General features: G+C 66.5%; 59 protein-coding genes (1 of these 59 only partly in view). 22 read left to right on the top strand and 37 right to left on the bottom strand.

What is annotated here, in order from left to right; genetic code table 11:
- The 23 genes from ACV22V_RS26485 to upp form a co-directional block, all read right to left on the bottom strand.
- On the bottom strand, positions 1–533 hold a 533-nt coding region (locus tag ACV22V_RS26485), incomplete at its 3' end, for a head decoration protein (protein WP_448015998.1).
- A 77-nt stretch (positions 534–610) separates the two neighbouring features.
- A complete protein-coding gene (locus ACV22V_RS26490) occupies positions 611–1,564 on the bottom strand; it encodes a hypothetical protein (protein WP_448015999.1) in 954 nt (317 codons plus the stop codon).
- A gap of 123 nt (positions 1,565–1,687) precedes the next feature.
- Positions 1,688–2,365, bottom strand: coding sequence for a hypothetical protein (locus tag ACV22V_RS26495; RefSeq protein ID WP_448016000.1), 678 nt, complete (start codon positions 2,363–2,365; stop codon positions 1,688–1,690).
- Between the two features lie 10 nt (positions 2,366–2,375).
- Positions 2,376–2,747 (bottom strand): single-stranded DNA-binding protein, encoded by a 372-nt coding sequence (locus ACV22V_RS26500; RefSeq protein WP_448016026.1) that lies wholly within the window; start codon positions 2,745–2,747, stop codon positions 2,376–2,378.
- 123 nt (positions 2,748–2,870) lie between these two features.
- On the bottom strand, positions 2,871–3,359 hold the full coding sequence (locus tag ACV22V_RS26505; protein WP_448016001.1) for a TubC N-terminal docking domain-related protein: 489 nt from the start codon (positions 3,357–3,359) through the stop codon (positions 2,871–2,873).
- On the bottom strand, positions 3,356–5,749 hold the full coding sequence (locus ACV22V_RS26510) for an AAA family ATPase (RefSeq protein WP_448016002.1): 2,394 nt from the start codon (positions 5,747–5,749) through the stop codon (positions 3,356–3,358). The genes ACV22V_RS26505 and ACV22V_RS26510 overlap by 4 nt, the downstream gene beginning before the upstream one ends.
- Positions 5,749–6,150 (bottom strand): hypothetical protein, encoded by a 402-nt coding sequence (locus ACV22V_RS26515; RefSeq protein WP_448016003.1) that lies wholly within the window; start codon positions 6,148–6,150, stop codon positions 5,749–5,751. The genes ACV22V_RS26510 and ACV22V_RS26515 overlap by 1 nt, the downstream gene beginning before the upstream one ends.
- A complete protein-coding gene (locus tag ACV22V_RS26520; RefSeq protein WP_448016004.1) occupies positions 6,143–6,355 on the bottom strand; it encodes a hypothetical protein in 213 nt (70 codons plus the stop codon). The genes ACV22V_RS26515 and ACV22V_RS26520 overlap by 8 nt, the downstream gene beginning before the upstream one ends.
- Positions 6,348–6,647, bottom strand: a complete 300-nt coding sequence (locus ACV22V_RS26525) for a hypothetical protein (protein ID WP_448016005.1) — start codon at positions 6,645–6,647, stop codon at positions 6,348–6,350. Before ACV22V_RS26525 ends, ACV22V_RS26520 begins: the two co-directional genes overlap by 8 nt.
- Before the next feature lie 346 nt (positions 6,648–6,993).
- Positions 6,994–7,257 (bottom strand): XRE family transcriptional regulator, encoded by a 264-nt coding sequence (locus tag ACV22V_RS26530; RefSeq protein WP_342307450.1) that lies wholly within the window; start codon positions 7,255–7,257, stop codon positions 6,994–6,996.
- Between the two features lie 150 nt (positions 7,258–7,407).
- On the bottom strand, positions 7,408–7,740 hold the full coding sequence (locus ACV22V_RS26535) for a transcriptional coactivator p15/PC4 family protein (protein ID WP_448016006.1): 333 nt from the start codon (positions 7,738–7,740) through the stop codon (positions 7,408–7,410).
- A 1-nt stretch (position 7,741) separates the two neighbouring features.
- Positions 7,742–7,960 carry a helix-turn-helix transcriptional regulator gene (locus tag ACV22V_RS26540; protein ID WP_448016007.1) on the bottom strand — a complete coding sequence of 73 codons (219 nt, stop codon included), beginning with the start codon at positions 7,958–7,960 and terminating at the stop codon, positions 7,742–7,744.
- A 179-nt stretch (positions 7,961–8,139) separates the two neighbouring features.
- Positions 8,140–9,045 carry a DUF6387 family protein gene (locus ACV22V_RS26545; RefSeq protein WP_448016008.1) on the bottom strand — a complete coding sequence of 302 codons (906 nt, stop codon included), beginning with the start codon at positions 9,043–9,045 and terminating at the stop codon, positions 8,140–8,142.
- A gap of 90 nt (positions 9,046–9,135) precedes the next feature.
- Positions 9,136–10,371: a tyrosine-type recombinase/integrase gene (locus tag ACV22V_RS26550; protein ID WP_448016009.1), complete on the bottom strand. Its 1,236-nt coding sequence runs from the start codon at positions 10,369–10,371 to the stop codon at positions 9,136–9,138.
- Positions 10,372–10,540: 169 nt separating this feature from the next.
- Positions 10,541–12,010, bottom strand: a complete 1,470-nt coding sequence (rng, locus tag ACV22V_RS26555; protein ID WP_059533286.1) for a ribonuclease G — start codon at positions 12,008–12,010, stop codon at positions 10,541–10,543.
- 8 nt (positions 12,011–12,018) lie between these two features.
- Positions 12,019–12,651, bottom strand: coding sequence for a Maf family protein (locus ACV22V_RS26560; RefSeq protein WP_448016010.1), 633 nt, complete (start codon positions 12,649–12,651; stop codon positions 12,019–12,021).
- Positions 12,652–12,702: 51 nt separating this feature from the next.
- The gene (rlmH, locus tag ACV22V_RS26565) at positions 12,703–13,173 is read right to left on the bottom strand and encodes a 23S rRNA (pseudouridine(1915)-N(3))-methyltransferase RlmH (protein ID WP_044844705.1); all 471 of its coding nucleotides are present in this window, start codon (positions 13,171–13,173) and stop codon (positions 12,703–12,705) included.
- Between the two features lie 19 nt (positions 13,174–13,192).
- Positions 13,193–13,639: a ribosome silencing factor gene (rsfS, locus tag ACV22V_RS26570; RefSeq protein WP_059533282.1), complete on the bottom strand. Its 447-nt coding sequence runs from the start codon at positions 13,637–13,639 to the stop codon at positions 13,193–13,195.
- Positions 13,640–13,643: 4 nt separating this feature from the next.
- Entirely contained in the window at positions 13,644–14,402 is a 759-nt protein-coding gene (locus ACV22V_RS26575) for a nicotinate-nucleotide adenylyltransferase (RefSeq protein WP_373557203.1), read from the bottom strand.
- The gene (gene hemF / locus ACV22V_RS26580; RefSeq protein ID WP_059689400.1) at positions 14,399–15,319 is read right to left on the bottom strand and encodes an oxygen-dependent coproporphyrinogen oxidase; all 921 of its coding nucleotides are present in this window, start codon (positions 15,317–15,319) and stop codon (positions 14,399–14,401) included. Before hemF ends, ACV22V_RS26575 begins: the two co-directional genes overlap by 4 nt.
- Positions 15,320–15,434: 115 nt before the next feature.
- Positions 15,435–16,715, bottom strand: coding sequence for a phosphoribosylamine--glycine ligase (purD, locus tag ACV22V_RS26585; RefSeq protein ID WP_448016011.1), 1,281 nt, complete (start codon positions 16,713–16,715; stop codon positions 15,435–15,437).
- A 105-nt stretch (positions 16,716–16,820) separates the two neighbouring features.
- Positions 16,821–17,549, bottom strand: coding sequence for a YebC/PmpR family DNA-binding transcriptional regulator (locus ACV22V_RS26590; RefSeq protein ID WP_044844700.1), 729 nt, complete (start codon positions 17,547–17,549; stop codon positions 16,821–16,823).
- 217 nt (positions 17,550–17,766) lie between these two features.
- On the bottom strand, positions 17,767–18,417 hold the full coding sequence (gene upp, locus ACV22V_RS26595; RefSeq protein ID WP_006478229.1) for a uracil phosphoribosyltransferase: 651 nt from the start codon (positions 18,415–18,417) through the stop codon (positions 17,767–17,769).
- Between the two features lie 217 nt (positions 18,418–18,634).
- On the opposite strand from upp, the gene ACV22V_RS26600 reads away from it, so the two are divergent.
- From ACV22V_RS26600 to ACV22V_RS26675, 16 genes are all read left to right on the top strand, one after another.
- Positions 18,635–19,414, top strand: a complete 780-nt coding sequence (locus tag ACV22V_RS26600) for an SDR family oxidoreductase (RefSeq protein ID WP_448016012.1) — start codon at positions 18,635–18,637, stop codon at positions 19,412–19,414.
- 55 nt (positions 19,415–19,469) lie between these two features.
- On the top strand, positions 19,470–19,862 hold the full coding sequence (locus tag ACV22V_RS26605) for a methylglyoxal synthase (protein ID WP_059533273.1): 393 nt from the start codon (positions 19,470–19,472) through the stop codon (positions 19,860–19,862).
- 171 nt (positions 19,863–20,033) lie between these two features.
- Positions 20,034–21,008: a quinone oxidoreductase family protein gene (locus ACV22V_RS26610; RefSeq protein ID WP_223961026.1), complete on the top strand. Its 975-nt coding sequence runs from the start codon at positions 20,034–20,036 to the stop codon at positions 21,006–21,008.
- 308 nt (positions 21,009–21,316) lie between these two features.
- On the top strand, positions 21,317–21,409 hold the full coding sequence (gene kdpF / locus ACV22V_RS26615; protein WP_006752209.1) for a K(+)-transporting ATPase subunit F: 93 nt from the start codon (positions 21,317–21,319) through the stop codon (positions 21,407–21,409).
- Positions 21,406–23,211: a potassium-transporting ATPase subunit KdpA gene (kdpA, locus tag ACV22V_RS26620; protein WP_448016013.1), complete on the top strand. Its 1,806-nt coding sequence runs from the start codon at positions 21,406–21,408 to the stop codon at positions 23,209–23,211. Before kdpF ends, kdpA begins: the two co-directional genes overlap by 4 nt.
- Before the next feature lie 54 nt (positions 23,212–23,265).
- On the top strand, positions 23,266–25,350 hold the full coding sequence (gene kdpB / locus ACV22V_RS26625) for a potassium-transporting ATPase subunit KdpB (RefSeq protein WP_059533267.1): 2,085 nt from the start codon (positions 23,266–23,268) through the stop codon (positions 25,348–25,350).
- Between the two features lie 27 nt (positions 25,351–25,377).
- Entirely contained in the window at positions 25,378–25,959 is a 582-nt protein-coding gene (gene kdpC / locus ACV22V_RS26630) for a potassium-transporting ATPase subunit KdpC (RefSeq protein ID WP_448016014.1), read from the top strand.
- Positions 25,960–26,106: 147 nt separating this feature from the next.
- Complete coding sequence (locus ACV22V_RS26635) at positions 26,107–28,950, top strand: sensor histidine kinase (protein ID WP_059533263.1); 2,844 nt, start codon at positions 26,107–26,109, stop codon at positions 28,948–28,950.
- Complete coding sequence (kdpE, locus tag ACV22V_RS26640) at positions 28,943–29,641, top strand: two-component system response regulator KdpE (RefSeq protein WP_059533261.1); 699 nt, start codon at positions 28,943–28,945, stop codon at positions 29,639–29,641. Before ACV22V_RS26635 ends, kdpE begins: the two co-directional genes overlap by 8 nt.
- A gap of 158 nt (positions 29,642–29,799) precedes the next feature.
- Positions 29,800–30,084 (top strand): putative hemolysin, encoded by a 285-nt coding sequence (locus tag ACV22V_RS26645; protein ID WP_059533259.1) that lies wholly within the window; start codon positions 29,800–29,802, stop codon positions 30,082–30,084.
- A gap of 180 nt (positions 30,085–30,264) precedes the next feature.
- Positions 30,265–30,585: a quaternary ammonium compound efflux SMR transporter SugE gene (gene sugE, locus ACV22V_RS26650; protein ID WP_059533257.1), complete on the top strand. Its 321-nt coding sequence runs from the start codon at positions 30,265–30,267 to the stop codon at positions 30,583–30,585.
- A 222-nt stretch (positions 30,586–30,807) separates the two neighbouring features.
- Positions 30,808–31,425 carry a DUF4126 domain-containing protein gene (locus tag ACV22V_RS26655; protein ID WP_040144699.1) on the top strand — a complete coding sequence of 206 codons (618 nt, stop codon included), beginning with the start codon at positions 30,808–30,810 and terminating at the stop codon, positions 31,423–31,425.
- Between the two features lie 107 nt (positions 31,426–31,532).
- On the top strand, positions 31,533–34,037 hold the full coding sequence (locus ACV22V_RS26660; protein WP_448016027.1) for an ABC transporter permease: 2,505 nt from the start codon (positions 31,533–31,535) through the stop codon (positions 34,035–34,037).
- 42 nt (positions 34,038–34,079) lie between these two features.
- A complete protein-coding gene (locus tag ACV22V_RS26665; RefSeq protein WP_059533253.1) occupies positions 34,080–34,490 on the top strand; it encodes a group II truncated hemoglobin in 411 nt (136 codons plus the stop codon).
- Positions 34,491–34,593: 103 nt separating this feature from the next.
- The gene (locus ACV22V_RS26670) at positions 34,594–35,325 is read left to right on the top strand and encodes an alanyl-tRNA editing protein (RefSeq protein ID WP_059689391.1); all 732 of its coding nucleotides are present in this window, start codon (positions 34,594–34,596) and stop codon (positions 35,323–35,325) included.
- Positions 35,322–35,939 (top strand): DUF924 family protein, encoded by a 618-nt coding sequence (locus ACV22V_RS26675; protein ID WP_448016015.1) that lies wholly within the window; start codon positions 35,322–35,324, stop codon positions 35,937–35,939. Before ACV22V_RS26670 ends, ACV22V_RS26675 begins: the two co-directional genes overlap by 4 nt.
- 101 nt (positions 35,940–36,040) lie before the next feature.
- Here the strand turns inward: ACV22V_RS26675 and ACV22V_RS26680 are convergent, their stop codons facing one another.
- The 11 genes from ACV22V_RS26680 to ACV22V_RS26730 form a co-directional block, all read right to left on the bottom strand.
- Positions 36,041–37,936, bottom strand: coding sequence for an ArnT family glycosyltransferase (locus ACV22V_RS26680; RefSeq protein ID WP_448016016.1), 1,896 nt, complete (start codon positions 37,934–37,936; stop codon positions 36,041–36,043).
- Between the two features lie 229 nt (positions 37,937–38,165).
- A complete protein-coding gene (locus tag ACV22V_RS26685; protein ID WP_059533247.1) occupies positions 38,166–38,930 on the bottom strand; it encodes an SDR family oxidoreductase in 765 nt (254 codons plus the stop codon).
- 22 nt (positions 38,931–38,952) lie between these two features.
- The gene (locus tag ACV22V_RS26690; RefSeq protein WP_059533245.1) at positions 38,953–39,534 is read right to left on the bottom strand and encodes an LOG family protein; all 582 of its coding nucleotides are present in this window, start codon (positions 39,532–39,534) and stop codon (positions 38,953–38,955) included.
- Entirely contained in the window at positions 39,531–40,286 is a 756-nt protein-coding gene (locus ACV22V_RS26695) for a TetR/AcrR family transcriptional regulator (protein WP_059533242.1), read from the bottom strand. The genes ACV22V_RS26690 and ACV22V_RS26695 overlap by 4 nt, the downstream gene beginning before the upstream one ends.
- Before the next feature lie 192 nt (positions 40,287–40,478).
- On the bottom strand, positions 40,479–41,015 hold the full coding sequence (locus ACV22V_RS26700) for a diacylglycerol kinase (RefSeq protein ID WP_059533240.1): 537 nt from the start codon (positions 41,013–41,015) through the stop codon (positions 40,479–40,481).
- Positions 41,012–42,046: a glycosyltransferase family 4 protein gene (locus ACV22V_RS26705; protein ID WP_059533238.1), complete on the bottom strand. Its 1,035-nt coding sequence runs from the start codon at positions 42,044–42,046 to the stop codon at positions 41,012–41,014. The genes ACV22V_RS26700 and ACV22V_RS26705 overlap by 4 nt, the downstream gene beginning before the upstream one ends.
- Before the next feature lie 30 nt (positions 42,047–42,076).
- The gene (locus ACV22V_RS26710) at positions 42,077–43,015 is read right to left on the bottom strand and encodes a UDP-2,3-diacylglucosamine diphosphatase (protein WP_448016017.1); all 939 of its coding nucleotides are present in this window, start codon (positions 43,013–43,015) and stop codon (positions 42,077–42,079) included.
- 270 nt (positions 43,016–43,285) lie between these two features.
- Positions 43,286–43,726, bottom strand: coding sequence for an RDD family protein (locus ACV22V_RS26715; RefSeq protein ID WP_373557202.1), 441 nt, complete (start codon positions 43,724–43,726; stop codon positions 43,286–43,288).
- Between the two features lie 78 nt (positions 43,727–43,804).
- Entirely contained in the window at positions 43,805–44,566 is a 762-nt protein-coding gene (locus ACV22V_RS26720; RefSeq protein WP_059703399.1) for a DUF3106 domain-containing protein, read from the bottom strand.
- Positions 44,567–44,592: 26 nt separating this feature from the next.
- The gene (locus ACV22V_RS26725; protein ID WP_059533231.1) at positions 44,593–45,018 is read right to left on the bottom strand and encodes a DUF3619 family protein; all 426 of its coding nucleotides are present in this window, start codon (positions 45,016–45,018) and stop codon (positions 44,593–44,595) included.
- Positions 45,015–45,578, bottom strand: coding sequence for an RNA polymerase sigma factor (locus tag ACV22V_RS26730; RefSeq protein ID WP_059468121.1), 564 nt, complete (start codon positions 45,576–45,578; stop codon positions 45,015–45,017). The genes ACV22V_RS26725 and ACV22V_RS26730 overlap by 4 nt, the downstream gene beginning before the upstream one ends.
- 352 nt (positions 45,579–45,930) lie before the next feature.
- Here ACV22V_RS26730 and ACV22V_RS26735 point away from each other — a divergent pair, with 352 nt between their 5' ends.
- From ACV22V_RS26735 to ACV22V_RS26760, 6 genes are all read left to right on the top strand, one after another.
- Positions 45,931–47,694 (top strand): acetolactate synthase 3 catalytic subunit, encoded by a 1,764-nt coding sequence (locus tag ACV22V_RS26735; protein WP_059533230.1) that lies wholly within the window; start codon positions 45,931–45,933, stop codon positions 47,692–47,694.
- Positions 47,695–47,805: 111 nt separating this feature from the next.
- Positions 47,806–48,297: an acetolactate synthase small subunit gene (gene ilvN / locus ACV22V_RS26740; protein ID WP_034207977.1), complete on the top strand. Its 492-nt coding sequence runs from the start codon at positions 47,806–47,808 to the stop codon at positions 48,295–48,297.
- Positions 48,298–48,392: 95 nt separating this feature from the next.
- Positions 48,393–49,409, top strand: a complete 1,017-nt coding sequence (gene ilvC / locus ACV22V_RS26745) for a ketol-acid reductoisomerase (RefSeq protein ID WP_059533228.1) — start codon at positions 48,393–48,395, stop codon at positions 49,407–49,409.
- Between the two features lie 127 nt (positions 49,410–49,536).
- Positions 49,537–50,181, top strand: a complete 645-nt coding sequence (locus ACV22V_RS26750; RefSeq protein ID WP_059468119.1) for a phosphatidylserine decarboxylase — start codon at positions 49,537–49,539, stop codon at positions 50,179–50,181.
- A 15-nt stretch (positions 50,182–50,196) separates the two neighbouring features.
- Complete coding sequence (pssA, locus tag ACV22V_RS26755) at positions 50,197–51,069, top strand: CDP-diacylglycerol--serine O-phosphatidyltransferase (RefSeq protein WP_059533226.1); 873 nt, start codon at positions 50,197–50,199, stop codon at positions 51,067–51,069.
- 323 nt (positions 51,070–51,392) lie between these two features.
- The gene (locus tag ACV22V_RS26760; protein WP_059533224.1) at positions 51,393–52,937 is read left to right on the top strand and encodes a 2-isopropylmalate synthase; all 1,545 of its coding nucleotides are present in this window, start codon (positions 51,393–51,395) and stop codon (positions 52,935–52,937) included.
- 80 nt (positions 52,938–53,017) lie between these two features.
- Here the strand turns inward: ACV22V_RS26760 and ACV22V_RS26765 are convergent, their stop codons facing one another.
- The 3 genes from ACV22V_RS26765 to ACV22V_RS26775 form a co-directional block, all read right to left on the bottom strand.
- Positions 53,018–54,568 carry a SulP family inorganic anion transporter gene (locus ACV22V_RS26765; protein ID WP_448016018.1) on the bottom strand — a complete coding sequence of 517 codons (1,551 nt, stop codon included), beginning with the start codon at positions 54,566–54,568 and terminating at the stop codon, positions 53,018–53,020.
- Between the two features lie 36 nt (positions 54,569–54,604).
- Complete coding sequence (locus ACV22V_RS26770; protein WP_223961014.1) at positions 54,605–55,246, bottom strand: carbonic anhydrase; 642 nt, start codon at positions 55,244–55,246, stop codon at positions 54,605–54,607.
- 385 nt (positions 55,247–55,631) lie between these two features.
- Positions 55,632–55,926, bottom strand: partial view of a hypothetical protein gene (locus tag ACV22V_RS26775; RefSeq protein ID WP_059533217.1) — the 3' portion only. The gene runs 218 nt beyond the window's last position; the window shows 295 of its 513 coding nt (coding positions 219–513); the start codon falls outside the window, past its right edge; the stop codon is at positions 55,632–55,634.

Genomic DNA, 55,926 nt, shown 5'->3' on the forward strand with positions numbered 1-55,926 from the left:
ACATCACCTTCGGCTGCGTCAGCGATTCCGTAGAGAATGGCGGCGGCGATCTGCGAACCATCGGTTGCGGTCGATGTGACAGGGACATATTTCAGCGATGGCGCTGATGTTGCGACGGTCAGGGTGAAGCTGTCGGCCGGCGCGAATGCCGTTCCGCCTGAGGTGATCGTGAAGCCGATGCCACCGGCGCTGAACGGGGTGCCCGCGATTCCGTGGCCGATCTCGGCGCCAGCCGGCGATGACACAACGAAGTGAGTAGCATCGTCGAACTCGACGGTGAACACGCCCGGCGGTGTGCCAGTCGAGACAGTGATCGCGCCGATCGTGCCGTTGCCGGTGTTCGTGCCGAGCGCCGCGGCGGCACCGACGGGAGTGCCGCCGATCGTCTGCTGTCCGAGCACGGTGCCCGGATATAGCTTGGCGCCGCCCGCGATGATCACTCGATTCATTGAGCGATGGCCCTCCGCCTGGGAGACGAGGAAGCCTCCGGCGTGCCATTGCTCGTTGAGCGGGGGAATTGAAACGTAGGTCATCTATTAAGTCCTGTTGTTCGCGGTCGGAAATTTCGCATTGGTCAGGCCGGCAGAAATCGGATTTGCCCACATCTTGCTTACTGTTCGGCGGACTGTTGCGGGTCCGAGATCGCCGCCGTCATGTTCATTTCGTGAGCTTGCTTCCACGTCCGGAAGCCGCTGGAATCGCCCTTGATCTCGTACGGCTCTGCGAGGGCCTCTTCGACCGTTTTCATGCGCACCGGCAGTTCTTCGGGTTCTTCGGGGCGATCGATGCGGCCGCCAGGGCCATCCCACGCACCCTTGCGGACGTACGGAGCGGGGCGCTTGGCAAGCGGCACGTACGGCCGGTGCTTACGCGCGAGCGCCAATACATCCGTGATCGGTCGCATGGCTTCGGAGATCAACGCCTCAGCTGCTGCCGTGTCGTCGTTCCGGATCTCTAGCAGGTTTGCGGAAGTCTCATGAGTCCCGTTTTGCATGGTGATACGCATGCTGTGATCGAGATCGGGGATAAGCGCGCTCTGCAGGAAATCCGTCGCATGCCCGTCCCGCACAAGGCCGTTCAGTGCTCGAACCTTCGCGTAGATCAGTTGCAGATCGTGGAGCTTGCCGCGGAGCTCTTCGGCGATGTCGGATCGCAGCGACTGCGAAGCGATACTGGCCTCGACTCGGACGAAGCCGATGGCGATTTCGATTTTTTCGTCGAGGTCCGGTGCGCGGGCTTCGAGGACTTCGAGACGCCTCTTCGCTCGCTGCACGGCCAAGTCCTTTTCTGCGATGACCTCGTCCAGCGCCTTGATTTGCTTCCGCTTGGCTGGCAACTGAGCTTCGTCGACGAGCACGATGTCGGCATCGAGGGATGCCATTTGTTGGCGCAGGCTCGAAAGCTCGATCTCGAGCGAATTGATTTCGGCCGGGGCCGCGTTGACCGCGTCGTCGAGTTTTTTCCGCTGGTCGAGCAGTTCGCGCAGATTGCTGATCGTCTCTGCGTCGATGCTCAGATTGGGCTTCGCCTGGGCGGCGATACCGGACTGGTGGGGGCGTGGCATAGAGTCCTCTCGGTCTGGGCGCCCGCGTGAAGCGGTCGCAAGATGTTGAGGACACTCTAGTTACGGTAGGCGATCAGAGCGACCGTACGGTGACCGTAGTATCACCGTAGTAAGGCCATGTGATTAATCGTTGTCTCTCGGATACCAGGCAGCCGAAGTCGTTTTCTTGGGGAGGCCGAGGTCGCCAATAAGGTCGACTGAATGGGGATAGTGCTTCTGCAGTGCAGCTCGGGCTTTTTCCGCGGACAATTCTTTTGCATCCACCAGATAGAGCACCACGCCGACGACATTCCAGCGCGCCGCCCGCTTTTTTTCTTCCATTCGCCGATATTTTTTCAGGGCGGGATAGTCTTCTGCGTCGCTCAATCTCTTCTGCAGCCAATCCAAGCCGTTTGTGCGACTGATGAAAGGTCCCAGAGCGTTTGCCAGTTCGACACTCTTAGGCCATTCGTCTGCCTGCTCCGCCGGCGTCGCGGATTGCCGCATGTGGGTGTTATCGTCGCGTGGCCCTATCGGCAACTGAATGCCAACGCCAGCGCGGTCGAGCCATGCATTTAGATCAGCAACGCTGACGACGCACCAGTGAGAGGTCATGAAGGCGGCGATCCGCTCTTGCCGGATAGGCAGTCTGCTACCAGGATCTCGATAGACGATTTCGTTTTCGTGGACGGCGTCCCGAAGCGCGGTTAGGTAGCAACGCTCGGCATCCGCGCGCAGATCGTTGCTATTGTCGGCAGCACCGGCGGGGTGGAGCTCGGCGGCGATTGCTGTCGCGGCCTCCTTGAGCTTGTAGAAGTTCATGTGGCCGCCCTCAAAGATCGTCGTCCGTGTCGGCCGCTGTGGGCACGTCCGACGCGGGCGGATTAACTGCCTTCCGCTTGCGCTGCACGTGATACGCCGTCAGAAGCCCGTGAGCAACCATATCGAGCGCCGGTTTTACGGTGCCATTCCTGTCAGTCCAGACCTTCGGCGTGAGCGCGCCTGAGAGCGATACGCTATCCGCGTCTCCAAGAGCGAGCAACGCAGTCTGTACGTCGTCGTTGAACGCGATCACATTCACGAACAGCGTTTCGCCGTCGCCAGCAGTCGCGCGCACCTTGCATGTCACGAATCGCTTTCCGTTTTGTCCCGTCCCGATCTGGGCTTCGCCGTAGAGGCGGCCACTTACCAAGCCATCGATCATCATTTACCCCTCTGGTCGTATGTCGCGTTGAGCGGATCTATGCCGTTCCGCATATGATCCCATGTCGTCAAATTGGCGAGTCTTTCCCTCGTTGCCGGTTATGACGGCACATATTGAGGGCAATCATCGATCGAACCTCCATGCTCGCCGGCTCGCTGCCTGCCTAGCTTCCGCTTCAAGTCGAGCAACCCGAAGCCGCTCACGGAAGTGTGCAAGATCCGGGCGCAACGTTGAGGGAGGTTGGCGCTCGACTGCTTCGACGATGATGTCGTAGTCATCGTCGGGCCAGCGCTCAAGCCGCGCGAGCTCGTCGACGACGTCGAATAGCTCACGCTGCATCGATTGCAGCTGTTCCGGCTCGAGGGCGGGCATCCACGGCAAATACAGGCCGCCATCCGAAGAGCACAGCGCACCAATGCAGTCGGCCGGGATTTGCTGAGCACCGTCCGTAGCGGCGAGCAGGTACGCCATGATCTCCGGCTTGCGCGCGGCGATCTCGGGCTTGATTACTGCGATTGCATCGGGCGGCCCCTTCATTTTTACAACGTCTCCTGCGACGCTCAGACGTATGCCCAGCGATCTGGCTTTGCTCAAAATCGCAACAATGCTCATACGTTGTCCTCCAGTTCGGCCGCCGGCGCGACATCACCGTCAAGTCCGCAGCCTGTTTCAGGCTGCGGACTTGATTGCGGAGTTGATTCCCTTGATGGGTAAGGGTTTGCCGTCAAGTCCGCAACTCCGCAATGACTTCGCGAGTGTGCGGAGTTGGCGGTGGATTGCGGGCTTGTGGCGACAGCGCCGGCAACTCCGCCAACCGACTGCGGACTTGCGGACTTGGCTTCTGAGCCTTGCTGGAGAAGGGATTCAACTCCGCAATCGTCTTTGCGGACTTGAAATCCTTGCGGACTTGAGACGAACTGCAAGTGCGGAGTTGAATCACCGTACTTGGCGTCGTGATTATCCCAAATCCACCCCCAATCCTTGCCATGCTTCACGGCTCGGATTTTATTGCCGGCCTTCACCTCAGCGGCCTTGGCAGCTTCCACCATGCGCCAGCTCACGCCTTCGGCCTGGGCCGCTGCTTTCATCTCCTTGGTGCTCATGAAAGGCGTCAGCCATTCGTAAATCATGCAACGCGCGCGCTCGAACTTCGATTCGCGCTCGCTCTGCTCGTCGGCGTCCTGGTCATCGGCCTCCAGTTCGCGGAGGATCTCGCGCGCCGAGCCGTCGAGAGGCTCACCCCATGCGATTCGGCTTGATGTGAGCCCGTCCTGAGCGTCGAGCGTTTCGATCGCATACTCGAATCCCCCAGAATCGCCGGCGATATTGCATTTCGACTTGGCGAAGATCCGGCGGTCCGACGCGTCATCCTTGCCTGCCACGAGAATCATCCGCGCAGCGGCGCCGAACGCCTGCGAGCCAAGAATGCGCTCGGTCGGCGATGAGCCCTTCGAGCCCTTCGAGAAGTGCGTGATACCGAGGATTGCGCACCCGTGGGCGGCCCCGAGGTCGATCAGCGGCTGAAGCGATTTCCGAACGTCGCCGGACTTGTGAGAGTCGCCGTTCACCACACTGATGATCGGATCGACGACGAGCATGCTGGCGCCGCCGATCTGCTCGATGCGCTCGGCCAAAATGGGAACGTCGCGGCTCGGATCGAACGGCTGGAGCTCGCCGGCCTCATCCGTGATCGATTCAACGAAGAACACTCGCCGGAGATCCGCACCAGCCGCCATGAGGCGAGGGACGAGCGTATCGGCGAGCCCATCTTCGCCGGTCCAGATCAGAATGTTCCCCGGCGCATTGCAGCGTGTACCGTCCGGCCACTCTGCGCCGTTGGAGATGGCAGACGACAGTGAAATGGCAATGGTAGTCTTTCCGCACCCAGGTTGCCCGGCGAGGATCGAGAGCTTGCCGGCTGGCAGCCAGCCAGGCCAGAGCCAGTGAATCGGTTCCGGCACGATGTCGGCCGCGCAGGACAGGTTGACGGTCGGCGCAGTTCGCTTCTTAGGGGCGGTGGCATCTCCCGGCGCAGTCGCCGCGTCGACGCAGCGTCGCACCGCCTCGAGCCCGTCGAGGCAGTGCAGGTCATTGAAATCCGATGCGTGTCCAGAGCGGTCTTTGCCGAAGTCGGGCACGGCGAGTAAAGCACCGATCGCGCGCGCCGCCTCGGTTGCCTTGTTCATGCCCGGATTACCGGCCGTCTCCGTGTCGTCATCCGCACAGAGCACGATGCGCAGCTTAGGATGCTTTTCACGCCAGGCGCGCGCAACGTTCGGCAGGTTGCCGGCGTTCATAGCCGCAGCGACGGGATAGCCCGTCGCTTCGTGAAGTGAGCACGCCGTCGCATAGCCTTCGCAGATCAGAAGCGGTGTCTTGCCATTCGGCTTGACTCCGGCGCTGACCGCGACGAAGCACCCGCTGATTCGGCCGCCTGTCTGGAAGGTCTTGTGACCATCCGCCTGGATGTATTGTGCGGAATGGTGCTCGCCGTCAATGTCCTGCAGCTTGACGACGAGCTGGTCGCGCAGTTGCTTCGCGCCGTAGGGCTTGATCTGCTTCGTGCGGACGTAGGCGTGATCCGCGTGAACGGTCCCGGCCCTCTCCCAGAGATTGCGCGCCTTGGTGGCCGCGTCCACCTGGGTGTGGTGGTGCATTTCGGCCGCGGCAGCCGCTTCGCGCTCGCGTTCAACCCTGCGGCGCTCGCGCTCGTCGGCCGACAGCGGGGTCATCGGCTCGCTTTCGCGGTAGCCATGCTCGATCGCGCGCTTGAACAGACTCGCGATCGTGATGCCGCCCGAGCGAAACGATTTCCAGACCGATTTCGCATCGGCCTCGCTGTAGCTCGACGCCGAACATGACCATTCGTCCCAGAAATCGAATCCGGCTTCGCCGAGCTCGGCCTTGATAGCCATGCCCATCTGGACCCACGTGTCGCGGTCATCCGCCGGCACATGGCTTAGCGCTGCGCGGATGCGTTCTTCTTCTGCAAAAACGCTCATCAGACCTCCTCGAGCGTTGAGGACTGCTCAGGGATCCTTGCGCGACGAGATCTGCCGGCCGCGAGCTTCTCCGTCATCCGAGCACGGCGCACGGATTCCGACTCGCTTCCGATGTATGCGAGCTGCCCAATCACTTTGACCTCGTCGGCGATGCGGTACAGCAGTGTCGCCTGGTCGGCATCTTGGAGCTCGCCGCATTGCGGTTTGCCTTCGAATCCCCGGTCGCGCTCGATCAGACCGCCGAGCGAAGCAATATGGGAGCTGAGTTCCAAAGCCGCGTGCGCTGCCTCGTCGGCAGCTCCAGACAGGTACTGCAGGCCTTCATCAGATGCTGCGGTCGCATCGAAGTGGTCCCAAAGGAAGGCGAGCACGCCTGCTGCATCAGGTTGTCTCTTAGACATGGTGAACCTCCATCTCAGCGATTCTGCCCATCGTCGCTGCATAGCCACTCGCGATCTCTTGCCCGAGATTGGCCAACTGATAGGCATAGCAATCCGACTCCAGCTCACTGCGGATCGCATGGAACATCGCTTCGAGTTGCTCGAGTTGCTGGATGGCGGTCGATGCAAACGGCGCCCCCTGATGTGCTCGGTCCAAGTTAGCCATGCGAGACCTCTCCATGAACGATTGCGGAAGCAATGCGGCGTGCGAACGCGGCATTGAAGGCAGTACGGCGGTCCTCATCGGACGGTGCCGGTGCCAGGCCACTCAACAAATACGCGAAGCGGTGATCACGGAAATCGGCCATGCTCCGCGCAGACTGACCGAGCCAAAGCTCAGCTGCGCGTGATCCGGCACGAACGAAGAGCGGAAATTGCAGGCCGGCGGCAAGGGCGTGTTCAACGGTCGCCGAATCGCGCAGCGATGCGCGGACAATTTCGAGAATTGACGAGTTCATGCGCGCACCCCCGCATTTTTACGGTCGGTGTGGGTGGCAGCTTCGATGCGACGCTTGAACGAGCGTTCGAAAGCCGCGAGGCAATCTGCGTAGGAAGGGATGCGGCCGAGGCCGGCGACAAGATTGTCGAACGTCGACCGACACCATTGGCTCGGGCGCGACGTGGGACGAGTCGCCAGCCAGCTTTCAGCAGCACGGGTGCCGGCAATCGCAAACAGATCCGGGCTAACGGTCAGCGTCGGTTTTGCTTGCCGACCGGTGCGCCAAGCGCTCGGGATAAGGTCAAACGGATCAGCCGACTGGGTGAGGGTATCCGGGATGGCGGCGGCGAACGTGCCGGCGGCGGTTACTCGCTGTCCAGCTCGATCGTCGCGCCAACCTCGCGCATCCGATTCAAGATCCGGTCGAGCGTCTTCGCATCCAGCTCGAGCCGAGCCATCGCGAAGAACAAAATGTGCGGACTGATTTCGCGCGGAGCTTCTCCGCCCGTGTACTTCCGCCATTGACGCCCACCCTGCACGCCGAACAGATCCGCCATCTGCGCGCTGCTGAGCTGCAGGGTTTGCTTCAACTGCTCCAGATCGCTGGGAGTCGGTGGGGTATATCGCATGGGAGATAGGGCGGCCCAAGGCCTCCCAGAACGGGTGCGTCATTTGTCGGATCCTCTCGGCTGTAGTGGGCCGCGCGAGAGCGCAGCCGCTGATGCACAAGATAGGCCCAAAAGCCCTATCCGTCAAGATTGATTTATTGCGATTTGCCATCAGCGCATCCTCGCCGGATCCGTCGCTTGTGCAGCCAAGCGGAGCGCCTGCATGACCTCGCCGACCTGGTCGGGACGAAGCGAGACGCCGGCCCGGCCCGGTTTCCATTCGCCGTGTTCAGCGGCGAACCAGATCCGGAGGTCGATGAGCATGCGGCCGCGGTATTCGCCGACGGTTACGCGAAGACGCTCGGAGTCGGATCGGCGCTGATCAAGGAATACGGACGCGAGCGCCGACTTGTTCTCTGGTAAACGATGCGGCGGGGTGTTACGATCGTCGGACGAGCTTTGATTGTGGCTGACCTGCGGGTTGGCCATTTTTTTTGCGCTCATATCAGGCTGCCTCCAGAGTCAGAAACTTGCGGAGCTCACCGACATTCCAGCGAGTGGAGTGCCCGAACTTCTTTGCGGTGGGAATGAGGCCGGCTGCAACGCGGCGCCACACGGTCGGAACGGAGCAGCCGAACAGACCAGCAACGGAGCGCACATCAACATGTGCGCTATCCGGGAGGGAGTCGAAGGCGGCAAGCGCCTTGGGAATGCATTGAGACATGTATCGCTCCATCGACATGGCGCGACACTGCCCGACTAGTGCCGCGCCGTCGTGATTTGAATTGCGACGGGCGACACCAATACTATGGATGAGAAGCAGATGATGCGAGGAACTGCAGTCCGTCAAACGTGCGCCGGAATCACATAGAGACTGCTAGATTCCGGAGCGTGCCGGGAGCATTAAGAATCCGGATTCATTTCTTGGATTTTCTGTTCCGTTTTGATGTGCTGAGATTGCATCAGGCGCAGAGTGGTCATGCTCATCAGTCTGGTTGCTTCTCTGGCGACGACCTTCCGAACGCGATCTTCGAGCCCGACATCGTACTCAGTAGGGAACAGCGCACGACCCATGACTGTCGCGCTGATTCGGAGATTTCGAGCGGCCGCCCACAATGAGAGGTCGATATATGTCAGTACCCGCATTTCTGACCACAGCTGCAAATCTGTCTTCGTGAAGGAGCGTGCGAGCGGTTCGATTTTTCGATTCGCTCTTGCTTCGGCTAGCCAGGCAAGAAAATGTTCAACGAGCTCATCATCCGGTGCTTCGAGGTCGATCGATGCAACTGCAAACGGGCCGAATTGGTAGTCGTCTCCCAAACACTCCTTCGTCATAGCCCATTCAGGTGTGCTGGTAATGAGCGTGGCTGCTTCGAAGGCTGAATCGGACGCGTCTGGGTTTTCTCGGCCGCTCATGGCATCTATCGCTTCCGTTGCTCGTGAGTAGATGGCTATATATTTGGAAAACGCTGGGTCGCTAAAATATTCTCCGAGACGCAATACATCCAGCGCGGTCATATCACGAACACGTTGTCCTACGGCGGGCGGTGAGCTCGGATTCGCGTCAATTGCCCCTTCGTCAGAATTGCCGTAGTTGAGTTCGGGGTCATTGAAGGCTTCGTCCGTAGCCTCCTGCATCATCGCAATATATTTTGAATCGGTTATGTTGTCGTTAATGCTCGACTGTCGAATGATTCTGTGGAAAATGTTGGTGACCCAATCCCCGAGGTTCCATTGGAAGCAAATATCGTACTGATTGACATTAAGGTTGGTCGGGATGTCTGAGTATTGAGCCCGTTTGACTTTCATCGCTTGCCCTTAGCAACGCCCTATTGGGTAGCCGCGCCAACCGGGTAGGGCACCCGGGTTTCGCCCCGTCGAGCTAGGCGCGGCAAACTGTTACGCCGATCGTTTCATCGACGTCACATTCCATTCGAGTCCACGCATGCGCGTCGTCAGATAAGCAGCCCATAGTTCGAGAGCCTCCCGGCGCTCATCCCAGTACGTGTACTGATCGTAGATACCTTCCACGCCTGGAACCTTGTGGTTCAAGCACATTTCCGATATGTCTCGCGACACCTTGAGCCGGCGCATGTGGCTCTTCATCGTGCTTCGGAGATCGTGAGGTGTGAAACGACGAATCGTGGGCGCGTGATGCTCGATCCAGTAATCGATTGCTTCGCGGATCGCGTCTTTCGATACATGTGTGTCGCCGTCGTGGCGATCGAGGCGATTGCTCAATCGCGCCGGAAGGATGTACTCCGATGCGCCCGCCAGTTCGAGCAGGTGTTTGAACCACTCGATCACGATCGGCGCGAGCGGAATATCCATCTCCGGTCCAGTTTTGCTTTTCGGTACATGCCAGCGCCCTTCGTCGAGGTGTAGATCCCGCCGGAGTGCTGTATATAGCTCAGAGATTCGAACGCCAGTCGCGAGCGCGATCCTGACGGCGTAGAGATTCACGTCGCGCATTTTCGCGTTCAGCAGGACGTGGAGCTCGTTGTCGGTCAGCATCAACCGCTGTTTCACCGCGGGCCGCTTCCCGATGATCGCGTTGAGCTGGATGCCTGCGCATGGATTGGCGACGATGATCTTCTTGCCGGCCGCGTGTTTGAACAGGCCGCGCAGAACGCACCAAAGCGTGAATGTTTCGACCCATCCGAGGTCATGTCGCTCGATCTCGGCCACGATGTCGGCAGGTCCGACAGACTGAACCGACATTGATCCCATGCCGTTCTCGGCGCGCTTGAGGTTGCGGCCATAACTGCGCTGGGTGCTGGCTGCGAATGTACTGAGCACCTTTTCGCGATAATCGCTCGCGAGCTGCCGAACAGTCCAATCCTTCCGTGCTTTGACTTTTCGCACCTCATCGGCTGGATTGATGCCTTCGCTCACTGCGACGCGCCGTTTAGCGGCGGCCGTGCGGGCAGCTGACAGCGACAGATCAGGGTATCGGCCGAGTGTCAGTTCTTGGCGGCGGCCTCCATGCCGAAATCGAAGTACCCATGTAGCGGTGCCGGCCTGGGACAGCGTGAACGTGAGCCCGCCGCCGTCCGATTTGGCTACAGGCTCGCCGGCACGCAGCCATTTGCGAAGCTGTATGTCGGTTAGCTGGTTCGATTCTCGTTTCGCCATGCGAAGCCGACTCCAGAGTATTGGCACTGGCAGCTACCCATCTAGCTACCCGTTTCAGGTGCGTTTCCTTGACGTTGGATGATACGGGAAAATTCTTCGAAAATGAAAAAGCCTTGCTGGGCAAGGCTTTGGTTGGTGCTGGGCGATATGGGGTGATATGAGGCGAACCCTACATCAAAACTATATCGTACTGCTCCTGGCTCAGGTTCGACTCGACCTGCAGCGATACCGGCTTGCCGATGAAGTCGATCAGCATCGCGAGATGCTGCGACTCCTCGTCGAGGAACAGGTCGATCACCTGCTGCGCGGCGATCACGCGGAATTCGCGCGGGTTGAACTGGCGCGACTCGCGCAGGATCTCGCGCAGGATGTCGTAGCACACGGTGCGCGACGTCTTCACCTGGCCCTTGCCCTGGCAGGTCGGGCACGGCTCGCACAGCACGTGCGCGAGCGATTCGCGCGTGCGCTTGCGCGTCATCTCGACGAGCCCGAGCTGCGAGAAGCCGTTGACCGTCACGCGCGTGCGATCGCGCGACAGCGCCTTCTTCAGCTCGGACAGCACCGCGTCGCGATGCTCAGCGTTCTCCATGTCGATGAAGTCGATGATGATGATCCCGCCGAGGTTGCGCAGACGCAGCTGCCGCGCGATCGTGTGCGCGGCCTCGAGGTTGGTCTTGAAGATCGTGTCGTCGAAGTTGCGCGCACCGACGTAGCCGCCGGTGTTCACGTCGATCGTCGTCATCGCCTCGGTCTGGTCGATCATCAGGTAGCCGCCCGACTTCAGGTCGACGCGGCGCGACAGCGCGCGCTGGATCTCCGTCTCGATGTTGTACAGGTCGAACAGCGGCCGCTCGCCGGTGTAGTGATGCAGCTTCGGGCTCACCGCCGGCGTGAACTCGCCCGCGAAGTCCGCGAGGCGCTGGTAGGTCTCGCGCGAATCGACCTGAATGCGCGTCGTGTCGTCGTTCGCGAAATCGCGCAACACGCGCTGCGCGAGATCGAGATCCTGGTACAGCAGGCTCGTCGCCGGCAGCCGCTGCGCTTGCGCGACGATCGTCGCCCAGGTCTTGCGCAGATACGTGACGTCGCCCGCCAGTTCGTCGGAAGTCGCGTCCTCGGCGATCGTGCGCACGATGTAGCCGCCTTTCTCGTCCGGCGGGATCACGGCGGTCAGCCGTGCGCGCACGGCCTCGCGCTCGGCCTCGCTCTCGATCTTCTGCGAGATGCCGATGTGCGGCTCTTGCGGCAGGTACACGAGCGTGCGGCCCGCGATGCTGACCTGCGTCGACAGTCGCGCGCCCTTCGTGCCGATCGGATCCTTGATCACCTGGACCATCAGCGTCTGGCCTTCGAAGACGGTCTTCTCGATCGGCTGGTGCGGCGTGCCCGACTGCGGCTCGCCCGCGAGGCGCGGATGCCAGATGTCCGCGACGTGCAGAAACGCCGCGCGCTCAAGGCCGATGTCGATGAATGCCGACTGCATGCCGGGCAGCACGCGCACGACCTTGCCGAGGTAGATGTTGCCGACCCGCCCGCGCGACAGCGTGCGCTCGACGTGAAGCTCCTGCACCGCGCCTTGCTGGACGAGTGCGACCCGCGTTTCCTGCGGCGTGAGGTTGATCAGGATTTCTTCGTTCATGGTGGGATTCAGAAGTCGACGCGCGCGGCGCGCAGCAGTGCCGCGGTCTCAAAGAGGGGCAGACCCATGATACCCGAATGGGAGCCTTCGATTCGCTCGATGAATTCGGCCGCGCGCCCCTGGATCGCGTAGGCGCCGGCCTTGCCGAACGGTTCGCGGGTGTCGACGTAACGTTCGAACGCCTCGCGCGGCGCGGCCGCGAAGCGCACCGACGAGCGGGACAGCGCGGGCGGCAGCAGTTCGCCGTCGGCGCCGATCACCGCGACCGCGGTCAGCACGTCGTGTTCGCGGCCCGCGAGGCGGGTCAGCATCGCGAGCGCGTCGGCGGCATCGGCCGGCTTGCCGAGGATCGCGCCGTCGATCGTCACGGTGGTGTCCGCAACCAGCACCGGCGCGGGTGCCTTGCCGCTCGCGACGAGGCGCGCACGCGCGGCCTCGGCCTTCGCGACGGTCACGCGCCGGACGTACGCATCGGCGGCTTCGCCGGGCAGTTCGGCTTCGAGCGCCTCGGCGTCCTCGTCGGGACGCGGCAGCAGCAATTCGAAGCGCACGCCGATCTGCTGCAGCAGCTCCTGGCGGCGCGGGCTTTGCGAAGCAAGGTAAAGGGTTGGAAAAAGGGCGGGGGGCGTGCTGGACGGCATGGTGTCGTTATCTCGTTGAGCGCGCGCGCCGCGCGTCCCGAGGACGACGCGTCATGCGCGGTGGTAGGGGTGATTCTGCGTGATGCTCCACGCCCGGTAAAGCTGTTCGGCGAGCAGCACGCGCACCATCCCGTGCGGCAGCGTCATGCTCGAAATGCGCAGCAGCAGGTCGGCGCGCGCCTTGAGTTCCGGATCGAGCCCGTCGGCGCCGCCGATCACGAACGCGACGTCACGGCCGTCCTGCTGCCAGCCGGGCAGCGCCTGCGCGAGCTGCATGGTGGTCCAGTCGCGGCCGCGCTCGTCGAGCGCGACGATGCGCGCGCCCTTCGGCAACGCGGCCTCGATCTTCTGCCGCTCGGCCGCCATCACGCTTTCCGCGCTGCGGCCGCCCGAACGCAGTTCGGGCTTGATCTCACGCAGCTCGATGCGCAGCTCGGGCGGCATGCGCTTCGTGTATTCGTCGAAGCCGGACGCGATCCAGCCGGGCATCTTGTGGCCGACCGCGAGGATGAAAAGCTTCATCGGGACGACTCGCTGCGGGTCAGCGGCGGCGGGCCGCCGTCTTGCGCGCCGGGCGTGCGGGCGCTTCTTCCTCGTCGTCCTCGTCTTCGCCGGCCGTCGCGACGCCGTTCGGGCCCTTGCCGCCGCCGAGCTTCATCCGCACGGGCTTGTCGCCCCAGATTTCCTCGAGGTTGTAGTACTGGCGCAGCGCCGGTTGCAGGATGTGCACGACGGCGTCGCCGCAGTCGACCAGCACCCATTCGCCCGTGTCTTCGCCCTCGGAGCTGACGATGTCGCCGCCGGCTTCCTTGACCTTGTCGCGCACGCTCGACGCGAGCGCCTTGGTCTGGCGGTTCGACGTGCCCGACGCGACGATCACGCGGTCGAACAGTTCGGTCAGGTGGCTGGTGTTGAACACCTTGATGTCTTGCGCCTTGATGTCTTCGAGAGCGTCGACGATCACGCGCTGCAGTTTGCGGATATCCATGGAATCAGGAATGGTAGAGACGATGTTGAAGAATATAGGCCCAGACGGCGGCCGGCACATGCTCGGCCGACGCATCGGGCATTTGCGCGTGACGCGCGATGCATTCGCGCAGGTGCGCACGGATGTCGGTTGCGGCGATATCGAACGCCAGCGTCGTGTCGATCAGCAGATGGCCGGCCGGTGTCGCTTTCAGCACGTCGGCGCCGGCCTGCCGCCGCGCGATTTCCTGCGCGACGGCCGGCGGCGCCGTGCCGAGGTCGAAGCCCGGGCGCGTCGACGCGCACACGTGCGCATAGTCGAACAGCTTGCGCCAGTCGCGCCAGGTGTCGAGCCGCACCAGCTGGTCGGCGCCGATCAGCAGCGACAGCGAAGCGTCGGGGCCGATCCGCTCGCGCCAGCGCGCGAGCGTCTCGACCGTGTAGGTCGGCCCCGCGTGCTCGATCTCGTCGGTCGCGACGGTGATCGTCACGCCGGGCAGGGACAGCGAGCCGGCAGCGGCGCGCGTCATCGCGAGCCGATGCTCGGCGGCCGACACGTCGCGCTTCTGGTAAGGCTGCCCGGCGGGCAGCAGCACGAGGTCGGTCAGCCCGAGCACGTCGGCGAACCGGCGCGCGAGCGCGAGGTGGCCGTCGTGGATCGGATCGAACGTGCCGCCCAGCAGGCCGATGCGACGTGACGGCGTTCGCGGCTGCGGGGCGGGGCGGGCGGTGGTGTTCAGAAAAACGTGTCCTGTTCTTGGGGCGGCGGGGCGCGGCGGGCTCAGACCCAGTCGCGCGGCACGAGGAACTCGCTCAGGCGCGCTTCGGGCGAGCCCGGCTCGGGTTGCCAGTTGTAGCGCCAGTTCGCGACCGGCGGCATCGACATCAGGATCGATTCGGTCCGGCCGCCGCTTTGCAGGCCGAACAGCGTGCCACGGTCGAATACGAGGTTGAATTCCACGTAGCGGCCGCGCCGGTAAGCCTGGAAGTCGCGTTCACGCTCGCCGTACGGCAGCGCGACGCGGCGTTCGACGATCGGCAGATATGCGTTCAGGAACGCGTCGCCGACGCTCTGCATCATCTCGAACGAGCGTTCGAATCCGGGTTCGGCGAAGTCGTCGAAGAAGATCCCGCCGATGCCGCGCGTCTCGTTGCGGTGCTTCAGGAAGAAATACTCGTCGCACCACGTCTTGAAGCGCGGATAGAGCTCGGCGCCGAACGGGTCGAGCGCGTCCTTGCAGGTCTGGTGGAAATGGCGCGCGTCGTCCTCGAACGGATAAACCGGTGTCAGATCCATCCCGCCGCCGAACCAGAAGATCGGCGCCTCGCCGGGCTTCGTCGCGATCAGCATCCGCACGTTCATGTGCACCGTCGGGCAGTACGGATTGCGCGGGTGCAGCACGAGCGACACGCCGAGCGCCTCGAAGCCGCGGCCGGCCAGCTGCGGGCGCGCGGCGCTCGCCGACGGCGGCAGCGCGTCGCCCGCGACGTCGGAAAAACCGATCCCCGCGCGCTCGAACACCCGGCCGCCTTCGAGAATCCGCGTGCAGCCGCCGCCGCGCAGGCGCTCTTCCGGCCCGCGCTGCCACGCATCGGTCGCGAGCGGCGTGCCGTCGAACGCGCCGAGCGCGTCGGCGATGCGTGTCTGCAGGCCCTGGAGGTACGTGCGCACGCGCGCCACGTCGTAGGTCGAATCGGTCATGTCTGAACTGGGTGCCCCCGCGCGAAGCGGGGGCCGTAAAAAAGGCATCTGCCGGGCATTCTATCGAACCCCGGCAGAGGAGGCCGCTTGCGACGGCAAGGCGGCGGTCAGGGCGTCACGCGCTCTTGCGGTTCAGCGCGCGAAAGCCGATGTCGCGGCGGTACTGCATGCCTTCGAAATTGATCTGGTTGATCGTGTCGTACGCATGCTGCTGCGCTTCGCGCACCGAATCGGCGAGACCGACCACACACAGCACGCGGCCGCCCGACGTGACGAGCTTGTCGCCTTCGGCGAGCGTCGTGCCCGCATGGAACGTCACGGCCTGTTCGGTCTCGGCCGGGATTCCGTTGATGCGGTCGCCCTTGCGCGGCGCGTCCGGATAGCCGTGCGCGGCCAGCACGACGCCGAGCGCGGTGCGGCGGTCCCAGTCGAGCTCGACCGTGTCGAGCGTGCCCGCGATCGCCTGTTCGACGACCTTCGAGAAATCGCTTTTCAGGCGCGCCATGATCGGCTGCGTCTCCGGGTCGCCCATCCGGCAGTTGAACTCGAGCGTGCGCGGATTGCCTTCCTTGTCGATCATCAGGCCCGCATACAGGAAGCCCGTGAAGCGGATGCCGTCCTTCTCCATCCCGCGCACCGTCGGCATGATGATTTCGCGCATCACGCGTGCGTGCATCTGCGGCGTGACGATCGGCGCGGGCGAGTAGGCGCCCATGCCGCCCGTGTTCGGGCCGCGGTCCTCGTCGAGCAGGCGCTTGTGGTCCTGGCTGGAAGCCAGCGCCAGCGCGTGCTTGCCGTCGACCATCACGATGAAGCTCGCTTCCTCGCCGTCGAGGAATTCCTCGATCACGACGCGCGCGCCGGCGTCGCCGAGCTTGTTGCCAGACAGCATCATGTCGACCGCGGCATGCGCTTCTTCCAGCGACATCGCGACGACGACACCCTTGCCGGCCGCGAGGCCGTCGGCCTTCACGACGATCGGCGCACCCTTCGCGTCGATGTACGCGTGCGCGGCGGCGGTGTCGGAGAAGGTTTCGTAGTCGGCGGTCGGAATGCCGTGGCGCTTCATGAACGCCTTCGCGAAATCCTTCGAGCTTTCGAGCTGCGCGGCTTCGCGGGTCGGGCCGAACACCTTCAGGCCGCGTGCGCGGAACAGGTTGACGATGCCGGCCGCGAGCGGTGCTTCCGGGCCGACGAGCGTGAAGGCGACGCCTTCGCTTTCCGCGAAATCGGCGAGTGCGTCGAGCGACGTGATGTCGACGTTCTTCAGACGCTCGTCCTGCGCCGTGCCGCCATTGCCGGGCGCGACGTAGACCATCTGGACACGCGGCGACTGCGCGAGCTTCCACGCCAGCGCATGTTCGCGGCCGCCGGAACCGACGACGAGTAGTTTCATGGGATTCCCCGCAGACTAGAAAACAGGGCGGCCGGCACGCTCAGGCGCGCCGGCCGCGAAATCGGTCGGGCCGCCGTCGCGACGATGCGCACGGCGGCCGGCATCTCATTCCTCGACGATGACGGCGTTCGTATACACCTCCTGCACGTCGTCGAGGTTCTCGAGCGCGTCCAGGAGTTTCTGCATCTTCGCCGCATCGTCGCCGGTGAATTCGACTTCGTTCTGCGGCTTCATCGTCACTTCGGCGAGTTCGGCCTTGAAGCCCGCGGCTTCGAGCGCGTCCTTCACCGCCGAGAAGGCCTGCCAGTCGCACAGCACTTCGATCGAGCCGTCGTCGTTCGTGCTGACGTCGTCCGCGCCGGCTTCGAGCGCCGCTTCCATCAGCGCGTCTTCCGACGTGCCGGGCGCGAACAGGAACTGGCCGACGTGATCGAACATGAACGCGACCGAACCGTCGGTGCCCATGTTGCCGCCGAACTTCGAGAATGCATGACGGACTTCCGCGACCGTGCGGGTGCGGTTGTCGGTCAGCGTGTCGACGATGATCGCCGCGCCGCTGATGCCGTAGCCTTCGTAACGGATTTCTTCGTAGTTCGCGCCGTCCGCGCCGCCGACGCCGCGGTCGATCGCGCGCTTGACGTTGTCCTTCGGCATGTTCGCGTCGGCTGCCTTGTCGACCGCGAGACGCAGACGCGGGTTAGAGCTGGCGTCGCCGCCGCCGAGGCGGGCCGCGACCTGGATTTCCTTGATCAGGCGGGTCCAGATCTTGCCGCGCTTCGCGTCGGCCGCTGCCTTCTTATGCTTGATGTTGGCCCATTTCGAATGACCAGCCATACCTTTCTCCGTGCCCGGGCGCGCTGCGCGGGCGATTGTGCCAATGTGTCGTTGAATCGGCGGCCGTCTGGGCGGGCGTGATGCCGCGGGGCCGCGCGTGTCGAGTGGAACGTGATTTTATCACGCGGCGACCGTCGCTTCGGGGCCGCCGTGCATGGCCGAACGGCCGGGCGGGCCGCTCGGTTCGCCGGGCCGCGCGGCCCGGCGGCGGCGTGCGTCAGTTCTTGGTGCCGAACAGGCGGTCGCCCGCGTCGCCCAGGCCCGGCACGATGTACGCGTGCTCGTTCAGGTGCGAGTCGAGCGACGCGACGAACAGCTTCACGTCCGGATGCGCGTCCTGGAACACCTGCACGCCCTCGGGCGCGGCGACCAGCGCGACGAACATGATGTTCGCGGCCGGCACGTTGCGGCGCTTGAGCACGTCGACCGCGTGCACGGCCGAATAGCCGGTCGCGACCATCGGGTCGCACAGGATGAAGATGCGATCCTCGAGATCGGGCAGGCGCACCAGGTATTCGACCGGGCGGTGATCCTCGGCGCGGTAGACGCCGATGTGGCCGACGCGCGCGGACGGCACCAGGTCGAGCAGGCCGTCCGACATCCCGATGCCGGCGCGCAGCACGGGCACGATCGCGAGCTTCTTGCCCGCGATCACCGGCGCGTCGACCGCCACGAGCGGGGTTTCGACCCGCTTGGTCGTGATCGGGAGGTTGCGGGTGATCTCGTAGCCCATCAGCAGCGTGATCTCGCGCAGCAGTTCGCGGAACGTGCGCGTCGACGTGTCCTTGTCGCGCATGTGGGTCAGCTTGTGCTGGATCAGCGGATGATCGGTGATGAAGAGATTCGGGAAACGGCTGTCCTGTTTCATGACGGGGTGCCTTGGCGGCAAAAGGGGATCGGGGGCGGCGATGGCGCCACGCCGGCCGCCGCTTATGGCCGCAATTTTACCAAGGCGCGCCACGTGATCCGGATATTATCGACGTCTCACGACAATCCGCGCGCCGTGTCCGGCCGTTCGCGCCCGTTCGCCCGTCCGGCGATGCGGCCGGGCCGCGCCGGCGCGCGTCGCCATAAGGGAATCGACGATGGATCTCGGCATCGCAGGAAAGACCGCGCTCGTGTGCGCGGCGAGCAAGGGGCTCGGACGCGGCTGCGCGGAAGCGCTGGCCGCCGAGGGCGTGAATCTCGTGATCGTCGCGCGCACGCGCGACACGCTGGAGGAAACCGCGGAGGAGATCCGCGCCGGGTCGAACGTGTCGATCGCCGCCGTCGCCTGCGACATCACGACGCCCGACGGCCGCGCGGCCGCGCTCGCCGCCTGCCCGCAGCCGGACATTCTCGTGACGAATGCCGGCGGGCCGCCGCCCGGCGACTTCCGCGATTTCTCGCACGACGACTGGATCCGCGCGCTGGAGTCGAACATGCTGACGCCGATCGAGCTGATTCGCGCGACCGTCGACGGGATGATCGGGCGCGGTTTCGGCCGGATCGTCAACATCACGAGTTCGGCCGTGAAGGCGCCGATCGACGTGCTCGCGCTGTCGAACGGCGCGCGCTCGGGGCTGACCGGCTTCGTCGCGGGGCTGTCGCGCAAGGTCGCGGGGCAGGGCGTGACGATCAATAACCTGCTGCCCGGGCTGTTCGACACCGACCGGATCGCGACGACGCTCGCGGCGTCGGCGAAGGCGCAGGGCGTGACGGTCGACGAGATGCGCGCGCGGCGCGCGAAGGAAATCCCGGCCGGGCGCCTCGGCACGCGTGCCGAATTCGGCGCGGCGTGCGCGTTCCTCTGCAGCGTGCACGCCGGCTACATCACAGGGCAGAACTGGCTGCTCGACGGCGGCGCGTATCCGGGCACGTTCTGACGCGCGCACCGCCATTCACGCATACGACAACAATCGACCCACGAAGGAAACGGAGATGAGCAAACCCCGCATCGCATTGATCGCGCACGACGCGAAGAAGGACGAGATCGTCGCGCTCGCGGGCCAGTACCGCGAGACGCTCGCGCAATGCAGGCTGGTCGGAACGGGCACGACGGGCGGCCGCATCGCCGCCGCGCACGGGCTCGAGGTCGAGCGCAAGCTGTCGGGGCCGCTCGGCGGAGACCTGCAGATCGGGGCGGAACTGGCCGAAGGCCGCGTCGACATCGTCGTGTTCCTGCGCGACCCGATGACCGCGCAGCCGCACGATCCGGACATCACCGCGCTGGTGCGCGCGTGCGACGTGCACGACGTGCCGGTCGCGACGAACGTGGCGACCGCGCGGATGCTGCTCGACGATCTGGCGCGCAACATGCAGGACGTTTGCTAGTCGGCCGCCGGCCAGATGCCCTTGCTGACGGCAGGGCCATGCACGCCCGGCCGTGACGCGCGAGAATCGGGCGTCGCGACGCACACCGCCGCCGGTCCCGTACCGATCGGCACCGGAGGGCGTCGGCGACCCGAACATCCCCTGACCGATTCAGAAACGAGGAGCGAAACGATGCCGAAAGCAATCCGATACGACCAGCCGGGCGGCCCGGACGTGATGAAGTGGGTCGATGTCGAGGTCGGCGAGCCGAAGGCGGGCGAAGTCCGGATCCGGCAGCATGCGGTCGGGCTCAACTACATCGACGTGTATTTCCGCACCGGCCTCTATCCGCAGCCGCTGCCCGGCGGCCTCGGGATGGAGGCGGCGGGCGAGGTGACGGCCGTCGGCGAGGGCGTGACCGCGCTCAAGGCGGGCGATCGCGTCGCCTACGTCGGGCAGCCGCCGGGCGCGTATGCGCAGGAGCGCGTGATGCCGGCCGACCGGCTCGTGAAACTGCCCGACGGGATCAGCTACGACGACGCGGCGTCGGTGATGCTGCAGGGACTGACCGCGCACTACCTGCTGCGCCGCACGTACCCGGTGAAGGCCGGTGACACGATCCTGATCCACGCGGCGGCCGGCGGTGTCGGCCTGCTCGTGTGCCAGTGGGCGAAGGCGCTCGGCGCGACCGTGATCGGGACGGTCGGCTCCGACGAGAAGGCCGCACTCGCGAAGGCGCACGGCTGCGATTATCCGATCGTCTATACGCGCGAGAACTTCACGCAGCGCGTGAAGGAGATCACGAACGGCGCGGGTGTGCCGGTCGTCTACGACTCGATCGGCAAGGACACCTACATCGGTTCGCTCGACTGCCTCGCGCCGCTCGGGTTTTTCGTCAGCTTCGGCAATGCATCGGGCCCGCTGCCGGCGATCGACTCGAAGGAGTTCTCGTCGCGCGGCTCGCTGTTCTTCACGCGGCCGACGCTGTTCTCGTACATCGCGAAGCGTGCGGATCTCGAATCCGCGACCGCCGAGCTGTTCGACGTGATCCTGTCGGGCAAGGTGAAGACGAGCATCAACCAGCGCTATCCGCTCGCGGAAGTCGGCCGCGCGCATGCCGACCTCGAGTCGCGCAAGACGACCGGCTCGACGATCCTCGTCCCCTGACCCATCCCTTCGTGCCGGCGCCACACCGGCACGCACCGCGACGGGCGGCGCTGGCCGCCGCCCGCTCCGTCTTCGTCCCGCCCGCCGTTTCCCGCCGCACGCGTTTACGGGTTTTTTATACCGGCCCGATCAGCTTTGACCCGACCTTTACGCGCGATCCCATAAGGTTCTAGTCGTCCGATTTCGACGACGGAGAACACAAAAATGGATGGGGTTTTCATCGGCGCACTGGTGTTGTTCACCGCGCTGATCCTCGGTTTGCTTGCCGGTTGCGAGAAGCTCGTGCAATACGGTCGCGGGGGGCGCGCATGACCTGGATGCTTTGGCTCGCGGGTGCCTCGACGGCCCTGCTGTTCGCGTATCTCGTCTTTGCGCTGCTGCGCGCGGAGGACATCGAATGAACGCGAACAATCTGTTGCAGATACTGCTGTTCATCGTCGTGCTGCTCGCGGCGGCCGTGCCGGTCGCGCGCTACCTCACGGGCGTGATGGACGGCAGTTCGCGTGTCGTGCGCGTGTTCGGGCCGCTCGAGCGCGCGCTGTACCGCATCGCCGGCGTCGACGCCGGCACCGAAATGAACTGGAAGCAGTATGCGATCGCCACGATCGCGTTCAACGCGCTCGGCGCGCTGTTCCTGTACGGCCTGCTGCGCCTGCAGGGGTTCCTGCCCGGCAATCCGCAGCAATTCGGCGCGATGACGGCCGACGGTGCGTTCAACACGGCCGTCAGCTTCGTCACCAACACCAACTGGCAGGACTACACGCCCGAGCAGACCGTCAGCTACCTGACGCAGATGCTCGGCCTGACCGTGCAGAACTTCCTGTCGGCGGCAACGGGCATCGTCGTCGTGATCGCGCTGATCCGCGGCTTCGCGCGTCATACCGCGCAGACGATCGGCAACTTCTGGGTCGACCTCACGCGCGTGACGCTGTATGTGCTCGTGCCGATGGCCGCGCTCGTCGCCGCGCTGCTGATGAGCCAGGGCGTGATCCAGAACATGAAGGCGTACCAGGACGTGCCGGTGCTGCAGGCGAGCACCTACGCGGCGCCGAAGCTCGATGCGCAGGGCAACCCGGTCAAGGACGACAAGGGCAACCCGGTGACGGTGCCCACGCCGCTCGTGAAGCAGACGCTCGCGATGGGCCCGGTCGCGTCGCAGGAAGCGATCAAGATGCTCGGCACCAACGGCGGCGGCTTCTTCAACGCGAACTCGTCGCACCCGTACGAGAACCCGACGCCGTTCGCGAACTTCCTGCAGATCTTCTCGATCCTGATCATCCCGGCCGCGCTGGCCCTCGTGTTCGGCCGGATGATCGGCGACCGCCGGCAAGGCATCGCGGTGCTCGCGGCGATGACGGTCGCGTTCGTGATCGCGATCGGCGTCGAGGTGAGCGCCGAGCAGGCCGGCAACCCGACGCTCGCCGCGCTGCACGTCGACCAGTCGACGAGCGCGCTGCAACCGGGCGGCAACATGGAAGGCAAGGAAACGCGCTTCGGCATCGCGCAGACCGGCATCTTCACGGTCGCGACGACGGCCGCGTCGTGCGGCGCGGTCGACACGATGCACGATTCGCTGACGCCGCTCGGCGGTCTCGTGCCGATGCTGCTGATGCAGCTCGGCGAGGTGATCTACGGCGGCGTCGGTTCCGGCCTCTACGGGATGCTCGTGTTCGCGCTGCTCGCAGTGTTCGTCGCGGGCCTGATGATCGGCCGCACGCCGGAATACGTCGGCAAGAAGATCGAGTCGTACGAGATGAAGATGGTGTCGATCGTCGTGCTGCTCACGCCGCTGCTCGTGCTGCTCGGCACGTCGATCGCGGTGCTCGCCGATGCGGGCAAGGCCGGCATCGCGAATCCGGGCCCGCACGGCTTCTCGGAAATCCTGTACGCGTTCAGCTCGGCCGCGAACAACAACGGCAGCGCGTTCGCTGGCCTGACGGTCGGCACGCCGTTCTACAACTGGATGACCGCGATCGCGATGTGGTTCGGCCGCTTCGGCACGATCGTGCCGGTGCTGGCGATCGCCGGCTCGCTCGCCGCGAAGAAGCGCATCGCGGCGACGAGCGGCACGCTGCCGACGCACGGCCCGCTGTTCGTCGTGCTGCTGCTCGGCACCGTGATGCTGGTGGGCGCGCTGACCTACGTGCCGGCGCTCGCGCTCGGCCCGGGCGTCGAGCATCTGATGATGTGGCTGGGCGCGTGATGCGCGCCCGCATGGCGACACCCTGCAAAGACTGAAGAGATTGAAGAGATCGCAATGACTCAACATTCCGCAACACGGTCCATGTTCGATCCGGCGCTGCTGCGTCCGGCGATCGTGGATTCGTTCAAGAAACTCACGCCGCGCACGCAGTTCCGCAACCCGGTGATGTTCTGCGTGTACGTCGGCAGCATCCTGACCACGATCCTGTGGATCGCGGCGCTCGTCGGCCAGGCCGAGGCGCCGGCGGGCTTCATCCTCGCGATCGCGCTGTGGCTGTGGTTCACGGTGCTGTTCGCGAACTTCGCCGAAGCGCTCGCCGAAGGGCGCTCGAAGGCGCAGGCCGCATCGCTGCGCAGCGCGAAGAAGGACGTGATGGCGAAGAAGCTCAACGAGCCGCATCCGAAGTCGCCGATCCGGATCATGACCGCGTCCGACCTGCGCAAGGGCGACGTCGTGCTGGTCGAGGCCGGCGACGTGATCCCGGCCGACGGCGAAGTCGTCGAGGGCGTCGCATCGGTCGACGAATCCGCGATCACCGGCGAATCCGCGCCGGTGATCCGCGAATCCGGCGGCGACTTCTCGTCGGTGACGGGCGGCACGCGCGTGCTGTCCGACTGGATCGTCGTGAAGGTCACGGCGAACCCGGGCGAGGCGTTCCTCGACCGGATGATCGCGATGGTCGAAGGCGCGAAGCGCAAGAAGACGCCGAACGAGGTCGCGCTGACGATCCTGCTCGTCGCGCTGACGATCGTGATGCTGCTCGCGACCGCGACGCTGCTGCCGTTCTCGATGTTCGCGGTCGACGCGATGAAGGCCGGGCACGTGGTGACGATCACCGTGCTCGTCGCGCTGCTCGTGTGCCTGATCCCGACGACGATCGGCGGGCTGCTGTCCGCGATCGGCGTGGCCGGGATGAGCCGGATGATGCAGGCGAACGTGATCGCGACGTCGGGCCGCGCGGTGGAAGCGGCCGGCGACGTCGACGTGCTGCTGCTCGACAAGACCGGCACGATCACGCTCGGCAACCGCCAGGCGTCGATGTTCGTGCCCGCGCCGGGCGTGACCGAGGAAGCGCTGGCCGACGCCGCGCAGCTGTCGTCGCTCGCCGACGAAACGCCGGAGGGCCGCAGCATCGTCGTGCTCGCGAAGGAACGCTTCAACATCCGCCAGCGCGACATGGCGCAACTGCATGCGACGTTCCTCGGCTTCTCCGCGCAGACGCGGATGAGCGGCGTCGATCTGCCCGGCCGTGAAATCCGCAAGGGCGCGGCCGATGCGATCCGCCGCTACGTCGAGACGCACGGCAGCCGCTTTCCGGACGAAGTGCGCCGCGCGGTCGACGACGTCGCGCGCCGCGGCAGCACGCCGCTCGTCGTGGCCGACCTGCATGACGGCGCGGCGCGCGTGCTCGGCGTGATCGAGCTGAAGGACATCGTGAAGGGCGGCATCAAGGAGCGCTTCGCGGAGCTGCGCAAGATGGGCATCAAGACCGTGATGGTGACGGGCGACAACCGGCTCACCGCCGCGGCGATCGCGGCGGAAGCGGGCGTCGACGATTTCCTCGCGGAAGCGACGCCGGAAACCAAGCTCGCGACGATCCGCGAGCACCAGGCGGCGGGGCGTCTCGTCGCGATGACGGGCGACGGCACCAACGACGCGCCGGCGCTCGCGCAGGCCGACGTGGCGGTGGCGATGAACACCGGCACGCAGGCGGCGAAGGAAGCCGGCAACATGGTCGACCTCGACTCGAACCCGACGAAGCTGATCGAGATCGTCGAGATCGGCAAGCAGATGCTGATGACGCGCGGCTCGCTGACGACCTTCTCGATCGCGAACGACATCGCGAAATACTTCGCGATCATCCCGGCCGCGTTCGTGACGACGTACCCGCAGCTGCGCGTGCTCGACATCATGCATCTGACGTCGCCGGCGTCGGCGATCCTGTCGGCGGTGATCTTCAACGCGCTGATCATCGTCGCGCTGATCCCGCTCGCGCTGAAGGGCGTCACCTACCGGCCGCTCGGCGCCGCGTCGCTGCTGCGCCGCAACCTGCTGGTGTACGGCCTCGGCGGCGTGCTGCTGCCGTTCCCGTTCATCAAGCTGATCGACATGACGCTCGCCGCGCTCGGCTGGGCCTGATGCGCCGTACCTGAAGGAAGAACCATCATGAAATCGTTGATTCGCCCGCTCGTCGTCATCTTCGTCGTACTGACCGTCGTGACGGGGCTCGCCTACCCGGCCGTGATGACCGTGTTCGGCCAGGCAGTGTTCCCGTCGCAGGCGAACGGTAGCCTGATCGAGAAGGACGGCAAGGCGGTCGGCTCCGCGCTGATCGGCCAGCCGTTCGATGCGCCGAAGTATTTCTGGGGCCGGCTGTCGGCCACGTCGCCGATGCCGTACAACGCGACGGGCTCCGGCGGCTCGAACCTCGGCCCGCTGAACCCGTCGCTCGCCGACCAGGTGAAGGCGCGCATCGCCGCGCTGCGCGACGCGGGCACCGACATGTCGAAGCCCGTGCCCGTCGACCTCGTGACGGCGTCGGCGAGCGGCCTCGATCCGGAGATCACGCCGGCCGCCGCCGCGTACCAGGTCGAGCGGGTCGCGAAGGCGCGCAACCTGACGGCCGATGCGGTCGCGCAGCTCGTCGCCGCGAACACGGGCGGCCGCCAGTTCGGCGTGCTCGGCGAGCCGCGCGTGAACGTGCTGAAGCTGAACCTCGCGCTCGACGCGGCGCAGGCCGCGCACTGAGCGTGTGCGACAACCGGCGTCCGGCGCGGCCCGATCCGCGCCGGACGCGCCTTTCCGACGGCGCATGCGCCGTCTTTGCCTTTTGCGGCGATTTGGAACAACAATGACGGTACTCGTTCGCAATCCCGCGCTTCGCCTTCCCGACGCATGAACCGCCCCGATCCCGACCAACTCCTCGACAAGCTGCAGCGCGACGAAGAAAAGCAGCGGCGCGGCCAGCTCAAGATCTTCTTCGGCGCGTCCGCGGGCGTCGGCAAGACCTACGCGATGCTGCAGGCCGCGCGCCAGCGCAAGCAGGATGGTGTCGACGTCGTCGTCGGCATCGTCGAGACCCACGGCCGCAGCGAAACCGCCGCGCTGCTCGACGGCCTCGACGTGCTGCCGCTCGCGCGCATCGACTATCGCGGCCGCACGCTCGCCGAATTCGATCTCGACGGCGCGCTCGCGCGTGCGCCGCAACTGATCCTCGTCGACGAGCTCGCGCATTCGAACGTGCAGGGCGCGCGTCACCTGAAGCGCTGGCAGGACGTCTACGAACTGCTCGACGCGGGCATCGACGTGTACACCACGGTCAACGTCCAGCATCTCGAAAGCCTGAACGACGTGGTCGGCGCGATCACCGGCATCCGCGTGTGGGAGACCGTGCCCGATCGCGTGTTCGACGCGGCCGACGAGGTCACGCTGGTCGACCTGCCGGCCGAGGAACTGCTCGCGCGGATGCGCGACGGCAAGGTCTATCTCGCGCAGCAGGCCGAGCGCGCGGTGCGCAACTTCTTCCGCAAGGGCAACCTGATCGCGCTGCGCGAACTGGCGTTGCGGCGCACGGCCGACCGCGTCGACGCGCAGATGCGCGAATACCGCGCCGACCGTTCGATCCAGCGCATCTGGCAGGCGCGCGAGCGGCTGCTCGTGTGCGTCGGGCCGGGGCCCGAGGCGCCGACGCTCGTGCGCGCCGCCGCGCGGCTCGCCGCGAGCCTGAAGGCCGACTGGATCGCCGTCTACGTGGAGACGCCGCGCCTGCAGCGGCTGCCCGACGCGCGGCGGCAGCGCACGCTCGACGCGCTGAAACTCGCGGCCGAGCTCGGCGCGGAGACGGCCACGCTCGCCGGCGACGACGCGGTCGCCGCGCTGATCGGCTACGCGAAGGTGCGCAACGTGTCGAAGCTCGTCGCGGGCGGCTCGCCGAAGGTCGGGCTCGCGCGCCGCTTCGCGCGGCCGTTCGGCGAAAAGCTCGCCGAGCGCGCGGGCGATGTCGACCTGATGCTGATCCGTGCGTCGGCGAGCGACGAAGTGCGCGCGACGCCGCTCGACGCGCGCGCGCGCGACTGGCGCGACACGTTCGCGCAATTCGGCATGCGGCGTTCGCCGCCGCGCCACTACCTGTACGCGGCCGCGATCTGCGCGGCGATCACCGGCGTCGCGAGCATCGTGTCCGAGCGGCTCGACCTGACGAACCTCGTGATGCTGTACCTGCTCGGCGTCGTGTTTTCGGCCGTGCGGCTCGGCCGCGGCCCGGGCGTGCTGCAGTCGTTCCTGTCGGTCGCTGCGTTCGATTTCTTCTTCGTGCCGCCGCGCATGTCGTTTTCGGTCAGCGACACGCAGTACCTGCTGACCTTCTTCGGGATGCTGCTGACGTCGCTCGTGATCAGCCACCTGACGTCGACGCTGACGCGCCAGGCGAGCATCGCGCAGCGTCGCGAGCGCCGCACCGGCGCGATCTACGCGATGGCGCGTGAACTCGGCGCGGCGTTGACGACCGAGCAGATCGTCGAGATCGGCAGCCGCCACGTGGGCGAGGTGTTCCGCGCGCGCGTGGCGTTCCTGCTGCCCGACAGCGCGGACCAGGTGCGGCAGAAGATCGAGGAGCCCGATGCGGTCGTCACGCTGACGGGCGCGGATCTCGACAGCGACGTCGGCCAGTGGGTGTACGACCAGCAGAAGCCGGCCGGCCGCGGCACCGACACGCTGCCCGCGACCGCCGCGCTGTACCTGCCGCTGAAGGCGCCGATGCGCACGCGCGGCGTGCTCGCGGTCGCGTCGCGCGACCCGCGGGAGCTCGAGGTGCCCGAGCAGTTGCGGATGCTCGATGCGTTCGCCGCGCAGATCGCGCTCGCGCTCGAGCGCGTGCACTACGTCGAGATCGCGCGCGACGCGCTCGTCAACATGGAGTCCGAGCGGCTGCGCAACTCGCTGCTGTCGGCGATCTCGCACGACCTGCGCACGCCGCTCACGACGATCGTCGGTTTTTCGTCGATGCTCGCGAACGGACGCGCGGCCGCGCAGGACGGCGACGCCGCGGCGGCCGAGCGCTTCGCGCAGCGCGAGGGCGAGCTGGTCGATGCGATCCACGACGAGGCGCTGCGGATGACGGGCATCGTCACGAACCTGCTCGACATGGCGCGGCTGCAGGCCGGCAGCCTGCAGCTCAAGCGCCAGTGGTCGCTGCTCGAGGAAACCGTCGGCGCCGCGCTCGCCGCGTGCAAGCGGGTGCTCGCGCGGCATCCCGCGCGCGTGGCGCTGCCGGCCGACCTGCCGCTCCTGCAGATGGACGCGGTGCTGATGGAGCGGCTGTTCACCAACCTGTTCGAGAACGCGGCGAAGTACACGCCGCCCGATACGTCGATCGAGATCGGCGCCGAGCGCGTGACCGACGACGGCCAGCCGTTCGTGCGCGTGCACGTCGACGATCACGGCCCGGGCCTGCCGGCCGGCATGGAAACGCGGATCTTCGACAAGTTCACGCGCGGCGAGAAGGAATCGGCGACGCCGGGCATCGGGCTCGGCCTCGCGATCTGCCGCGCGATAGTCGAGGCGCACGGCGGTAAAATCGGCGCGCTCAACCGTACCGCGCCCGACGGCCGCGTGACGGGCGCGCGCTTCTGGTTCACGCTGCCGGTCGACACGCCGCCGGCCGTGCCTGCCGTACCCGACGACGAAATCGACGTGCCCGGCGCATCGTCCCCCTCCGAGCCATTGCCAGACCATGAGTGAACCGAGCCTGACCGTCGTCCTGATCGAGGACGAGAAACAGATCCGCCGCTTCGTGCGCGCCGCGCTCGAAGAGGAGGACATCGCCGTGTTCGAGGCGGAGACGGGCAAGCAGGGGCTGATCGACGCGGCGACCCGCAAGCCCGATCTCGTGATCGTCGATCTCGGCCTGCCCGACACCGACGGCCTCGACGTGATCCGCGAGCTGCGCGGCTGGTCCGAGGTGCCGGTGATCGTGCTGTCCGCGCGCACGCAGGAAGAGGAGAAGGTCGCCGCGCTCGACGCGGGCGCCGACGACTACCTGACCAAGCCGTTCGGCGTGTCCGAGCTGCGCGCGCGGATCCGTGCGCAACTGCGCCGGCGCAACCAGGGCGGCGCGAACGAATCGCCGAAGGTGGGCTTCGGCGGCGTGACCGTCGATCTCGCGCTGCGCCAGGTGTGGCGCGACGGCGAGATCGTGCACCTGACGCCGCTCGAATACCGGCTGCTCGCGACGCTCGTGCGGCATGCGGGGCGCGTGCTCACGCACCGTCAACTGTTGCGGGACGTCTGGGGGCCGTCGCACGTCGAGAGCCATCACTATCTGCGGATCTACATGGCGCACCTGCGCCAGAAGCTCGAGCGCGATCCCGCGCAGCCCGAGCACATCGTCACCGAGACGGGTGTCGGCTATCGGCTCGTCGGCGCTGCGTGACGGCCGCGGCATGCCGCGTGACGTGATCTGAATGCAAGGCCGTCGCGCCGGTGAAGTTGCATCGGCGCGACATTGCCGCCGCATGCGCCGGCCGTGCACACCGGCCACGGATTCCCCGCTATGCTGACCGTTCCGCGAACGAAACCGAGGAGCGTGCCATGTCCGTCCGTCTCGTCGTCATCAGTGCGCTGGCGCTTGCCGCGTCCGGCGCGTTCGCGCAGCCGCTGCCGCCCGGGCAGCAGCCTTCGGCGCCGCAGCAGGCGCTCGCCAATCCCGCGTCGGTCAATTGCGAAAAGCTCGGCGGCCGCCACGTGATCCGCAACCTGCCGAGCGGGCAGGTCGGCATGTGCGTGTTCAAGGACGGCCGCGTGTGCGACGAATGGGCGTTGTACCGCGACGACCGCTGCATCGGCGGTGGCGGCGCCAAGCGCGTGTCGAACTGAGGCCGGACGCGGCAGGGCGGGCGTGGCCGCGCCAGGCGTCGGCCCGATCTCCGTTCGCGCCCGGCACCGGTGCATCCGGCATGCCCCGTAAGCCTCTTGTTATACTCGGCGCCGCCCGGGGACGACCCCGGGTCATTCGCTTCAACGGGGACGGCCCCATCCGATCCGGAGTACGTCGAGATGGCGTGGGTATTGTTGTTGATTGCCGGTTTGCTGGAAGTGGCCTGGGCGGCCGGCATGAAATCGTCCGAGGGTTTCACGAAGCTCGGACCGTCGGTGTTTACGATCGTGACGGCGCTTGCCAGCTTCGGGCTGCTCGCGGTCGCGATGCGCCAGTTGCCGCTCGGCACCGCGTATGCGGTGTGGACGGGCATCGGCGCGGTCGGCGCGTTCGTGTTCGGGATCGTGATGATGGGCGAGGCGCTCACCGCCGCCCGCGTCGCGAGCGCGTCGCTGATCGTGCTCGGGCTGGTCGGCCTGAAGCTGTCGTCGGCCGCCTGACGCCGCCGCGCCGGGCGCCGGCCGGCGCCGGTGCCCGGCCGTGACGCACTGCGGAATTGCGCCGGCCCTCGTGCCAGCCTGTCTATAATGGAACGCATTCGGGCCTGAATGTCGCCGCGCCGCGCTCGGCAGCGGCGCCGGTCGCCACGCGCCGCGCGGCCGGTCGTACCGGCTCGATCCGATCAATCGGCAAAGCGCACGGAAAAGTGCAAGGAGAGGGCCATGATCGAAGCCATTTCGCTCGGCGCGGGGCTCGCGTGGGCGAGCGGGCTGCGCCTTTACCTGACGGTGCTGATCGCCGGCGTGCTCGCGCGGGTCGGCTGGCTCCATCTGCCGGACACGCTCGCGGTCCTGACGTCGCCGTGGGTCATCGGCGCCGCCGCCGTGCTCGCCGTCACCGAATTCCTTGCCGACAAGATTCCCGCGTTCGATTCGCTGTGGGACGCGGTGCACACCTTCATCCGCATTCCGGCCGGCGCGGTGCTGGCCGCCGGTGCGCTCGGCCATGCCGACCCGACCGTGCTCGCGGTCGCCGGGCTGGCTGGCGGTTCGCTCGCCGGTGCCGCCCACGTCGCGAAGGCCGGCACGCGCGCGCTGATCAACCTGTCTCCCGAGCCGATCTCGAACTGGGTCGCGTCGTCCACCGAGGACGGCCTCGTGTTCGGCGGCCTCGCACTCGCATTCTTCGTTCCGCTCGCGTTTCTCGTCCTGCTCGCGGCGTTCATCGCGGCGTCGGCCTGGGCGCTGCCGCGCCTGTGGCGCGGCGTGTCGGGCGGCTTTCGCGGGATGGCGAACCACATGGTGTCGCGGCTCAACTCGATCGGGGGCAAGCGCGATTGAAGGCGCCGTCCCCCGTCGAGCGGCAGCACGCTGACCCGTCGCCGGCCGGGCGGCCCGGCCATGCCGGCCGCTTCGGCTGGCACGACCTGATCCGCCAGGCCGCGCGGATGACCGCGCGCGACTGGCGCGCCGGCGAACTGACGCTGCTCGTGCTGGCGCTGGTGCTCGCGGTCGCCGCGCTGACGAGCGTCGGCTTCCTCGCCGACCGGCTGCGTCAGGGGCTCGAGCGCGACGCGCGCCAGATGCTCGGCGCCGATTTCGTCGTGCGCGCCGACCATCCCGTCGATCCGTCGTTCGACCGCGAGGCGCGCGCGCTCGGGCTGCGCACCGCGACGACCGCGATCTTCCCGAGCATGATCGCATCGGCCGCCGGCGGGCAGGCGAGCGACGCGGCGCCCGCGCGCCTCGCGGCCGTGAAGGCCGTATCGCCCGGGTACCCGCTGCGCGGCGCGGTCGAGATCGTGCCGGCCGGCGCGAGCGCCGCGCACAAGGCGACCGCGATCCCCGCGCCCGGTACCGTGTGGGCCGATCCCGCGCTGCTCGACGCATTGCATCTGAAGGCGGGGGACACCGTGCGCGTCGGGCTGCGCACGTTCACGGTCGCCGCGTCGATCTCCCGCGAACTCGATCGCGGTTTCTCGTTCGTCAATTTCTCGCCGCGGCTGATGATGCGCGCGGACGAGCTCGCCGCGACGGGGCTCACCGGTTACGGCAGCCGCGTCACGTACCGGCTGCTCGTGGCCGGCGACACACCGGCCGTCGCGCGCTTCGAGGCTTACGCGCACGGGCGCGTCGACGGCGGCAAGCTGCGCGGCGTCGGTCTCGAATCGTTGCAGGAAGGCCAGCCGCAGGTGCGCCAGACGCTCGATCGCGCGCGCCATTTCCTGACGCTCGTCGCGCTCCTGACCGCGCTGCTCGCGGCGGTCGCGATCGCGATGGCCGCGCAGCGCTACATGCGGCGCCATCTGGACGGCTGCGCGACGATGCGCTGCCTCGGCGTGAGCCGCCGCACGCTCGGCGCGCTGTTCACGCTCGAATTCGCCGGCATCGGCATCGTCTCGGGCGTCGCCGGCGCGGTGCTCGGCTACGGCGGCCACTGGGCGCTTCTCGCGGCGCTCGGCAGCCTGATCGACGTGGTGCTCCCGCCGCCCACGCCTTGGCCCGCGCTCGTCGGGATCGGCGCCGCGCTCGTGCTGCTGCTCGGCTTCGCGCTGCCGCCGCTCGCGCCGCTCACCCGCGTGCCGCCGGTGCGCGTGCTGCGGCGCGACTGGGGCGACGCGTCGCGCACGGCCTGGGCCTTGTACGCGCTCGGCGTCGTGCTGTTCGCGGGGCTGTTGATCGTCGCGGCGGGCAATCTGAAGCTCGGGCTGATCGTCGCGGGCGGGTTCGCGGGCGCCCTGGTCGGTTTCTCGCTGATCGCACGGCTCGCGCTGTATGCGGCGGCGCGCGCGGTGCGCGATGCGCGCGTGGCCGCAGGCGTCGGCTGGCGCTACGCGCTCGCGTCGCTGCACCGGCGCGGCACGGCCAGCGCGCTGCAGATCACCGCGCTCGCGCTGGGCCTGATGTGCCTGCTGCTGATCGCGATCACGCGCAACGACCTCGTCGCCGGCTGGCGGCAGTCGACGCCGCCCGATGCGCCGAACCAGTTCCTGATCGACATCCAGCCCGACCAGCGCGACGACGTCGCGGCATGGCTCGCCGCGCACGGCGTACGCGACGCGGTGCCGGCGCCGATGGTGCGCGGCCGGCTCGTCGCGATCAACGGCAAGCCGGTGAACCCGGATGCGTATCCGTCGGACGAGGCGCGCCGGCTCGTCGACCGCGAGTTCAACCTGTCGTATACGACCGAGCTGCCGTCCGACAACCGGATCGTCGAAGGCGACTGGTTCGGCCGTTCGGCCAGCCCGCAGATCTCGATCGAGGCCGGGCTCGCGAAGACGCTGAACGCGAAGCCGGGCGACACGCTGCGCTTCGACGTGACGGGGCTGACGGTCGATGCGCCGATCACCAGCGTGCGCAAGCTCGACTGGGGCTCGTTCCGCGTCAACTTTTTCGTGCTGATGCCGCCGCCCGTGCTGAAGGATTTTCCGGCCGTCTACGTGACGAGCTTCCACCTGCCGGCCTCGCAGGCGGCGCTGCTCGATCCGCTGATCGCGCGCTACCCGAACCTGACCGCGATCGACGTTGCACCGATCCTCGCCCAGTTGCAGCGGATGATGCTGCAGGTGGTCGGCGCGGTGCAGTTCCTGTTTGCGTTCACGCTCGCGGCGGGCGTGCTCGTGCTGTACACGGCGCTCGCCGGCTCGCGCGACGAGCGCGTGCGCGAGGCCGCGCTGCTGCGCGCGCTCGGCGCGTCGCGCGCGCAAATCAATGCGGTGCAGCGCGCGGAATTCATCGTCGTCGGTGCGCTGGCCGGCGCGCTGGCGTCGGCCGGTGCGATCGCGGTCGGCTGGGTGCTCGCGTCGCGCGTGTTCGACTTCCGGCTTGCCGTCGATCCGTGGCTCGTGCCGGCCGGCATCGCGGCCGGCGTCGCGTGTGCCGGTGCGGCCGGCTGGCTGAGCCTGCATAATGTGTTGCGGCGCCCGGCGCTGCAGTCGCTGCGCGACGCCTGAGCGTCGCCGGCGGCCCCGACTATCCCGTTTCCGATTATCCGTATGACCGATGTGAATGATGAGGCGCCGTCGCAACCGACGGCGTTCGAGCTCGTGGGCGGCGAAGCCCGCGTGCGTGAAATGGTGGATCGCTTTTACGACCTGATGGACCTCGAGCCCGAGTTCGCGGAGATTCGCGCGCTGCATCCGGCGTCGCTCGACGGATCGCGCGACAAGCTGTTCTGGTTCCTGTGCGGCTGGCTCGGCGGCCCGGATCACTACATCAGCCGGTTCGGCCACCCGCGGCTGCGCGCGCGGCACCTGCCGTTCCCGATCGCGTCGGTCGAGCGCGATCAGTGGCTGCGCTGCATGGCGTGGGCGATGGAGGACATCGGGTTGGCCGAGCCGCTGCGTGAACGGCTCATGCATTCGTTCTACGACACGGCCGACTGGATGCGCAACCGGCCCGGTTGATCGACCGGTACGCCGCTGTCCGTACGCCGGACGATCTGCGTCTGGGCGCCTGGCCGGCGCGGCGCGACACTGTCCGCTTTCCCAACGATACGAGGCTCGCCCGATGACGACCCACGCACTGTTTCGCGAAGATGCCTATCTGACGCAATGCGAGGCCGTCGTCGCGGCCATTGGCGATGACGGCATCCGGCTCGACCGCACCGTGTTCTATCCGCTTGGCGGCGGGCAGGCCGGCGACAGCGGCACGCTGACGCTGCCTGACGGCAGCGCGATCACGATCGCCGACACGCGCAAGGCGAAGTTCGACGGCGCAACGCCCGACGACGCCGTGCACGTGCCCGCGACGGGCCAGGAAGCGCGCGTCGCGGCGCTCGCACCCGGCGCGCGCGTGATCGCGGACATCGACTGGCTGCGCCGCTACCGGCACATGCGGCTGCATACGGCCGCGCACCTGATGTGCGCGGTGCTGCCGTATCCGGTCGACGGCTGCAGCGTGACAGCCGACTACGTACGGCTCGATTTCGCGACGTCGGACGCGATCGATCGCGTCGACGTCGAGCGCCGTCTCGCGGCGCTGGTCCACGGCGCGCATGCGGTCACGACCGAATGGATCACCGACGCCGAGATGGCCGAGCGGCCCGACCTCGTGCGCACGATGAGCGTGAAGCCGCCGATGGGGCTGGGCCGCGTGCGGCTGCTGCGCATCGAAGGCGTCGATCTGCAGCCGTGCGGCGGCACGCATGTGCGCAATACGTCGGAAATCGGCGACCTGCGGGTCGCCAAACTTGAAAAGAAGAGCGCGCGGACTCGGCGCCTCGTACTGGAGTTTGCATGACGATCGACAACCTGACGGACAGTGCCGCGGCGCTCGATCCGCAAGCGCGCGAGATTCTCGATTTCTGGTTCGGCGAGCCGGGTTCGGTCGAGTTCGGCCACGCGCGCAAGGTGTGGTTCAACGGCGGTGCGGCGTTCGACGATGTGCTGCGGACGCGCTATGGCGCGTTGCTCGACGCCGCGTGCGACGGCGCCCACGATCGCTGGGCCGACACGCCGCTCGGCGCGCTCGCGCTGATCGTGGTGCTCGACCAGTTTTCGCGCAACATTCATCGCGGCACGCCCCGTGCGTTCGCCGCCGATCCGAAGGCGCTGGCGCTCGCGCGGCGCGTCGTCGCGGCCGGGTGGGACGCGCGATTGCCGAGCGGCCATCACTGCGCGTTTGCGTACCTGCCGTTCGAACATGACGAATCGGACGAGAGCCAGCGCGAGGCCGTGCGCCTGTGCGCGGGCATTCGCGGCGAGGCCGGGTGCGAGAGCTATCACGACTTCGCGTTGCGTCATGCGGCCGTGGTCGAGCGCTTCGGCCGTTTTCCGCACCGGAACGCGATTCTCGGCCGTACGTCGACCGATGCGGAGACGGCATTCCTGCGCGAGCCGGGCTCGTCGTTCTGACGTGCGGGGTGGTGGGGCGGCGCGCGTGAAAGCGCGCTCGAGCGCCGCTTGGCCGGCCTTCCGGAAATGACGACGGCGCCGTTTCGCGGCGCCGCCTTGCATCACTGCGTTTCGTGCTCTTCGGGGGTGCGCACGTAGACGCGCAGCAGTTCCTCGTCGTCGCCCGGGCGGGCGCCGGTCCAGAACAGCTTCCACTCGCTGCCCGGCGCCGGATCGACTGCCCGCACGCCCTGGACGATCATCCACGTGCAGCGGGTCGTCTTCGCGTCGTCGATCGGCGTGTGCTGGATACCGGAGAAGTAGTACAGCATCGGCGCTTCCGATTCGCCGAGCCCGTGCAGGCTCGCCATGCAGTCGCCGTCGCTCCATTCGAGCGCGAGATGCGCATTCAGGTCGTCGAACACCGACCGGTAACTCTTCGCGACGTCGAGCCAAGGCAGCAACAGCGTATACACGAGACCCCACGCGACCAGCGCGCCCGCGCCCCACGACAGCGCGCCGCGCCACAGGCCGGTCGTGCGCAGCTTCGGCAGCAGCCACAGCCAGCCGACCGTCAGCACGAGCGCGCCGATCACGAACCCGGGCACGATCGGCATCGTCCAGTCGAGCGGCAGCCATCGGCCGAGCGGCGCGAGGTCAGCACGCGATGCACCCGGATCGGCCATCACCGCCCAGATTCCCCACGCAAGCGCGACGACGGTGCCGAACAGCAGACGACTCACGTAATCCCACGCGAGATGCAGCCCGCGCGGCAGGCGCTCGATCGCCTGCGCGGCAACCAGCGCGAGCGGCGCGAAGAACGGCAGGATGTAGAGCTGGCGCGAGGTCGCGGACACTTGCAGCACCGCGAGGCCAACCCCGGCGAACAGGACGGGCAGCGCGATGCGCGGCGTGCGCCAGTCGCGCCATGCGCCGCGCGCCAGCGCGACGATCGCGAGCGGCGCGACCGGGAAGCCGAGCAGCAGGAACGCACGCAGGATGAAGAACGGCTTGTCGTTTTCCGCGCCGAGTTCCGGCACCGAGAAACCGAAGAAGCGGCCGACGTTGTTGTCCCAGAACCAGGTCATGAACAGCGTCTCGGAACGCAGGAACAGCGCGGTCGGCCAGATGAGCGCGAACGGTGCGAACACCAGCGCGGCGACGCCGAGCGAGCGCGCGAACGCACGCGTACGGCACGCGGGGTAGAGCACCAGCGCGCCCGTGAGCGTGGCCGCGAACACGAGCGGCACGAACAGGCCCTTTGCCATCAGCGCGATGCCGACGCCCGCGCCGAAGATCGGCGCGGCCCAGCGGCCGGACGGCCGCACCGGCAGCCCGTGCCGCATCTGGCGCGCCCGCGCGACGTGCTGCATCACGAGCTCGAGCAGGCCGCAGAAGCCCATCGCGGTGCCCGCGAACAGCGCGACGTCGGTCATCATGTCGTGCACGTGCTTGACGACGACGAGCGTGCTCGCGCTCAGCACGACAGGGCCGATCACGCGCAGGTCGAGCCAACTGTCGGCCCGGCTGGCACTGCGCGCCGCGCGTGCGATGAAGCCGAACGCGAGCGCCGCGAACAGCGCGCTCGCGAGCCGTGCCGCGTCGTGCAGCGGCATCACCCGCTGCAACAGCCACGCGAGGCTCGTCGCGACCCACGCGTAGAGCGGCGGCTTTTCCATGAACGGCTGGCCCGCGTTGGTCGGTACGACGAAGTCGCCCGTCTCGAGCATGTGCTGGATGATGCCGAACGTATAGGTTTCGTCCTGCTTCCACGGATCGTGGCCGAGCACGCCCGGCAGCGTGTACGCGCAGACCAGCGCGGCAACCAGCAGCCAGACGCGCCAGCCGAGCCGGAGGACGCGATCGCGGGCGGTGTCCGTCCCGGCGGTGCCGGCCACGGAAGGCGTACCGGCGGCATGGAGTGTCGCGCTGAGGTCGGGATCGGTGGCTGAGCGGGTGTGCGTGGCCGGAGCGGGCACGGACGTGCGTCGCCGGCCGGGCGCTGCGGTTCCTGGCATGGAAAAGATCTCGGTCGGGTCAAGCCGGTCCGGCGACATGGGCCGGACCCAATAAGGGTCGCATCAAAGCGAGATGACAGCCGGATGACCGGCTGTTTTTTGACTTGGCGCTAGTAGAGCACGGAACTGTTACGGATGTTTACTGAAATGGTCACGATATTGTGGAGATTTGTGGTGTCGTGACCACGGACCGCTTCAGCGGTCCGTTTTTCCCCCTTTTGGGGCGCGATTACCGGCCGCCGCCGACGTCGAGCAGGGCGCCCGTCGTGTATGACGCCGTATCGCCGAGCAGCCAGACGATCGCTTCCGCGATCTCCTGCGCCTCGCCCGCGCGGCCGAGCGGCGTCTGCGCGCCGAGGCGTGCCGCGCGGCCCGGCTGGCCGCCGCTCGCATGGATTTCGGTCTCGATCAGGCCGGGCCGCACCGCGTTGACGCGCACGCCGTGCGGGCCGAGTTCCTTCGCGAGGCCGATCGTCAGCGAATCGACCGCGCCCTTCGAGCCGGCATAGTCGACATACTCGTTCGGCGAACCGAGCCGCGATGCGATCGACGACACGTTGACGATCGCGCCGCCGCGCCCGCCGCGATCGGTGGACAGCCTGCGCGCAGCTTCGCGCGCGCACAGGTAGGCGCCGAGCACATTGGTATCGAACATCCGCCGCAGCCGGTCGACCGGCATGTCGGCGAGCGGCATCGACGGCGCGACGATCCCCGCATTGTTGACGAGCGCGTCGAGGCGACCGAACGCCGCCGCGACGGTGTCGAACATCGCGATGACGTCCGCTTCGTTCGCCACGTCGCCGGCGACGACGCACGCGCGTGCGCCGGCGTCGCGAACGGCTTGCGCGGTCAGTTCGGCTGCCGCCGCGTCGCGTGCGTAGTTGATGCCGACGTCCCAGCCGCGCTCGGCCGCGAGCACGGCGGTCGCGCGGCCGATGCCGCGGCTCGCGCCGGTGATGAGGACGGCCTTGCGCTCGGACGACGGTGCGGGCATTGCGTGCGGCTCCCGGTAGACGTTACTTGGCCGCGTCCGGCGCCCACTTGTCGCGAACGGGCGGCTGGTAGCGGCGCAGCTGTTCGATCAGCGCGACCGGTTCGGCGTCGAGGCACAGCGCGTCGAAGTAGGTCGGGCGCATGAAGCCTTCGTCGACCGTGTGGCGCAGCAGCGCGATCAGCGGATCGTAGAACGAATCGATGTTGTACAGCGCAACGGGCTTGCGGTGATAGCCGAGCTGCGCCCACGTATAGACCTCGAAGAATTCCTCGAGCGTGCCGGCGCCGCCGGGCATCGCGACGAACGCATCCGCGAGGTCGGCCATCATTTTCTTGCGATGGTGCATGTCGGGCACGACGTGCAGCTCGGACAGCCCGGTATGGCCGACTTCCTTGTCGACCAGCAACTCGGGGATCACGCCGACCGCATGGCCGCCGGCCGCCATCACTTCATCGGCGATCACGCCCATCAGGCCGACGCGGCCGCCGCCGTAGACGAGCGTGAGGCCCGCATCGACGAGCGCGCGGCCGAACGCGCGCGCGGCGTCCGCATAGACGGGCCGCACGCCGGACGACGAGCCGCAGTAAACACAGACTGCCTTCATTGTTTCGCATCCTTCGCGGCGGGCTTGGCGGCGACCGGGCTGCCCGCGGGGCGCGGCGAACCGTCGCGCGGCGGCAGGTAGTCGGTGAACTGGCGCTTGGGCAGCTTGCCGGAGACGAGATCGTCGAACAGCTGGCGCGAACGGCCGCGCAGGTACGGAGCCATGATCGAGATCACGTGCATGCTCACCTGGTGCAGCTCTTCGCGGATCGCGTCCTGGTCGTTGTATTTGCGCGGGTGCATCACGTACTGATACGACAGCCAGTACGTCGAGATCACGGCCATGTTGGTGGCGATGACTTCGATCTCGGCGGGCGTCGCGACCATTTCGGCGTCGGACACGAGCAGCTCGCACATGTCGTGCGCGAAGCGCACCTTGTGGCTGATGATCTGCTTGAAGTGCGTCTCGAGCGTGCGGTTGCGCGCGAGCAGGTCGTTGAGGTCGCGATACAGGAACCGGTAGGTCCACATGAAGTCGGCCATGTACTGCAGGTACGACCAGGTTTCGTCGATCGTCGGACGGTGATCTTCGGGAAAGCGCAGTCGCCGTTCGATCTGCTGCTCGAACTGCGCGAAGATGCTGTTGATGATGTCGTCCTTGTTGCGGAAATGGTAGTACAGGTTGCCTGGACTGATTTCCATTTCCTCGGCGATCGTCGTGGTCGTGACGTTCGGCTCGCCGATCTCGTTGAAGAGTTTCAACGACAACTCGAGAATCCGTTCGCGGGTGCGGCGGGGAGGTTTCGCTTCCATGTCGTCCGGCCCTGTGTGTGCCGGACTGGCGGGCGCTGCAATCGATGCTGCGAGATTCGTCCGGCGCGGGTTGCTGTTCTAAGTCTGGCGGACGATTATAAACCGCGCTTTCCTTACATCGGGCGCATTTCGTGATCGCGATGCGTTCGGCGCATGGTGCAGCGCCGCACGCAGGCGGTGCCGCAGGTGCCGTCAGAAGCCGAGCCAGCGTGCGATCACCGGGCCGAGCACGAAGCCCCATGTCGTCACGCACGCGAACAGCGCGACCGTGACCGCCGCGCTGCCGAGATCCTTCGCGCGCTTCGACAATTCGTGGCGCTCGAGCGAGATGCGATCGATCGCGGCCTCGACGCTCGAGTTGAGCAGCTCGACGATCAGCACGAGCAGCACCGACGCGATCAGCAGCGCGCGCGATGCGGCGGGGACCGGCGAAAACGCACCGATCGGCAGCATCAGCGCGGCGAGCGTGAGCTCCTGGCGAAACGCGCTCTCCTCGCGGATCGCGACGCGAAACCCGTTCAGCGAATGCTTGAGCGCGTACCACGCACGCGTGATGCCGCGGTGGCGCTTGTACGGATTCGGCGGCAGCGGCGCGAGCCGATCGTCGGGGCCGAGCGGTTCGTGCGTGTGCACGTCCGCGTCGGCGTGAGGCTCTTCTTCGTCGAACGGACGATGCGGTTGCGCCGTCGCGGCAGGGGGCGGGGTCTTGTCGTTCAGGTCTCGTTTCAAACGGCGGCACCTTCGGCGGGCGAGTACGCAGTCTTCGGCAGCGGTTTCAGATGCGACGCGAACTGCTCGGACGCCGCGCGCCACGAGAAGCGCTCGGCCCATGCGCGGGCAGTCTCGCGTTCGATCTTGAGCGCCTCGAGGCAGGCTTCCTGCAGGTCTTCGTGCATCGCGCCGGCATCGCCCCCGCCGAGCACGTCGATCGGGCCCGTGACCGGGTACGCGGCGACCGGCGTGCCACACGCGAGGGCCTCCAGCAGCACGAGGCCGAACGTGTCGGTGCGACTCGGGAACACGAACACGTCGGCCGCAGCATACACCTTGGCGAGCTCGGCTTGCGACAGGACGCCGAGATAGTTCGCTTCCGGATAGCGCGATTTCAGTTCGGCGAGCGCGGGACCTTCGCCCGCGACCCACTTCGAGCCGGGCAGGTCGAGGCGCAGGAACGCCTCGACGTTCTTCTCGATCGCGACGCGGCCGACGTACAGGAAGATCGGCCGCGCGGTATTGAGCACCTTCGACTCCATCGGCCGGAAGATGTCGAGGTCGACGCCGCGCGTCCACAGCACGACGTTCGTGAAGCCGAACTTCTCGAGGTCCTGCTTCACGACCGGGGTCGGCGCCATCACCGCGAGCGACGGCCCGTGGAACCAGTGCAGGAACTTGTAGGTCGCCGACAGCGGAATGCCGAAGCGCGCCTGCACGTATTCCGGAAAGCGCGTGTGATACGCGGTCGTGTACGGCAGCTTGCGCGCGCGCGCATAGCGTCGCGCGGCGAGGCCGAGCGGGCCTTCGGTCGCGATGTGCAGCGCATCGGGGGCGAACGCATCGATCCGGGCGCGCAGCTTGCGGTACGGCAGGATCGACAGGCGGATCTCGGGGTAGGTCGGGCAGGGCACCGTGCGGAATTCCAGCGGCGTCAGCATTTCGACCCGGTGGCCGAGCGCGGTGAGTTCGCGGGAGGTGCTCTTCAGCGTGCGCACGACGCCGTTGACCTGCGGCTCCCACGCGTCGGTGACGATCATGATCTTCATCGCGGCATGTGTCCTGTAAGTGGAGTTGTGTCAGGCGGTGGCCTTGGCCTTGCGCGACGGGGCTGCGGACGGCGCGGCGCGCATCGCCGTCCAGTAGATGATCTTCAGCTCGCCTTCCATCGTTTCGACGAGCGCGGACAGGCTCTCGACCCAGTCGCCGTCGTTGCAGTACAGCACGCCGTCGATGTCGCGGATCTCCGCCTTGTGGATGTGCCCGCACACGACGCCGTCGCAGCCACGGCGGCGCGCCTCGTCGGTCATCACGGTCTCGAACTGCGAGATGAAGTTCACGGCGTTCTTCACCTGATGCTTCAGGTACTGCGACAGCGACCAGTACTGGAAGCCCAGCCGGCTGCGAATCCGGTTGAACCAGCGGTTCAGCACGAGGATCAGCGTGTAGAGCGTGTCGCCGAGATACGCGAGCCATTTCGCGTGCTGGATCACGCCGTCGAACAGGTCGCCGTGGACGATCCACAGGCGCTTGCCCGCGAGCGTCGTGTGAAATGCCTCGCCGCGCACCTGGATGTCGCCGAACGCGAGGTCGCAGAACTGCCGCGCGCCTTCGTCGTGGTTGCCCGGGATGTAGACCACCTGCGTGCCCTTGCGCGCCTTGCGCAGGACCTTCTGCACGACGTCGTTGTGCGCCTGCGGCCAGTACCAGCCCTTCTTCAGCTGCCAGCCGTCGATGATGTCGCCGACGAGGTACAGGTATTCAGAATCGTTGTGGCGCAGGAAGTCGAGCAGGTACGACGCCTGGCAGCCGCTCGAGCCGAGATGGATGTCGGACAGCCAGATCGTGCGGTAGCGATGGGTGGACGGCTCGGGGTCGTCGTGCTGCCTGGCGTGCGCGGCCGTCGGCTCATGCGACGAAAGGGCATCGGTTGCGGCCGAGCCGGACAGGAAGGCGGTGACGGCGCGGGCGCCGAGCGGTTGACGGAACAGGGAGGTCGCGGACGTTTTCTGGCCCATGCATGACTCGCGCCGGTTGACATTACCGGCATTGCGCCATGCGGGCGTGACCATGCCGTGACAGTCACGAGACGTTCTTATTACTGTCGTTCCGGCGTGTTTAGCAGTGAATGCGGCGGCGTTGCGTAATCTGCCGAACCGACCGCCCCGCGGCGATCGGGCAAGCCGTGAGCGGTGGCCGTAATTGCGCCTTCGAGGGGTTTCGTCTGATGGATGCGCCGACGCGCGGAACGGGTCGCGGTCCCGCGGACCGCGCGGCGCGTCAGCGCGTCACCGCGGAATCGCGACGACGCGCGTGCGGGCGATGCGGTCGTGCGGGAACTGGCGATCGGGGTGCAGGCGGGCGGCGCCGGCCCATGCGACGAGCCACGCGGCCGCCAGCGCGAGCGTGACGGGCACCGACAGGCCGAGGAGCGGATGCAGCGCGAGCGGGGGCAGGAACCACAGCCACCCGAGCGCGTAGCGGACGAGCGCGTGGCCGGCGCTCAGCGGACGGCCGGTCGACGATTCGAGCCGCAGCCGCCAGGTCTTCATCGGCAGCGTCTGGCCACCATGGGTCCAGAACCAGACGAAGTACGCGCCGACGACGAGCGCGATCCATGCGGCGAGGAGATTGTGATGAACGAGGCCGTTGCGCTGCTGCGTCGCGAGGCTGAATGCGAGGCCGGCGAAGAACACGATGCCGAACAGCAGCACGGCTTCGTACAGCATCGCGGCGAGGCGTCGCCGCACGGACGGCGCGGCGACGACGGCCGGGGCCTGGGGTGCGGGGGCGCTCGCCACGTCGGGTCAGGAACCCTTGAACATCGACGGCGCGTCGGCCGGCGAGACGGGCGTGACCGTCGCAGGCGCGGGTGCGGTGCCTGGCATGGATGATGCCGCGACGGGCGGCGTGCCGCCGCCGGACGTGGCGGGCGCCGATGCCGCCGCGGCGTTGCTCGCCGGATGCTCGTGCGAATTGACGAGGCGGCGCACATCGCGGTCGGCGACCGTCGGCGGCGCGCTGACGACGCTCGGCCGGCGACGGCGCTCGGTCGCGGCGAGGCGCTCCTTCTGTTCTTCGGGAAGTTGCTGGTAGGCCTTCCACGCACGCTCGCGCGCCTGCGCGGACAGCTCCTTCGCGCTCTGGTAATTCTCGCGCGCGACGCGGCGCTGCTCGGGCGTCATCCGCGCCCACTCGGACATCCTGTCCTGCAGGTGCTTCTGCTCATCGGGCGTCAATTTCGCGAAACGTGACGCGATCTTCAGCCATTTGCGCTTGCGTGCATCGCTGAAGCCGTCCCATTGATCGGCGAACGGCGCGAGTGCCGCGCGTTGCGCGGGTGTCAGGCGCGCCCACGACAGCGGGCCGTTGGCGGCCGGCAGCGGCAGGGGCAGCGGGGCGAGTTCGGTGGTCAGCCCGGCGGCGGCCGAAGTCGGCGCGGGCGCGCTGCTGGCCGCGGCGGAGACCGTCGCGGCAGGCGGGTTGAATCGGGAATAGGTGGCGACGTAGGAAACGGCGATCGCGATCACGCATCCGAAAAATACGGCCAGGCCGCGTTTCTGACTCACCCGTGCGATCCCCTCGTTATTCTCTGTTAGCGTGCGTGCGAAAGATACGCGTTGAACCCGTGATCGAGATACGCGTTGAGCGGCAGGTCGTCGCTGAGCATCGCCGCGTCGATGTCGGCGAGTTCGGCGGTGCGCTGCATGTCTTCCCAGTACGCGATGCCGACGAGCCCCGCGAGCAGCAGCGCGAGCGGCCAGGCGCGCAGCAGGCGGCGCGCGAACGACGTTTGCGGGCGACTCGCGGGCGGCGTGCCGTATGCGGCCGCGGCACCGGCGAAGGCGGGCACGAACACCGGCGCGGTCGCGGCTTCCGGCTTCTTGCGCGCGAGCGCGGCCCGGCGTGCGACGGCCAGACGGTCGGCGGTCGCGGCAGGCAGCGCCGCGGCACGTTCGTCCAGCGCGCGGCGGACCTTCAGCGCGAATTCGTGTTCTCGATTTACGGGAGCGGAGCTCATAGCGTGATTCCTTTGGCCTTGAGCGCTTGCGCCAGGGTGTGGGTGGCTCGCGAGCAGTGCGTCTTGACGCTGCCTTCGGAGCACCCCATTGCGGCGGCAGTCTCGGCGACATCCATATCTTCCCAATAACGCATCAGGAACGCTTCCCGTTGACGCGTTGGAAGTTTCTGGATTTCTTCGTCGATCAGGGCCAGAACCTGCTCCCGCTCGAGGCGGTGCTCGGTGCTCTCGACGCCCGCATTGTCGTCCGCGGACTCGAGCGTTTCCAGCGGATCGAAGTCCTCGTCGTCCGTGTTGTTGAGCGACGAGAAGAGCGTCACCCAGGTATTGCGGACCTTCTGCCGGCGGAACCAGTCGTGGATCGCGTTCTGCAGGATCCGCTGGAACAGCAGCGGCAGCTCGGCCGCCGGCCGGTCGCCGTACTTCTCCGCCAGCTTGATCATCGCGTCCTGCACGATGTCGAGCGACGCATCGTCGTCGCGCACGGCGTACGCAGCCTGCTTGAACGCGCGCCTTTCGACGCCCGCCAGAAAGTCGGCGAGTTCCTTGTCTGATGCCATTCCGTAAAGGTATGCGCTGCGGACTGCGGCGTGTGAAAGGTCGAAAAATTTCGTAAAACCCGCGGATGCTAACAAATTTTCGCGCGACTTGGCACCGTCGACGGCTCGGTACGTTGCGCGCGAGCAGCGTCCGCGGGCCGCCGGGCGGGGCGCATGATGCGCTGCGGGATATTTTGCTTGACGACCCAATCATGACCCGCTATCGTCAGCGATTCGCAACATGAAGTGATGGTCTCATTTGAGGCTGGCCCAAGAAGCCCGCCCTTCAAACTGGACGCGCCGCTTGAACCCGAGCCACAAGCCCGGCAGAGAGCACCCGATCAATTTTTTGCCGAAAATTCGAAAGGTCAAAATGAACATGCCCAGCGCGGAATTCTCCACGTCGGAACCCCTTTCCCCTCCCGATAGCGACTCCATCGGCGCCACCGTGCTCATGAAGGCACTGGCCGACGAGAACGTCGAATTCATCTGGGGCTATCCCGGCGGCTCGGTACTCTACATCTACGACGAGCTCTACAAGCAAGACAAGATTCAGCACGTGCTGGTGCGCCACGAACAGGCGGCCGTGCACGCAGCCGATGCGTATGCGCGTTCCACCGGCAACGTCGGCGTCTGTCTCGTGACGTCCGGCCCCGGTGTCACCAATGCGGTGACCGGCATTGCAACGGCCTACATGGATTCGATTCCGATGGTCGTGATCAGCGGCCAGGTGCCGACTGCCGCGATCGGCCAGGACGCGTTCCAGGAGTGCGACACGGTCGGCATCACGCGTCCGTGCGTGAAGCACAACTTCCTCGTGAAGGACGTGCGCGACCTCGCGGAAACCGTCAAGAAGGCGTTCTACATCGCCCGCACCGGCCGCCCGGGCCCGGTGCTGATCGACATCCCGAAGGACATCTCGAAGACGCCGTGCCAGTACGAGCCGGTCAAGAGCGTGTCGCTGCGCTCGTACAACCCCGTCACGAAGGGCCATTCGGGCCAGATCCGCAAGGCCGTGTCGCTGCTGCTGTCGGCGAAGCGTCCCTATATCTATACGGGCGGCGGCATCATCCTCGCCGACGCCGCGCGCGAACTGAACCAGTTCGCCGACCTGCTCGGCTACCCGGTCACGAACACGCTGATGGGCCTCGGCGGCTATCGCGCGTCGGACAAGAAATTCCTCGGCATGCTCGGCATGCACGGCACGTACGAAGCGAACATGGCGATGCAGCACTGCGACGTGCTGATCGCGATCGGTGCCCGCTTCGACGACCGCGTGATCGGCGACCCGGCGCACTTCGCGTCGCGTCCGCGCAAGATCATCCACATCGACATCGACCCGTCGTCGATCTCGAAGCGCGTGAAGGTCGACATCCCGATCGTCGGCGACGTGAAGGAAGTGCTGAAGGAGCTGATCGAGCAACTGCAGACGGCCGAGCACGGCCCCGACACCGACGCGCTCGCGCAATGGTGGAAGGATATCGAGGGCTGGCGTTCGAAGGACTGCCTGAAGTTCGACCGCGACAGCGAGATCATCAAGCCGCAGTACGTGGTCGAGAAAGCCTGGGAGCTGACGGACGGCAACGCATTCGTGTGCTCGGACGTCGGCCAGCACCAGATGTGGGCCGCGCAGTTCTACCGTTTCAACAAGCCGCGTCGCTGGATCAACTCCGGCGGCCTCGGCACGATGGGTTTCGGCCTGCCGGCAGCGATGGGCGTCAAGATGGCGCACCCGGACGACGACGTGCTGTGCATCACGGGCGAAGGCTCGATCCAGATGTGCATCCAGGAACTGTCGACCTGCCTGCAGTACGACACGCCCGTGAAGATCATTTCGCTGAACAACCGCTATCTCGGCATGGTCCGCCAGTGGCAGCAGATCGAATACAGCAAGCGCTATTCGCATTCGTACATGGATGCGCTGCCCGATTTCGTGAAGCTCGCCGAAGCGTACGGCCATGTCGGCATGCGGATCGAAAAGACCTCGGATGTGGAGCCGGCGCTGAAGGAAGCGCTGCGCCTGAAGGACCGCACCGTGTTTCTCGACTTCCAGACCGATCCGACCGAAAACGTCTGGCCGATGGTACAGGCCGGCAAGGGCATCACCGAGATGCTGCTCGGATCGGAAGACCTGTAACGGCGCGACGCGCGCCGGGGCCGAGGCGGCCGCCTTCACGAAGGGCGGTGCGGCATCGGGCGGCGCGCGGCGCGAGTGAATCGACACGGACACATTCTGGAAGAAGCGAACATGAGACACATCATTTCCGTCCTGCTGGAAAACGAACCGGGCGCGCTGTCGCGCGTGGTCGGTCTGTTTTCCGCACGCGGCTACAACATCGAAACCTTGACGGTGGCGCCGACCGAAGACCAATCGCTGTCGCGGCTGACCATCGTTTCCATTGGCTCGGACGACGTGATCGAACAGATCACGAAGCATCTGAACCGCCTGATCGAGGTGGTGAAAGTGGTGGACCTGACCGACGGTGCACACATCGAACGCGAGCTGATGCTGATCAAGGTACGTGCAGTGGGCAAGGAGCGCGAAGAAATGAAGCGGATGTCGGATATTTTCCGCGGCCGCATCATCGACGTGACCGAAAAGACCTACACGATCGAATTGACGGGCGCGAGCGACAAGCTCGACGCATTCATCCAGGGGCTGGACGCGACCGCGATCCTAGAGACCGTGCGTACCGGCAGCTCCGGCATCGGACGCGGCGAGCGCATCCTGAAGGTGTGATGCCGGACAGGCACGCCGGGTGCGCCGTCATGTCCCGGCCCGCAGTACTCCATCTGAACGAATTGTTGAATTTTTGAATTGGCGAAGGAACCATCATGAACGTTTTCTACGATAAAGACGCTGACCTCTCCCTCATCAAGGGCAAGCAAGTCACGATCATCGGCTACGGCTCGCAAGGCCATGCGCACGCACTGAACCTGAAGGACAGCGGCGTGAACGTGACGGTCGGCCTTCGCAAGGGCGGCGCGTCGTGGAGCAAGGCCGAAAACGCAGGCCTGTCGGTCAAGGAAGTCGCGGAAGCGGTGAAGGGCGCGGACGTCGTCATGATGCTGCTGCCGGACGAGCAGATCGCCGACGTGTACGCGAAGGAAGTGCACGCGAACATCAAGCAGGGTGCCGCACTGGCATTCGCGCACGGCTTCAACGTCCACTACGGCCAGGTGATCCCGCGCGCCGACCTCGACGTGATCATGATCGCGCCGAAGGCTCCGGGCCACACCGTGCGCGGCACGTACTCGCAAGGTGGCGGCGTGCCGCACCTGATCGCGGTTGCGCAGAACAAGTCGGGCGCGGCACGCGACATCGCGCTGTCGTACGCGGCAGCGAACGGCGGCGGCCGTGCCGGCATCATCGAGACGAACTTCCGTGAAGAAACCGAAACCGACCTGTTCGGCGAGCAGGCTGTGCTGTGCGGCGGTACCGTCGAGCTGATCAAGGCAGGTTTCGAGACGCTGGTCGAAGCCGGCTACGCGCCGGAAATGGCGTACTTCGAGTGCCTGCACGAGCTGAAGCTGATCGTCGACCTGATCTACGAAGGCGGCATCGCGAACATGAACTACTCGATCTCGAACAACGCCGAATACGGCGAGTACGTGACGGGCCCGCGTGTCGTCACGGAAGAGACGAAGAAGGCGATGAAGCAGTGCCTGACCGACATCCAGACGGGCGAGTACGCGAAGAGCTTCATTCTCGAGAACAAGGCAGGTGCGCCGACGCTGCAGTCGCGCCGCCGCCTGACGGCCGAGCACCAGATCGAGCAGGTCGGCTCGAAGCTGCGCGCGATGATGCCGTGGATCGCGAAGAACAAGCTCGTCGACCAGACGAAGAACTAAGCACCGCGTGCTGTTCCGGCCCTTCGAGTGGAGGGTCAGTATCAAAAAGCCGTCCGAAGGCAGCAGTGCCCCGGGCGGCTTTTGCTATCCTACGGGCTTTGCAATTCACCGAACACCGAACGAACCCATGAACTATCCTCATCCGATCATCGCGCGCGAAGGCTGGCCGTTCATCGCGATTGCAGCCGTCATCGCGTTGTTGATCCACGCCGTCGGGGGCTTCGGCTTCGCGTGGCCGTTCTGGCTGCTGCTCGTCTTCGTCGTCCAGTTCTTCCGCGATCCGCAGCGCCCGATCCCGGCGCAGCCGAACGCGGTGCTGTGCCCGGCGGACGGCCGCATCGTCGCGGTCGAGACCACCCAGGATCCGTACGCGAATCGCGAAGCGCTGAAGATCAGCGTGTTCATGAATGTCTTCAACGTCCATTCGCAGCGTTCGCCGGTCGACGGCGCGGTCACCAAGGTCGAATACTTCCCCGGCGCGTTCCTGAACGCGGCGATCGACAAGGCGTCGACCGAGAACGAGCGCAATGCGGTCGTGATCCAGACGGCGAGCGGCAAGACCGTCACCGCCGTGCAGATCGCCGGCCTCGTCGCCCGCCGGATCCTCTGCTACGTGCGTGCCGGCGAGCCGCTGTCGCGCGGTCAGCGCTACGGGTTCATCCGCTTCGGTTCGCGCGTCGACGTGTACCTGCCGCTCGGCAGCCGCGCGAAGGTGTCGATCGGCGAGAAGGTCTACGCGTCGTCGACGATCCTCGCCGAGCTCGAACAGTAAGCGGCGGGACGCACGATGGCCGCATTCAAACCGCGTCGTCCGCGCAACGGCTCCGGCCAGGCGCCACGCCCGTTCCGCCGCAACAAGGTGATGGCGCAGGACCCGGCGCCCATCGAGAGCCGCCGCGCCGCGCGCCAGCGGTTCCTGAAGACGCGCGGCATCTACCTGCTGCCGAACGCGTTCACGACCGCCGCGCTGTTCTGCGGCTTCTTCGCGGTCGTGCAGGCGATGAACGTGCGCTTCGAGATCGCCGCGATCGCGATCTTCGTTGCGATGGTGCTCGACGGGATGGACGGGCGCGTCGCGCGGATGACGCATACGCAAAGCGCGTTCGGCGAACAGTTCGACAGCCTGTCGGACATGGTGTCGTTCGGCGTCGCGCCGGCGCTCGTGATGTACGAGTGGGTGCTGAAGGATCTCGGCCGCTGGGGCTGGCTCGCCGCGTTCGTCTACTGTTCGGGCGCCGCGCTGCGTCTCGCCCGCTTCAACACGAACATCGGCGTCGTCGACAAGCGCTTCTTCCAGGGGCTGCCGAGCCCGGCCGCGGCAGCGCTGATCGCCGGTTTCGTCTGGCTCGCGACCGACAACCGCGTGCCGATGAAGCTCGGCTGGCTGCCGTGGGTCGCGTTCGCACTGACGATCTACGCAGGCGTGACGATGGTGTCGAACGCGCCGTTCTACAGCGGCAAGGCGCTCGACGTGCGGCACCGCGTGCCGTTCGCGGCGATCCTGCTGGTCGTCGTCGCGTTCGTGCTCGTGTCGTCCGATCCGCCGTTGATGCTGTTCTGCCTGTTCGTGCTGTACGGGCTGTCCGGCTACGTGTTTTGGGCCTACATGGCCGTGCGCGGACGGGCGAACCCCGCGCGCTCGTCGCAGCGCGATCACTGACGCGCAACCTGCCCGACAACGGCGGCCTCGGATGTGATTCCGGGCCGCCGTTTTCATTTGCCCCTTTTTCGCACGGCGCGGCCCGGCATCCCGGGTGCAGTCCGATTGCGCACCCAGCGGAATGCCGCTATAGTCTTCGGCATGACTGCATTTTCCCGCCTCTCCCTCCTTCTAGCCGGTGCGCCGCTACGCGCGCTAGCTTTGGCGCGCCTGCCGCGCTGACCGTTCTCGCCCTCCGTCAAGCCTCGTCTGTTGTTGAGCGTCGCCAGCGGTGGCGCGATCTCATTACGTTTGATTCCCGTATAAAGAGCCCTGGAGCCCCCATGACAGACAAGCTGATCATTTTCGATACGACGTTGCGTGACGGTGAACAATCGCCCGGCGCGTCGATGACGAAGGAAGAGAAAGTCCGCATCGCGAAGCATCTCGAGCGGATGAAGGTCGACGTGATCGAGGCCGGCTTCGCGGCCAGCTCGAACGGCGACTTCGACGCGATCCACACGATCGCCGGCCTGGTGAAGGACAGCACGATCTGCTCGCTGGCGCGCGCCAACGACAAGGACATCCAGCGTGCGGCCGACGCACTGAAGCCGGCCAACAGCTCGCGGATCCACACGTTCATCGCGACGTCCCCGCTGCACATGGAGAAGAAGCTGCGGATGACGCCGGACCAGGTGTTCGAGCAGGCGCGCCTCGCGGTGCGCTTCGCGCGCAAGTTCACCGACAACGTCGAATTCTCGCCGGAAGACGGCAGCCGTTCGGATCTCGACTTCCTGTGCCGCGTGCTGGAGGCCGTGATCGCCGAGGGGGCGACGACGATCAACATCGCCGACACGGTCGGGTACGGCGTGCCGGAGCTCTACGGCAACCTCGTGAAGACGCTGCGCGAACGCATTCCGAACTCGGACAAGGCGATTTTCTCCGTGCACTGCCACAACGACCTCGGGATGGCGGTGGCGAACTCGCTCGCCGGCGTGAAGATCGGCGGTGCGCGGCAGGTCGAGTGCACGATCAACGGTCTCGGCGAGCGCGCGGGCAACACGTCGCTCGAGGAAATCGTGATGGCCGTGAAGACCCGCAAGGACTACTTTGGCCTCGACGTCGGCATCGACACGACGCAGATCGTGCCGACGTCGAAGCTCGTGTCGCAGATCACCGGTTTCGTCGTGCAGCCGAACAAGGCCGTGGTCGGTGCGAACGCATTCGCGCACGCGTCGGGCATCCACCAGGACGGCGTGCTGAAGGCGCGCGACACCTACGAGATCATGCGCGCGGAAGATGTGGGCTGGACCGCGAACAAGATCGTGCTCGGCAAGCTGTCGGGCCGCAACGCGTTCAAGCAGCGCCTGCAGGAACTCGGCGTGTCGCTCGACAGCGAAGCCGAACTGAACGCCGCGTTCATGCGCTTCAAGGACCTCGCCGATCGCAAGGCCGAGATCTTCGACGAAGACATCATCGCGATCGTCTCCGAAGAATCGGCGCTCGCGCAGGAGCAGGAGCACTTCAAGTTCGTGTCGCTGTCGCAGCGTTCGGAGACGGGCGAGCAGCCGCAGGCGAAGATCGTGTTCGCGGTCGAAGGCAAGGAAGTGACCGGCGAGGCGCGCGGCAACGGGCCGGTCGACGCGACGTTCAACGCGATCGAGGGCGAAGTCGGCAGCGGTTCCGAACTGCTGCTGTATTCGGTGAACGCGATCACGACCGGCACGCAGGCGCAGGGCGAGGTGACCGTCCGGCTGTCGAAGAGCGGGCGGATCGTCAACGGCGTCGGCACCGATCCGGACATCGTCGCGGCGTCCGCGAAGGCGTACATTTCGGCGCTGAACAAGCTGCATTCGAAGGACGACAAGGTCAACCCGCAGCGCTCGTAAGCGCTGCGCGTCGAGCGCTCGACGCATACGAAACGCCCCGTGCGGCCTTGCGCCGCCCGGGGCGTTTTTTCATGCGCCGCTCATTCGGCCGCCGGCGCGCGGAACAGCCAGCGGCGCGCGGCCGCGCGAGGCGCCGGGCTGCGGCGGCGGAATTCGACCGCGATCCCGCGCCGCGGCGCATCGGCGACGAACGCGTCGAGCAGTTCGAGCACGTCGTGATCGATGTAGTCGGCGCGCGTCGCGTCGATGATCACGGCCGCGCGGTCGGGAATGTGCCGCAGATGATGCTTGACCTGCACCTTGCCGAGGAACGACACGTCCTTGCGGAACGACAGCAGGAAGTGGTCGTCGTGCTGCGCGAGCGCGACGGGGCTTTTCAGGTTCGCGACCGCGACCGCCAGCACGCTGCACGCGAGGCCGACGGCGATGCCGAACAGCAGGTCGACCGCCAGCACGCCCGCGATCGTCGCGGCGAACGGCGCGAACGCGGCCGGGCCCTGCTTCAGCACCGAGCGGAACAGCGCCGGTTTCGCGAGCTTGAAGCCGGTGTGGATCAGGATCGCCGCGAGGCTCGCGAGCGGGATCAGGTTGATCAGCCCGGTGAGCGCGAACACGCTGGCAAGCAGCAGGATTCCGTGCACGATCGCCGACATCCGGCTTTGCGCACCCGCGTTCACGTTCACCGAACTGCGCACGATCACCGACGTGATCGGCAGCCCGCCGAACGCACCGGCGACGAGATTGCCGACGCCCTGGGCCTTCAATTCGCGGTCCGGCTGCGTCGGGCGGCGCTTCGGGTCGATCTGTTCGACCGCCTCGAGGCTCAGCAGCGTCTCGAGGCTCGCGACGACCGCGAGCGTGATCGCGACGCGCCACACGTCCGGATTGACGAGCTGCGCGAAGTTCGGGCCGAGCTCGGCGTGCTTCAGCGATGCCGCGAGCGCCGCGAACGATTCGAGTTCCGGCAGCGTGACGCGATGCGCAGCGCCCGGCGCGACCGACGGCGCAATGACGCCGAGCACCAGCGTCGCGCCGATGCCGAACACGACGACCGCGAGCGGCGCGGGCACCGAGCGCACCCGGCCGAAGCGCTTGAACGCCGGTGTGTCCCAGGCGATCAGCAGCGCGAGCGAGACAAGTGCGATGGCCGTCGCGGCCCAGGCGGTCGGCAGGCTCGTCCATGACGCAAACGATTGCGCGGCCGGCCCGCCGATGCCGAATGCGAACGGAATCTGCTTTACGATCAGCAGCAGGCCGATCGCCGCGAGCATGCCCTTGATGACGGGCGACGGCACGTACGCGGCGAAGCGGCCGGCGCGGAGCATGCCGAAGCCGAACTGCAGCACGCCGGACAACAGCACCGCGAGCAGGAACGCGGAAAAGCTGCCGAGTTGCGCGATCCCTTCGACGACGATCACGACGAGGCCGGCGGCCGGTCCGCTGACCGACAGCGACGAGCCGCTCAACAGCGCGACGATGATGCCGCCGACGATGCCGGACACGAGCCCGGCGAACGGCTCGACGCCGGACGCATTGGCGATGCCGAGACACAACGGCAGCGCGACGAGGAAAACGACGATGCCGGCGACGATGTCGCGCGGCAGGGTGGACAGGCGCTCGTTCAGTTTCATGGTTGGGGTGATTTCATTGGCGTAGGGGGAGGCGGATCAGCCGAGCGCGGCGGCCATGGCGGCATGCTCCGGCTCGGCTTCGGCCGGTGGTGCCATATAGCCGGAGTCGAGTTCCTTCAGGCGGCCGTCCGCGAGTGAAAAGATCCAGCCGTGAACGAGGGGCGGCCGCTGCCGGCCATGCACGATCGGCGACGCGCGCAGCAGCCGCACTTGTTCGAGCACGTTGAGCTCGGCCAGGCGGTCGGCCGCCGCCGTGTCGTCGAGTCCGTCGAGCGTGTCGCGATGGCGCCGTGCGAGCGCGCACAGCGGCGCGATGCGGCGCGCGACGTGCGGCAGGTCGGCGGGCGGCGGCAGCAGCGACGCGCGCACGCCGCCGCATCCGTAGTGGCCGCACACGATCACGTGGTCGACTTCGAGCACGCGCACGGCGTACTCGAGCACGCTCGCCGAATTGTCGTCGTCGGGATGGAACAGGTTCGCGATGTTGCGATGGACGAACAGCTCGCCGGGCACGCAGTGCGTGATGGTTTCGGCGGGCACCCGGCTGTCGGCGCAGCCGATCCACAGCACCCGAGGGTTCTGGCCGCGCGCGAGCGCATCGAAGAAGCCGGGCGTGTGTTCGCTCGTTTCGCGGGCCCAGGCGATGTTGGCAACCAGCATGCTCTTGGGGCGATTCATGAGGACTCCTTTGTGATAAGGACAAGCAGATACCGGACGAAGTGGAGCAATAGGATGCTTTCTAGATTGAAAGGTTCAATTTCGTCCGATATTAGGGGTATGCCCTAACGTCCGGTGCCAATGATACAAATTGTTTCAACTGGATCTGGAGAGGTGCATCGAATGCACCAATCCAACGCATGACATGTATCGTGCATGCCTGTTTCCCGCTGGCGCCCATGGCACGGGGCTTCGCATAATGCGGTCAGCACAGCTTCGATCGGAAAGGATTGCCGCGTCGAATTGGAAATTAATCGAATATGACGGAAAAAAAGAAATGGCCACTCACGCAATAATTCGTGAATGGCCATTGTGAAAATTGCGTGTAAATACGCAATCGATCCGATCAGAACAGGTTGCGACGGTCGGGGTCGTGCAGCGGGTCCGGCGTTTTTTGCGTGGTGCGCAGAATGCCTTGCGGGTCGAAGTAGAAGCTGTACATCATGTACCAGACGTTGTCTTCGAGATAGCGGTAGGTCCACACCTCGCGCTTCATCAGCGGGAAGTAGGACGTCTCGACCGGGCGGCCGAAATTGACGAGCACGTCGGTCTTGGTCCACTTGCCGATTTCCGCGCGATAGAACTCGCTCGGCTGTAGCACCTGACGGACGTTGACGATCCGATGGGCCGCGTCGACGTCG

The sequence above is a fragment of the Burkholderia sp. AW33-5 genome, assembly GCF_053427615.1.

Coding starts and splice junctions, on each gene's coding strand:
- ACV22V_RS26690 (WP_059533245.1), bottom strand. CDS start 39,534: ATGAAGGCAGTCTGTGTTTACTGCGGCTCGTCGTCCGGCGTGCGGCCC.
- ACV22V_RS26535 (WP_448016006.1), bottom strand. CDS start 7,740: ATGAGCGCAAAAAAAATGGCCAACCCGCAGGTCAGCCACAATCAAAGC.
- ACV22V_RS26610 (WP_223961026.1), top strand. CDS start 20,034: ATGCCGAAAGCAATCCGATACGACCAGCCGGGCGGCCCGGACGTGATG.
- ACV22V_RS26490 (WP_448015999.1), bottom strand. CDS start 1,564: ATGCCACGCCCCCACCAGTCCGGTATCGCCGCCCAGGCGAAGCCCAAT.
- ACV22V_RS26605 (WP_059533273.1), top strand. CDS start 19,470: ATGAGCAAACCCCGCATCGCATTGATCGCGCACGACGCGAAGAAGGAC.
- ACV22V_RS26530 (WP_342307450.1), bottom strand. CDS start 7,257: ATGCGATATACCCCACCGACTCCCAGCGATCTGGAGCAGTTGAAGCAA.
- ACV22V_RS26760 (WP_059533224.1), top strand. CDS start 51,393: ATGACAGACAAGCTGATCATTTTCGATACGACGTTGCGTGACGGTGAA.
- ACV22V_RS26515 (WP_448016003.1), bottom strand. CDS start 6,150: ATGTCTAAGAGACAACCTGATGCAGCAGGCGTGCTCGCCTTCCTTTGG.
- ilvC (WP_059533228.1), top strand. CDS start 48,393: ATGAACGTTTTCTACGATAAAGACGCTGACCTCTCCCTCATCAAGGGC.
- ACV22V_RS26735 (WP_059533230.1), top strand. CDS start 45,931: ATGAACATGCCCAGCGCGGAATTCTCCACGTCGGAACCCCTTTCCCCT.
- ACV22V_RS26560 (WP_448016010.1), bottom strand. CDS start 12,651: ATGCCGTCCAGCACGCCCCCCGCCCTTTTTCCAACCCTTTACCTTGCT.
- kdpA (WP_448016013.1), top strand. CDS start 21,406: ATGAACGCGAACAATCTGTTGCAGATACTGCTGTTCATCGTCGTGCTG.
- ACV22V_RS26495 (WP_448016000.1), bottom strand. CDS start 2,365: ATGAACTTCTACAAGCTCAAGGAGGCCGCGACAGCAATCGCCGCCGAG.
- ACV22V_RS26680 (WP_448016016.1), bottom strand. CDS start 37,936: ATGCCAGGAACCGCAGCGCCCGGCCGGCGACGCACGTCCGTGCCCGCT.
- ACV22V_RS26590 (WP_044844700.1), bottom strand. CDS start 17,549: ATGGCTGGTCATTCGAAATGGGCCAACATCAAGCATAAGAAGGCAGCG.
- ACV22V_RS26660 (WP_448016027.1), top strand. CDS start 31,533: ATGACCGCGCGCGACTGGCGCGCCGGCGAACTGACGCTGCTCGTGCTG.
- ACV22V_RS26525 (WP_448016005.1), bottom strand. CDS start 6,647: ATGAACTCGTCAATTCTCGAAATTGTCCGCGCATCGCTGCGCGATTCG.
- ACV22V_RS26675 (WP_448016015.1), top strand. CDS start 35,322: ATGACGATCGACAACCTGACGGACAGTGCCGCGGCGCTCGATCCGCAA.
- hemF (WP_059689400.1), bottom strand. CDS start 15,319: ATGACCGATTCGACCTACGACGTGGCGCGCGTGCGCACGTACCTCCAG.
- ilvN (WP_034207977.1), top strand. CDS start 47,806: ATGAGACACATCATTTCCGTCCTGCTGGAAAACGAACCGGGCGCGCTG.
- ACV22V_RS26635 (WP_059533263.1), top strand. CDS start 26,107: ATGAACCGCCCCGATCCCGACCAACTCCTCGACAAGCTGCAGCGCGAC.
- ACV22V_RS26765 (WP_448016018.1), bottom strand. CDS start 54,568: ATGAAACTGAACGAGCGCCTGTCCACCCTGCCGCGCGACATCGTCGCC.
- pssA (WP_059533226.1), top strand. CDS start 50,197: ATGGCCGCATTCAAACCGCGTCGTCCGCGCAACGGCTCCGGCCAGGCG.
- kdpB (WP_059533267.1), top strand. CDS start 23,266: ATGACTCAACATTCCGCAACACGGTCCATGTTCGATCCGGCGCTGCTG.
- upp (WP_006478229.1), bottom strand. CDS start 18,417: ATGAAACAGGACAGCCGTTTCCCGAATCTCTTCATCACCGATCATCCG.
- ACV22V_RS26505 (WP_448016001.1), bottom strand. CDS start 3,359: ATGAGCATTGTTGCGATTTTGAGCAAAGCCAGATCGCTGGGCATACGT.
- ACV22V_RS26705 (WP_059533238.1), bottom strand. CDS start 42,046: ATGAAGATCATGATCGTCACCGACGCGTGGGAGCCGCAGGTCAACGGC.
- ACV22V_RS26545 (WP_448016008.1), bottom strand. CDS start 9,045: ATGAAAGTCAAACGGGCTCAATACTCAGACATCCCGACCAACCTTAAT.
- ACV22V_RS26695 (WP_059533242.1), bottom strand. CDS start 40,286: ATGGAAGCGAAACCTCCCCGCCGCACCCGCGAACGGATTCTCGAGTTG.
- ACV22V_RS26770 (WP_223961014.1), bottom strand. CDS start 55,246: ATGAATCGCCCCAAGAGCATGCTGGTTGCCAACATCGCCTGGGCCCGC.
- rng (WP_059533286.1), bottom strand. CDS start 12,010: ATGAACGAAGAAATCCTGATCAACCTCACGCCGCAGGAAACGCGGGTC.
- ACV22V_RS26540 (WP_448016007.1), bottom strand. CDS start 7,960: ATGTCTCAATGCATTCCCAAGGCGCTTGCCGCCTTCGACTCCCTCCCG.
- purD (WP_448016011.1), bottom strand. CDS start 16,715: ATGAAACTACTCGTCGTCGGTTCCGGCGGCCGCGAACATGCGCTGGCG.
- ACV22V_RS26510 (WP_448016002.1), bottom strand. CDS start 5,749: ATGAGCGTTTTTGCAGAAGAAGAACGCATCCGCGCAGCGCTAAGCCAT.
- ACV22V_RS26500 (WP_448016026.1), bottom strand. CDS start 2,747: ATGATCGATGGCTTGGTAAGTGGCCGCCTCTACGGCGAAGCCCAGATC.
- kdpE (WP_059533261.1), top strand. CDS start 28,943: ATGAGTGAACCGAGCCTGACCGTCGTCCTGATCGAGGACGAGAAACAG.
- ACV22V_RS26685 (WP_059533247.1), bottom strand. CDS start 38,930: ATGCCCGCACCGTCGTCCGAGCGCAAGGCCGTCCTCATCACCGGCGCG.
- ACV22V_RS26710 (WP_448016017.1), bottom strand. CDS start 43,015: ATGGGCCAGAAAACGTCCGCGACCTCCCTGTTCCGTCAACCGCTCGGC.
- rsfS (WP_059533282.1), bottom strand. CDS start 13,639: ATGGATATCCGCAAACTGCAGCGCGTGATCGTCGACGCTCTCGAAGAC.
- ACV22V_RS26750 (WP_059468119.1), top strand. CDS start 49,537: ATGAACTATCCTCATCCGATCATCGCGCGCGAAGGCTGGCCGTTCATC.
- sugE (WP_059533257.1), top strand. CDS start 30,265: ATGGCGTGGGTATTGTTGTTGATTGCCGGTTTGCTGGAAGTGGCCTGG.
- ACV22V_RS26715 (WP_373557202.1), bottom strand. CDS start 43,726: ATGCTGTACGAAGCCGTGCTGCTGTTCGGCATCGTGTTCTTCGCCGGC.
- rlmH (WP_044844705.1), bottom strand. CDS start 13,173: ATGAAGCTTTTCATCCTCGCGGTCGGCCACAAGATGCCCGGCTGGATC.
- ACV22V_RS26520 (WP_448016004.1), bottom strand. CDS start 6,355: ATGGCTAACTTGGACCGAGCACATCAGGGGGCGCCGTTTGCATCGACC.
- ACV22V_RS26730 (WP_059468121.1), bottom strand. CDS start 45,578: ATGGCATCAGACAAGGAACTCGCCGACTTTCTGGCGGGCGTCGAAAGG.
- ACV22V_RS26655 (WP_040144699.1), top strand. CDS start 30,808: ATGATCGAAGCCATTTCGCTCGGCGCGGGGCTCGCGTGGGCGAGCGGG.
- kdpF (WP_006752209.1), top strand. CDS start 21,317: ATGACCTGGATGCTTTGGCTCGCGGGTGCCTCGACGGCCCTGCTGTTC.
- ACV22V_RS26550 (WP_448016009.1), bottom strand. CDS start 10,371: ATGGCGAAACGAGAATCGAACCAGCTAACCGACATACAGCTTCGCAAA.
- ACV22V_RS26670 (WP_059689391.1), top strand. CDS start 34,594: ATGACGACCCACGCACTGTTTCGCGAAGATGCCTATCTGACGCAATGC.
- ACV22V_RS26600 (WP_448016012.1), top strand. CDS start 18,635: ATGGATCTCGGCATCGCAGGAAAGACCGCGCTCGTGTGCGCGGCGAGC.
- kdpC (WP_448016014.1), top strand. CDS start 25,378: ATGAAATCGTTGATTCGCCCGCTCGTCGTCATCTTCGTCGTACTGACC.
- ACV22V_RS26645 (WP_059533259.1), top strand. CDS start 29,800: ATGTCCGTCCGTCTCGTCGTCATCAGTGCGCTGGCGCTTGCCGCGTCC.
- ACV22V_RS26665 (WP_059533253.1), top strand. CDS start 34,080: ATGACCGATGTGAATGATGAGGCGCCGTCGCAACCGACGGCGTTCGAG.
- ACV22V_RS26725 (WP_059533231.1), bottom strand. CDS start 45,018: ATGAGCTCCGCTCCCGTAAATCGAGAACACGAATTCGCGCTGAAGGTC.